44 protein-coding genes and 2 pseudogenes (2 of these 46 cut by a window edge) are annotated in these 57,671 nt (G+C 44.1%); 37 read left to right on the top strand and 9 right to left on the bottom strand.

The features are described from left to right. From BP95_RS0117800 to BP95_RS30765, 12 genes and pseudogenes are all read left to right on the top strand, one after another. Positions 1–538 carry the 3' portion of an STM4015 family protein gene (locus tag BP95_RS0117800; protein WP_028532872.1) on the top strand. The gene continues 308 nt to the left of window position 1, outside the view, so the window shows 538 of its 846 coding nt (coding positions 309–846); its start codon lies off the left edge, out of view; its stop codon occupies positions 536–538. Between the two features lie 2 nt (positions 539–540). Next, on the top strand, positions 541–1,758 hold the full coding sequence (locus BP95_RS0117795; protein ID WP_021253346.1) for an STM4014 family protein: 1,218 nt from the start codon (positions 541–543) through the stop codon (positions 1,756–1,758). 20 nt (positions 1,759–1,778) lie between these two features. After that, positions 1,779–2,564: an STM4013/SEN3800 family hydrolase gene (locus BP95_RS0117790; protein WP_021253347.1), complete on the top strand. Its 786-nt coding sequence runs from the start codon at positions 1,779–1,781 to the stop codon at positions 2,562–2,564. A gap of 203 nt (positions 2,565–2,767) precedes the next feature. Continuing rightward, positions 2,768–4,144, top strand: coding sequence for an STM4012 family radical SAM protein (locus BP95_RS0117785; protein ID WP_021253348.1), 1,377 nt, complete (start codon positions 2,768–2,770; stop codon positions 4,142–4,144). Then, the gene (locus BP95_RS0117780; RefSeq protein ID WP_028532871.1) at positions 4,141–4,998 is read left to right on the top strand and encodes an STM4011 family radical SAM protein; all 858 of its coding nucleotides are present in this window, start codon (positions 4,141–4,143) and stop codon (positions 4,996–4,998) included. Before BP95_RS0117785 ends, BP95_RS0117780 begins: the two co-directional genes overlap by 4 nt. 14 nt (positions 4,999–5,012) lie before the next feature. Further along, positions 5,013–5,522 carry an adenylyl-sulfate kinase gene (gene cysC, locus BP95_RS30775; protein WP_021253350.1) on the top strand — a complete coding sequence of 170 codons (510 nt, stop codon included), beginning with the start codon at positions 5,013–5,015 and terminating at the stop codon, positions 5,520–5,522. Between the two features lie 18 nt (positions 5,523–5,540). Continuing rightward, entirely contained in the window at positions 5,541–6,281 is a 741-nt protein-coding gene (locus BP95_RS30770; RefSeq protein WP_021253351.1) for a class I SAM-dependent DNA methyltransferase, read from the top strand. A 451-nt stretch (positions 6,282–6,732) separates the two neighbouring features. Further along, complete coding sequence (locus BP95_RS33210) at positions 6,733–6,900, top strand: hypothetical protein (RefSeq protein ID WP_021253352.1); 168 nt, start codon at positions 6,733–6,735, stop codon at positions 6,898–6,900. 458 nt (positions 6,901–7,358) lie between these two features. Then, positions 7,359–9,320 carry an AraC family transcriptional regulator gene (locus tag BP95_RS0117755; RefSeq protein WP_028532870.1) on the top strand — a complete coding sequence of 654 codons (1,962 nt, stop codon included), beginning with the start codon at positions 7,359–7,361 and terminating at the stop codon, positions 9,318–9,320. Positions 9,321–9,428: 108 nt separating this feature from the next. After that, on the top strand, positions 9,429–10,442 hold the full coding sequence (locus BP95_RS0117750) for a FecCD family ABC transporter permease (RefSeq protein ID WP_028532869.1): 1,014 nt from the start codon (positions 9,429–9,431) through the stop codon (positions 10,440–10,442). Then, the gene (locus BP95_RS0117745; RefSeq protein ID WP_028532868.1) at positions 10,435–11,433 is read left to right on the top strand and encodes a FecCD family ABC transporter permease; all 999 of its coding nucleotides are present in this window, start codon (positions 10,435–10,437) and stop codon (positions 11,431–11,433) included. Before BP95_RS0117750 ends, BP95_RS0117745 begins: the two co-directional genes overlap by 8 nt. A gap of 238 nt (positions 11,434–11,671) precedes the next feature. After that, positions 11,672–11,905, top strand: a pseudogene (locus BP95_RS30765) (DUF1048 domain-containing protein); the annotation flags it as partial. Here BP95_RS30765 and BP95_RS0117735 read toward each other — a convergent pair. Continuing rightward, positions 11,900–12,397, bottom strand: coding sequence for a hypothetical protein (locus tag BP95_RS0117735; protein ID WP_021253356.1), 498 nt, complete (start codon positions 12,395–12,397; stop codon positions 11,900–11,902). The pseudogene BP95_RS30765 and the gene BP95_RS0117735 overlap by 6 nt on opposite strands. Before the next feature lie 862 nt (positions 12,398–13,259). Here BP95_RS0117735 and BP95_RS0117730 point away from each other — a divergent pair. The 9 genes from BP95_RS0117730 to BP95_RS0117685 all read left to right on the top strand — a co-directional run bounded on the left by BP95_RS0117730 (position 13,260) and on the right by BP95_RS0117685 (position 22,787). Beyond that, positions 13,260–14,606, top strand: a complete 1,347-nt coding sequence (locus BP95_RS0117730; protein ID WP_028532867.1) for a lytic polysaccharide monooxygenase — start codon at positions 13,260–13,262, stop codon at positions 14,604–14,606. A 161-nt stretch (positions 14,607–14,767) separates the two neighbouring features. Next, positions 14,768–15,142 carry a hypothetical protein gene (locus BP95_RS0117725; RefSeq protein WP_028532866.1) on the top strand — a complete coding sequence of 125 codons (375 nt, stop codon included), beginning with the start codon at positions 14,768–14,770 and terminating at the stop codon, positions 15,140–15,142. Between the two features lie 201 nt (positions 15,143–15,343). Next, a complete protein-coding gene (locus tag BP95_RS0117720) occupies positions 15,344–15,976 on the top strand; it encodes an HAD family hydrolase (RefSeq protein ID WP_021253360.1) in 633 nt (210 codons plus the stop codon). Between the two features lie 358 nt (positions 15,977–16,334). Further along, the gene (locus BP95_RS0117715) at positions 16,335–17,306 is read left to right on the top strand and encodes a glycerophosphodiester phosphodiesterase family protein (protein ID WP_028532865.1); all 972 of its coding nucleotides are present in this window, start codon (positions 16,335–16,337) and stop codon (positions 17,304–17,306) included. A gap of 365 nt (positions 17,307–17,671) precedes the next feature. Further along, on the top strand, positions 17,672–18,367 hold the full coding sequence (gene rpiA / locus BP95_RS0117705; protein ID WP_028532864.1) for a ribose-5-phosphate isomerase RpiA: 696 nt from the start codon (positions 17,672–17,674) through the stop codon (positions 18,365–18,367). A 796-nt stretch (positions 18,368–19,163) separates the two neighbouring features. Next, positions 19,164–19,430, top strand: coding sequence for a hypothetical protein (locus BP95_RS30760; RefSeq protein WP_051614126.1), 267 nt, complete (start codon positions 19,164–19,166; stop codon positions 19,428–19,430). 46 nt (positions 19,431–19,476) lie between these two features. Further along, a complete protein-coding gene (locus tag BP95_RS0117695; RefSeq protein ID WP_021253364.1) occupies positions 19,477–19,767 on the top strand; it encodes a hypothetical protein in 291 nt (96 codons plus the stop codon). Between the two features lie 221 nt (positions 19,768–19,988). Then, positions 19,989–20,402, top strand: a complete 414-nt coding sequence (locus BP95_RS30755; RefSeq protein WP_231515135.1) for a hypothetical protein — start codon at positions 19,989–19,991, stop codon at positions 20,400–20,402. 30 nt (positions 20,403–20,432) lie between these two features. Then, on the top strand, positions 20,433–22,787 hold the full coding sequence (locus BP95_RS0117685; RefSeq protein WP_028532863.1) for a M13-type metalloendopeptidase: 2,355 nt from the start codon (positions 20,433–20,435) through the stop codon (positions 22,785–22,787). Between the two features lie 484 nt (positions 22,788–23,271). Here BP95_RS0117685 and BP95_RS0117680 read toward each other — a convergent pair whose 3' ends face one another. Continuing rightward, entirely contained in the window at positions 23,272–23,703 is a 432-nt protein-coding gene (locus BP95_RS0117680) for a protein-tyrosine phosphatase family protein (RefSeq protein WP_028532862.1), read from the bottom strand. 370 nt (positions 23,704–24,073) lie between these two features. On the opposite strand from BP95_RS0117680, the gene BP95_RS0117675 reads away from it, so the two are divergent. From BP95_RS0117675 to BP95_RS33605, 5 genes are all read left to right on the top strand, one after another. Continuing rightward, positions 24,074–24,394, top strand: coding sequence for an ArsR/SmtB family transcription factor (locus BP95_RS0117675; protein WP_021253368.1), 321 nt, complete (start codon positions 24,074–24,076; stop codon positions 24,392–24,394). A 14-nt stretch (positions 24,395–24,408) separates the two neighbouring features. Further along, positions 24,409–25,467 carry an ACR3 family arsenite efflux transporter gene (gene arsB / locus BP95_RS0117670; protein WP_021253369.1) on the top strand — a complete coding sequence of 353 codons (1,059 nt, stop codon included), beginning with the start codon at positions 24,409–24,411 and terminating at the stop codon, positions 25,465–25,467. Positions 25,468–25,603: 136 nt separating this feature from the next. Next, positions 25,604–26,947 (top strand): MATE family efflux transporter, encoded by a 1,344-nt coding sequence (locus tag BP95_RS0117665; protein WP_021253370.1) that lies wholly within the window; start codon positions 25,604–25,606, stop codon positions 26,945–26,947. A 26-nt stretch (positions 26,948–26,973) separates the two neighbouring features. Next, a complete protein-coding gene (gshAB, locus tag BP95_RS0117660) occupies positions 26,974–29,313 on the top strand; it encodes a bifunctional glutamate--cysteine ligase GshA/glutathione synthetase GshB (protein WP_021253371.1) in 2,340 nt (779 codons plus the stop codon). A 556-nt stretch (positions 29,314–29,869) separates the two neighbouring features. Next, positions 29,870–30,022 carry a hypothetical protein gene (locus BP95_RS33605; protein WP_175460792.1) on the top strand — a complete coding sequence of 51 codons (153 nt, stop codon included), beginning with the start codon at positions 29,870–29,872 and terminating at the stop codon, positions 30,020–30,022. 359 nt (positions 30,023–30,381) lie between these two features. Here BP95_RS33605 and BP95_RS0117645 read toward each other — a convergent pair whose 3' ends face one another. Continuing rightward, on the bottom strand, positions 30,382–30,783 hold the full coding sequence (locus BP95_RS0117645; RefSeq protein ID WP_021253372.1) for a hypothetical protein: 402 nt from the start codon (positions 30,781–30,783) through the stop codon (positions 30,382–30,384). Positions 30,784–31,423: 640 nt separating this feature from the next. Between BP95_RS0117645 and BP95_RS0117635 the strand changes: the two genes are divergently transcribed. The 6 genes from BP95_RS0117635 to BP95_RS33200 all read left to right on the top strand — a co-directional run bounded on the left by BP95_RS0117635 (position 31,424) and on the right by BP95_RS33200 (position 36,001). Beyond that, positions 31,424–32,131, top strand: coding sequence for a response regulator transcription factor (locus BP95_RS0117635; RefSeq protein WP_021253374.1), 708 nt, complete (start codon positions 31,424–31,426; stop codon positions 32,129–32,131). Continuing rightward, on the top strand, positions 32,128–33,534 hold the full coding sequence (locus tag BP95_RS0117630; protein WP_021253375.1) for a sensor histidine kinase: 1,407 nt from the start codon (positions 32,128–32,130) through the stop codon (positions 33,532–33,534). Before BP95_RS0117635 ends, BP95_RS0117630 begins: the two co-directional genes overlap by 4 nt. Before the next feature lie 308 nt (positions 33,535–33,842). Further along, complete coding sequence (locus BP95_RS0117620; RefSeq protein WP_021253377.1) at positions 33,843–34,100, top strand: hypothetical protein; 258 nt, start codon at positions 33,843–33,845, stop codon at positions 34,098–34,100. 453 nt (positions 34,101–34,553) lie between these two features. Then, complete coding sequence (locus BP95_RS34015; RefSeq protein WP_021253378.1) at positions 34,554–34,835, top strand: glutamate/cysteine ligase /amino acid ligase; 282 nt, start codon at positions 34,554–34,556, stop codon at positions 34,833–34,835. Between the two features lie 282 nt (positions 34,836–35,117). Further along, on the top strand, positions 35,118–35,597 hold the full coding sequence (locus BP95_RS0117610) for a DUF2975 domain-containing protein (protein WP_021253379.1): 480 nt from the start codon (positions 35,118–35,120) through the stop codon (positions 35,595–35,597). 263 nt (positions 35,598–35,860) lie between these two features. Further along, complete coding sequence (locus BP95_RS33200; RefSeq protein ID WP_139170688.1) at positions 35,861–36,001, top strand: pentapeptide repeat-containing protein; 141 nt, start codon at positions 35,861–35,863, stop codon at positions 35,999–36,001. A 283-nt stretch (positions 36,002–36,284) separates the two neighbouring features. Here BP95_RS33200 and BP95_RS0117605 read toward each other — a convergent pair whose 3' ends face one another. Continuing rightward, positions 36,285–36,608, bottom strand: a complete 324-nt coding sequence (locus BP95_RS0117605; protein WP_021253380.1) for a 2Fe-2S iron-sulfur cluster-binding protein — start codon at positions 36,606–36,608, stop codon at positions 36,285–36,287. A gap of 491 nt (positions 36,609–37,099) precedes the next feature. Here BP95_RS0117605 and BP95_RS0117600 point away from each other — a divergent pair, with 491 nt between their 5' ends. Next, complete coding sequence (locus BP95_RS0117600; RefSeq protein WP_021253381.1) at positions 37,100–37,690, top strand: hypothetical protein; 591 nt, start codon at positions 37,100–37,102, stop codon at positions 37,688–37,690. A 140-nt stretch (positions 37,691–37,830) separates the two neighbouring features. Beyond that, positions 37,831–38,052 carry a hypothetical protein gene (locus BP95_RS0117595; protein WP_036590810.1) on the top strand — a complete coding sequence of 74 codons (222 nt, stop codon included), beginning with the start codon at positions 37,831–37,833 and terminating at the stop codon, positions 38,050–38,052. Positions 38,053–38,453: 401 nt separating this feature from the next. On the opposite strand, the gene BP95_RS0117590 is transcribed toward BP95_RS0117595, so the two are convergent. After that, entirely contained in the window at positions 38,454–39,302 is an 849-nt protein-coding gene (locus BP95_RS0117590; RefSeq protein ID WP_028532859.1) for a hypothetical protein, read from the bottom strand. A gap of 547 nt (positions 39,303–39,849) precedes the next feature. Between BP95_RS0117590 and BP95_RS34010 the strand changes: the two genes are divergently transcribed. From BP95_RS34010 to BP95_RS0117580, 3 genes are all read left to right on the top strand, one after another. Continuing rightward, entirely contained in the window at positions 39,850–40,020 is a 171-nt protein-coding gene (locus tag BP95_RS34010) for a site-specific integrase (RefSeq protein WP_331281227.1), read from the top strand. Between the two features lie 144 nt (positions 40,021–40,164). Next, a complete protein-coding gene (locus tag BP95_RS32035) occupies positions 40,165–40,404 on the top strand; it encodes a hypothetical protein (RefSeq protein ID WP_028532858.1) in 240 nt (79 codons plus the stop codon). Between the two features lie 366 nt (positions 40,405–40,770). Next, a complete protein-coding gene (locus tag BP95_RS0117580; protein WP_028532857.1) occupies positions 40,771–42,117 on the top strand; it encodes a DJ-1/PfpI family protein in 1,347 nt (448 codons plus the stop codon). 193 nt (positions 42,118–42,310) lie between these two features. Here the strand turns inward: BP95_RS0117580 and BP95_RS0117575 are convergent, their stop codons facing one another. From BP95_RS0117575 to BP95_RS30740, 4 genes and pseudogenes are all read right to left on the bottom strand, one after another. Next, complete coding sequence (locus tag BP95_RS0117575) at positions 42,311–42,700, bottom strand: hypothetical protein (RefSeq protein WP_021253386.1); 390 nt, start codon at positions 42,698–42,700, stop codon at positions 42,311–42,313. 2,460 nt (positions 42,701–45,160) lie between these two features. Then, positions 45,161–46,403: pseudogene (locus BP95_RS30745) on the bottom strand (diaminobutyrate--2-oxoglutarate transaminase). Positions 46,404–46,427: 24 nt separating this feature from the next. Further along, positions 46,428–47,714, bottom strand: a complete 1,287-nt coding sequence (locus tag BP95_RS0117560) for an MFS transporter (protein WP_021253392.1) — start codon at positions 47,712–47,714, stop codon at positions 46,428–46,430. A gap of 30 nt (positions 47,715–47,744) precedes the next feature. Beyond that, a protein-coding gene (locus BP95_RS30740) for a non-ribosomal peptide synthetase (RefSeq protein WP_051614125.1) crosses the window boundary here: on the bottom strand, positions 47,745–57,671 show its 3' portion. 1,059 nt of this gene lie beyond the right edge of the window; only the last 9,927 of its 10,986 coding nucleotides appear in the window; the start codon falls outside the window, past its right edge — the gene reads right to left on this strand; its stop codon occupies positions 47,745–47,747.

Below are 57,671 nucleotides of genomic sequence, written 5' to 3'. Positions count from 1 at the left end.
ACTCACCATTAAAGGGAGCACAGATCTTAGTCTTGTTCCGGCTCACCATGACAAACTAGAGGAGCTTACTATTATTTGCGGCGGACTTGGAACAGACGTCATTACTAGCATAAGTGAAGGCAGTTTCAAAAATTTGAAGAAGCTGGAGCTTTATTTAGGGGTAGAGGAGTATGGATTTGACGGAAGTCTCGCAGATGTGCTCCAGTTGATTGAACCTGGGAAATTCCCTCTGCTTTCCTATCTTGGACTCAAAGACAGTGAAATTCAAGACGAAATCGCTATTGCAGTAGCCGATGCACCGATTCTTGATCAGTTACATACGTTGGATCTTTCTATGGGGACGTTGACAGATAAGGGAGCGGAAGCTCTTATCCATAGTGAAAAGATAATGAAACTAAAGTCGCTTGATTTAAGCTATCATTACATGTCGGATGAAATGATGAATCGTTGGAAGCAGTCAGGCCTCAATGTAGATATCAGCGATCAACAGGATGCTGATGAAGACGAGGATTATCGCTATCCTTCATTGACGGAATAACGATGAAATCGATGATTATCATTGGCAATTCCGGCAATAGAAGAACAACCGGACTACAAGCAGCAAGAACTCGGCTGGGGTTGCCCCCAGCTCTTGTTTTGAATTATATAGATGTGTTGCAGGGAAATGCATCCTTGAGTTCGGTTGCACAGAGCTTGGGGCAAACGTTGGATGAACCTCCATTGCTGCGGCTTGACGCGCCCGGGGAACATTTTGAAGTGGAACGTGAGCTTATTGCACTTGGCGCCCCTGATTCGGCCAACACCCATATAGACGAGCGATGGCTTAGATATAACAAGAGCGTTGTTCAGCCTATCTCGGTAAGGATGGCCAAAGGGTTGGAGGAAAATAAGGGAGAGCTGTATCATCCTTCCCAATGGTTTCGTGGGTATTGCAAGCTGTTATCTCAACTGGACAGGGAGGCAGCACAGCTGTGGAATACGCCACGATGGATGAATGCTCCCGAGGATATAGCCGCAATGTTCGATAAAAGGCATACTCACCAGATCTTATCATCAGCTGGATTACCGGTACCTAGAAGATTAGCTGCACCGGAAGACATACCGGATTACAATACACTTCGGGATGTTATGGCAAAAGAGCGGATATATCGTTTATTTATTAAGCTAGCAAGTGGTTCCGGCGCATGTGGTGTGATCGCATATCAGGTAAACCCCATTACAGGTGCAGAATCGGCCGTGACTACGATAGGTGTGGAGAACTATCTACGTAGACCCCCTATATTTTATAACGTAAAAAAGCTGGTGAACTATAAAGAACGCCAAGTCATTCGCCAAATCATCAACTGGTTATTGGAACAAGGCGCTCATGTAGAGCAATGGATTCCGAAAGCGTCTTATCGGGATCGCACCTTTGATATCCGGCAACTTGTCGTAGCAGGTAAAGCGTGTCATAGTATTGCAAGGGTAAGCAGAACACCTATAACGAATCTGCATCTTGATAGTGATCGAATGAGCTTGGATGAAATCGGCTTGTCTGACAATCTTCAAGCTGCCGTGCGACTATGCGCTGAACAAACGCTAGCGGTATTTCCACGATCAACCGTCGCAGGCATAGATGTGTTATTGAGCAGCGGTTCCTATAGACCTTATGTATTGGATGTTAATCCGTTCGGAGATTTACTGTACCATAGTCATTATGAAGGACATGATCCCTATGAATGGGAAATGAGAATGGCTACACTCTCTACGACTATCTAAAATGGAAGAGGATCACCACGATGTTTAACATGAATGAAATTGTAGGCAGTCACGATATTCTGATGATTACGCTGGATACACTGCGATATGACGCTGCTGTGCTGGAGGAAGAAAACTGTCCGAATTTATGCGGGAGCGGACATTGGGAAAAGCGACATACACCAGGCAGCTTCACTTATGCTGCTCATCATGCTTTCTTTGGCGGATTTCTGCCAACTCCGGCTACGACAAATAAGGCAGAGCATGTTCGGTTGTTTCATTCGAAAAATACGGGATTAAAGACACATCCGTATACATGGCAATTTGATACAACGGATATCGTATCTGGATTGCAAGCTGTGGGCTACCGTACGATTTGTATAGGCGGAGTCATCTTCTTTACCAAAAAAGTTCCGCTAGCCAAAGTTCTTCCAAGCTATTTCCAAGAAAGCTATTGGCGGATGACCTTTGGGGTTACAAATCAACGCTCGACAGAGCATCAGGTGAACCATGCCATCAAGCTCCTGCATAATTCGAATCAGACAGAACGACTGTTTCTATTTATGAACGTATCAGCGATTCATGGGCCCAATCATTATTTTGTACCAGGAGCAAAGAAAGACTCATTAGAGACACAGCGCGCAGCACTTCGATATGTTGACGGTGAGCTTGGTCGATTATTTCAGGCATTCAGAGAACGAGAACGGCCTGTATTTTGCATGGCGTTCTCTGATCATGGAACCGCCTTCGGTGAAGATGGCTACAACGGCCATAGGCTAGCGCATGAGGTCGTGTGGAACGTGCCTTATCGCGAATTTATTTTGTAATAGGATGTTCAAAAAGTCCGATTTTGATCACGAAGAAGTACAAGGAGTAAACTCGACATCGAATCTTGCAATCACACTCGAAGTCCGTTGCTCATGTAGTTTTGCCTACACTCCGCTACTCCTTCTTCGTGTTCTTGCAACCTTCTCGGTGCTGAAAACCGTTCTTTTTGAACACGAACTTTAAAGTGAGAGGAGGAAACATGATGAGCCATACGGTCTACCCTAATTACACGGATATCATCCAGAATTCGGAGGCTCTGCGCAGTTGGAAGGAAAACCTCACATCAGAGCCTTACCGGTCTTATTTATACGCTTATCCACACAAAACCTCCTATCGAGAATTGGAGAGGAAGCTGCCGCTTTCCGAACTGTGGAGCCAGGAAAAGGCGGATTCACTCTTTTTATATATGCATATCCCGTTTTGTGGAGCACGATGCGGATTTTGCAATTTATTCACGTTGCCTGACAAGAGAGCCGACGTACATACCAATTATGTGGATGCTTTGGAGAGACAAGCTGCACAATGGGCTCCACTTATTCCGAATAAGCCGATTGCTAGATTTGCTATTGGAGGCGGTACGCCGACTTTACTCGAGCCTGACCAGCTGGATCGGTTGTTTCATATTGCTCAACATGTGATGGGCATGAATCCAGCCCAAGTTTCCATCTCGGTAGAAACATCTCCCGAGACGATAACAACCGAACGCTTGAATATTTTAAAAAGCAGGCAGGTGGATCGGGTCAGTATGGGGATTCAAAGCTTCGTAGAATTTGAAGCGGACGCGATCTATCGTCCCCAAAAGCCGCAGGAAGTCGAAAGAGCTCTGAGGCAGCTCAAGTTGTACCAATTTCCGATCCTTAATCTGGATTTGATTTATGGCCTTCCCGGTCAAACCCATGAATCATGGATATATTCGCTGGATAAGGCGTTGTCTTATGACCCAGAGGAGTTATTTATTTATCCGCTATATACGCGCGAGCACACGATTGTAAAGCCAGAGCAGATAAGGCAGAGTGGCGAGGATCAGAGGGTAAGCTTCTATCGTGCAGCGCGGGATCGTTTGCTTGCACATGGATATACCCAGTACTCGATGCGCAGATTTGCCAAAGCAGATGCGATTTCGAAAAAATCATTGCTTCCGTATGGTTGTCAGGAGGAGGGCATGATTGGACTTGGCTGTGGCGCACGCTCTTACACAAGAGAGGTTCATTACTCCTCGCGATACAGTGTAGGTCGTTCAGCTACAGCAAACATCATTGCCGACTACGTGGCTTCAGCCGACTACACCCATGCAGATTATGGCATTGTATTAAGCAAGGATGACCAGCAGCGACGCTTTATACTAAAAGCGCTGCTTCATACGGAAGGCTTGGTATTGAGCAGCTACGTGGAGCGGTTCGGAACGTCATCTCTCGTCGATTATCCCGAGTTGAATCTGCTTGTGCATACGGATCTTGCTGTTATCGAGCATGGGGTGCTTCGGCTGACGGATGAAGGGCTTATGTACTCCGATTCCATAGGAGATTGGTTCATTTCTCCGGATATTCGGGCACGTATGGAAAGCTGTGTACTATCATGAAGGCGACGATTTATTTTCGCGGGAGCTTGAGCTCATGCAATTATGACTGCCCTTACTGTCCTTTTAGCAAGAACACGGATAGTCCAGAGACATTGGCGAAGGATCGGCTGCAAGTGCAGACATTTGTCGATTGGGTAAGGAAGCAAGAAGGAAGCGGGCAACAGCTGTCCGTTTTTTTCAACCCATATGGTGAAGGGCTTACGCATAGTTGGTACAGGGAAGCGATGGTTAAGCTGTCCCACATGCAGCACGTTCAAAAGGTCGCTATACAAACCAACTTATCCGCTAAGCTCGATTGGACGCGCGAGTTGAATCCGGTTACGGCTGCATTCTGGGTAACGTACCATCCTGGGCAGACGAAGGAAGAACGTTTTTTACAGCAATGCGGCAAACTTTATGAACAAAAAATACCGTTCAGTGTAGGCTGTGTCGGTGTGAAGAGCGCGTTCAACTCCATTTTTTCATTCAGGAAGGCACTGCCTGATGATGTTTATATGTGGGTGAACGCCTACAAAGATAAACCAGCATACTATTCTGCTGAGGATACAGCATTTTTGACCGATATGGACCCCTATTTTGTCCATAATGCCAGGGATTACGACAGTATGGACAAGCCGTGCCGTGCCGGAAAAAATGTGTTTTATGTTCAAGGAGACGGGCGTGTAAAGCGTTGCTATAAGGATCGTCAAGTAATTGGGAATTTGTATAAAGATGGGCTTGATGGAATCTCTAAAGAACGCCCATGTCGTATGAGGCAATGTGATTGTTATATAGGCTATATCCATATGGAAGAGCAGTCGTTCGATTCTATTTACGGAGAACGTGCACTCGAACGGATCGCAATATTATCATAAAGGGGAACTATGCATTGGTAGGAACGGCAATATGGTTAACAGGGATTCCAAGCTCTGGTAAAACGACAACGGCGTTAGCTCTGTCAGCGGCTCTTCAGGAAAGAGGCGTTAGGGTCGAATGCTTGGACGGCGATGAGCTTAGACAAATGGTAGGACGAGAGCTTGGATTCAGTAGAGAAGATCGAATGGAGAATATTCGTCGTGCCGTCTATATTAGCAAGCTGCTGAACCGCAATGGTGTTACGACGATCATCTCCATGATTGCACCCTATTTGGAAATGCGAGACTATGCGCGAGCAGAGCTGGAGCCATACGTTGAAGTGTATGTGCATTGTCCCTTAGAGGATTGTGTGCGCAGAGATGTAAAGGGCTTATATGCAAAAGCAATAAAAGGTGAGATAACAGCATTTACGGGTATTTCTGATGTCTATGAAGCGCCGGTGCACCCAGAAATCACGATACATACGCACATAAACAGTGTGGAGTCTAATGTGAGTCAAATTTTAGAGTACTTGATGAAATAATGAGAGGAGGGAATGGCGTTGATTGAGCATAGCAATCTTGAAGAATATCAAGATCCGGTAAATTACGATCTTGAATTTGGCGGTGAAATGGACAAATATCAATTCTATCTTGAGCTTGCTAGATCGAGTGCTGGAGAAGTGTTAGAACTTGCTTGTGGTACAGGCTTAACAACGATCCCCCTGGCGAAAGCCGGCATAACGATGACTGGTGTAGATATCTCATCAGAGATGCTCGCATATGCGCGGTTGAAGGCGGAGGGGTTGCCTGTTACTTTTATAGAAGGCGATGCCCGTACTTTCGAATCGGACAAGCGATTTTCGATGATTTATTTGACTGGCAATGCATTTCAGGCATTCTTACGTGATCAAGATCAGATCGATTTGCTCACGACCGTTCACAAACATCTACAACCCCACGGAATCTTTGCATTTGAGACTCGTAATCCGGAGGGAACGGATTTATCCGATGAAGAGGAGACAGAATGGGGATCATTTATTGATAAGGATGGGAATACCGTCAAGGTATCAGGCACACAATGTTACGATGCCAGCCAGCAAATCATGCATTGGGTCACGATGCGTAATTGGGGGGATAAGCGAACGACTTCCCGAATTGCTTGTCGGTTCACGGATCAGAGTACGCTTCATTCTTTATTAACCCGTCACGGCTTTCACGTCGAACATCAATATGCTGACTGGGATAAAACGCCGTTCTCTCCGTTATCTTCATCGATCATTAGCGTTTGTAGGAAAGATTAGGAGAGACATACTGCATCGCAATAGAAAAAATCCCCTCAGGTTGAGGGGATTTTTGGTGATCCCTAGTTTACAATGTGAGCAGGTCCGTCCCTTATGGGATAGAGCTTTAACGGTCTGTTCAACGAGGGCGGGCGCTCCCGTACGGGACATGCTCATCGTAATGCCGTTTCCTTTTCCAGCATTTTGATAAGCCTGAACGTGTACACGCATCTTCTAAATACCACTTCATCCAGACCTTCAGCTGATCCTCACTCTTGATATTTAGCTCCTTCATTACTTCTTTCACAGAAATACTTACAAATCTCATCTCGATTGATTTCAATTTCAACCCCTGATTATTTCATGAAAATACGACATTCCACATCAAAAAGAGGTTATCCTCATTTTTATTGATGGAAATTTTACGGTAGACAATCTCTATAATAAAGAAACAGATGGGGCCATAAGTCTTATGGTCACCGGTAATTTGCGTGCGAAAAATATAGCTGTTGGCGGTCAGGAAATTTATGTATCAGGTAATCTGATGATTGAGTTGTGCGGCTCCTACAATCATGGAGAATCGATTGTTCAAGGTGATCTCACCGTCAAGCGCGTACAGACGAAGATGGAGACTACCTGAATGCCCGGATTGAAATCAGAACTCCTGATGGAGGGTGTTATTTTTATTCACTGGATCATGGAAATTATGTTTCACGGCATTATCAGCCACCTGATCAATATGGCATGCAGGACATGTCCTTATTGGATCTGAGGCGCTGGGAGGCATCTGAGCGGTATTTTGCTGGATTCAAAAAATTCATTGCTCAGAAAATATGAAAACGCGTACTGATTGTAGCATCAATAATTATAGGTAGTGGGTAAAAATACTGGGCTGATTTGCAAATCCATTTATAAACACTTACATGATCGAATAATGATGCAGAAACAAAGAAATCGTGACAGATAGACTAGGCTTATTGAAGGATTTGACGCTAGAAAATAGGTATGCAATTATCGTTGCAAATGATAATCAATATCATATATTATGGGGGTATAAATCTTTCAACACAGAGTGAAAGTGAAGGGGAGAGCAAGACGGTGAAATTGAATGAGCAAGCTTTACTATGGAACCAAGCATTCATCAAGATTATAGATGTACGGCATACAATAATGAAGCAAGGTGAGGAGTTGCATGCGTACAGAATGCCCTCAAGCGCCTTCTTATATGTAATTAGAGGCAGCGCACAGCTCCAGCTGGACGGCATTGCACACCACGTCAGCCGGTTTTCCTTGATCCATGGAGGCAAGGGAGTCTATCTTGATATTACTGCGGATGAGCTCCTGGACTATTATATGATTTTATATAAAGCGGTGCTGGCGCTGCCAGCCCGTCAAGAAACGATCAAGTTGATAGAGGATCACAATCCGTTTCAAATGCAATATGTGTTCAAGCCTCATTACCCGATCTCCGTCTTCCATCATGTCACCGCCATGAGCAAGGAGTGGCATCATTCGGATTTCATAGAGAAACTTCAAGTTAAAGCGATATTTTATCAAATGGTCTATGAAATACTAGAGCAAATGGAACGACAGAATGTCATAGCCGTCAAGCCTGACCTCGTGGCCCAAGCGGTACGCTATATTCATGAGCGCTATCAGGAGCCGATTACGCTTGAGACGCTGCTTGAACACCTTGATTGCAGCTCCAGACAGCTGCTGCGCGTCTTCAAGAAGCAAGTTAGAACGAGCCCGATCGATTATTTGATTCAATTACGGATGAGCAAGGCGAAGCAGTTACTTCTTTCCACTGATTTCACCTTGAAGGAAATTGCGGAGAGCGTAGGTTATACCGACAGCTATTATTTTAGCCGTATCTTCAAGAAATACGAAGGTGCTTCTCCTACTAGCTTTAAAGAAGCTGCATTGCAGCAGGAGCAGCGTCGAAATAATCCATCCGTCGTGTCCAGATATCCCATTGCTGCTAAAAGACAGCAACGTTATATTGATAATGAGTATGAGAATCATTATCATCAAAAGAGAGAAGGGGTATTACCGATGTATCGAAAGTCGAGAACAGCAATGGCAGCAACCTTATTATTTTGTTTCACCCTCTTGTTGAGCGCATGCACAACAGGAGGAACGAACGCCACATCGGCAAACAGTGGCTCGCCCAGTAATAACGTAGCAGCTTCCACAAGTCCGGCTGCAAGCAATGAGACAAGAGTAATTAAGCATGCGATGGGGGAAGAAACACTCACCGGTACCCCTGAACGTATTGTTATATTGACCAATGAAGGAACGGAGGCGCTGTTGGCAGTTGGCATTAAACCAGTCGGAGCCGTTCAGTCTTGGATTGGCGATCCTTGGTACGACCATATCAAGCAAGAGATGGAAGGGGTCACCGTTGTCGGAGACGAGCTGCAGCCGAATCTTGAATTGATCGCGAGTCTCAAGCCAGATCTGATTATCGGCAATAAGGTCAGACAAGAGAAAATTTACGACCAATTAAAGCAAATTGCTCCAACGATATTCTCCGAAGATCTGGCGGGAGATTGGAAAATCAATTTCAAGCTCTACTCCGAAGCTTTAAACAAGCAGGCAGAAGGAGAGCAAAAGATGGCGGCCTTCGACAAACGTGTCGCGGAAGTCAAGGCAAAACTGGGCAACAAAGCGGAAACGAAAGTATCAGTGGCCCGCTTCTCTGCCAAACAAGTTCGTATCTATCAGAAGCAAACGTTCTCCGGTGTGCTATTGAGCCAATTAGGCATTGCCCGCCCAGAATCGCAGGATAAAGACTCCTTTATGGAAGTCATGTCCAAAGAGACGATACCTAGCATGGACGGCGATGTGCTCTTCTACTTCGTATCGGAGGTTCCGGGCAAGAACGATGCGGCGAAGGTCGTAGAGGAATGGAAAAAAGATCCGCTGTTCCAGAACTTGAGTGTTACCAAGAACAACAAAATTATTCAAGTCGATGAAGCCATATGGAACTCAGCAGGCGGATATGAAGCGGCCAATCTGCTGCTGGACGAACTTGTTAAGTACTTTGATGTAAAGTAATTAAGGCGTATCGAATTAACAAGCTGACGCTGTATTCGCGTCAGCTTGTTGGCGATTTTGGCAGTTTCGTTGTTAAGGCTGCCAATGAAAAGGAGGCACGGTGCAGACATGAATGGTTCTCTCCTCACGCGAAGCAGCAAGCGGAAGCTCGCCGGCCTAGCTGTCAGCGCGATCCTGCTGCTGATTAGTATGTTGTGCAGTGTATTGTACGGTCTTCATCACTTCGGGTTGAAAGACTTGTGGCAGGCCTACAGTCAATTCGACGGATCCAATGAGCATCTTATTCTGATGACGGCTCGCGTACCCCGAACCTTAGTTGCGGCTCTGGTAGGAGCAAGCTTAGCCGTAGCAGGGGCGATTATGCAGGTTCTAACAAGAAATCCACTGGCTTCGCCCTCTGTCTTTGGCGTAAATGCAGGGGCAGTGCTATTTATTGTAATCGGGCTGCTCGCATACGGTTCCTCGTTAACGATGATCGGTATGGTCTGGCTAGCTTTCGCAGGCGCGATCGCAACATCGGTGGCCGTCTATACGCTAGGCCTGCAAGGAGGCGGGTTCGAGCCAGTGAAGCTGACCTTGGCTGGCGCTTGTATGGCTGCTTTCACTTCTTCTATTACATCCGGCATTATGCTTATAGATAAGCAGTCGCTTGAATCTGCCCTGTTCTGGATGATCGGCTCCGTGGAAGGAAGAAATGTAGAACATTTGCTGATGGTACTGCCCTATATGGTAATAGGGATAGCTATCTCATTCCTATTGGCGGGCTCTTTAAATATTATGGCGCTTGGAGACGATAGCGCAAGAAGCTTAGGACAGCGGTTGACTCTGGTGCGTGTCCTATCGGCTGCGGCAATCGTACTGCTCGCTGGGAGCTCAGTAGCAGCAGCTGGTCCGATCGCTTTTGTGGGGCTTATTGTTCCTCACTTGTGCAGATACATTATTGGACATGATTTCAAGTGGCTGCTTCCTTATACCGCACTAGTTGGTGCAATCCTTCTAGTGACTGCAGATTTAGCATCACGCTTTATTCTAGAAACCAAAGAAGTTCCGGTAGGCGTCGCAACGGCGATTGTCGGGGTTCCCTTTCTGATTCATGTGGCCAGGAGGAATTTGCATGCTTAACCCGCGTACAGCCAAATATACGATCATGTTTATCGCTTTAACCTTTATTGTTGCTGCCTTGTCACTTATTAGTTTATCGGTCGGGGGAGTTGGTGTTCCTCTAGAAGAGGTGCTTGCTTCTCTTGTCGGGCGAAATGCGGAAGCCAGCAACCTGATCATCATGCAGTTCCGTCTGCCTCGAATAACAGCCGCTATTCTCATTGGTGCAGCATTGGCAGCAGCCGGAGCGCTATTGCAGGGCGTCATTCGCAATCCGCTAGCTTCTCCGGATTTGCTTGGTGTAACGGGTGGTGCGTCGGTAGCAGTGGTTGCTTTCATGACTTTCGTGACGGGCTACAGCATTCACTGGGTACCGTTCATTGCGATCGGCGGCGCGTTGGTTACGGCTACCCTCAATTATGTATTGGCTTGGAAAAAAGGGGTGTCGCCGTTCCGGCTGGTGCTGATCGGCATCGGCATTTCAACCGCAATGGGGGCGCTCACTACATTTCTGCTCATTAGCGGTCCGACGTATTTGGCCGCGCAAGTGCTGAATTGGATGACAGGAAGCATCTATGGTACCAATTGGGCCTATATCGAAGTGCTCTGGCCGTGGGTAGCGATATTCATTCCTTTGTCACTGCTAATGGCGAAGGAATTAAATGTGCAATCTTTAGGCGAGGATGTCGCTCGAGGGCTTGGAAATAGGCTTCAACTCAGCCGGATGATTCTCTTATTTTATAGTGTTGCGCTTGCCGGCGCAGCGGTTGGTGCAGCCGGTACGATCTCTTTCATCGGATTAATGGCACCGCATATTGCCAGAAGACTGGTCGGAAATTGTTACAAGCTGATCATCCCGGTATCCGCGTTTATAGGTGCGATTATTCTATTGCTGGCGGATTTGGCAGGAAGAATGCTTTTTCAGCCGCTGGATATTCCGGCTGGCGTATTCACAGCAGGCATTGGCGCTCCATTCTTCATGTACTTGCTATTTAAACGCAAGAGGACTTAACTCATTTTTCATCTCAGATAGAGATAGAGATAGAGGAGGTGAATAATGGAACGCTCATTGAGTATGCTCCTGGTTAGATCATAGACTCGCTACTGTGACGAATAGAGTCCTTATAGCAAAGAGGCTTAAGGTTTTAGCATTTCTACTTACTAGGAAGCTGTATACTTTAGGCCTCTTTGTGTTTATTCTCTGGTTTGAGTGACTCCTTTCAGCCGAGAACAGAATCGATGTTTAGAACATTCAAAACTATCTCTTTAAGGTCGGTCCACTTGAGCTAACCGAGGGGACGGATTTGCTTTCGGGGATTATCGATCTCTTTGAAGAGGGAGCAGTCTTGGGGAAAGGCGTGCTCGAAGTGACGGGCAGTGACGTAGCAGTTTTCTGCGACGGTCTAATCAAAGATACAAAAACTTACGCTGACATCTATCAAGAATCTGTTGGCCAAGAAGGTAACAACAGGAATTTTCTATAATGCCCCCAAACACAAAACTACAATTCTATAGGGTGTAGTTTGGGCGGGGATACTTACTGTGGTAGGTCCATAAATAACAATTAGATCTCGGTTCGCAGGGGTTCCTGAAAAGTGTTGCCCATTTGTTAGTATGATTTGAGTATATGGAGAAATGGTTAATCGTAATCGTCCATCACTACTCTCCAACTCAGTATTAAAATAATCTACTTTTACATTCTGATAGGGGCTATTTTTTACCATGACAATTGCTTGATATTGTGGAGGGTAAATTAGAGGTGCAGGTGCATTTCCGTCATAATATCCAGTCACTTGATCTCCTACTGACACCATTACATGGTCTACAAAATAAGTTTTGGGCGACACCACGAAATTTACGATTTCCCCCAACCCGTTGTCTACAGCTATTAATTTATAACATCCTTCGCCATTTTGCCCTGTAAAAAAATCATTAATCATAGTGATAGTACCGTGAAAAGAATAAAAATTTGTCATTACAATACCTCCTTTTGCTGTGTAAAGATACGCACTATTCGTAAAGTCAAATATCCTGTATGTATAGTATGTAGGTTAATAACTATATGATTGTGCAGATGCCTATATAGGAGATTCCTCGTGTTGTGCTAACATCTATTAGCCTTGTAACATACCTTGATGATTCCAACCACTCCACACTTATTAGAGGAACTAATCTTTAACTTTACAGGAGCGGATTTTTGTTTTAATGGTATAAGTTCATGTCCCGAGCTAAGGATAAGAACTTGTATTCATAGCCGATTAGATACCTGCATAAAAAATAAAAGCGGTATTATTTAAGTCTTATTGTTCAGAGGGAAAATCCCTTAAAGAAAAGTGCTAATCATGACACTCCGATAACACGACTCCAATTGAGACGAAATTCTATTATGCTTATCTGTATAAATTCCTCCATATTGAGACATGATTCCAATCCCCTCCATGCTTTACCCATAGGCGTACTTACTTGGTTTTTGATCCCCAATTAATTGCGCGTTATGAATGTCAGCGTTCATCAGCAGTTTACTAGCTGATTCCATATTGTAGAGCAGAGTTGCTCACGCTTAATTTCCCCTTCCTACGTAGATTTCCAACCCGCTTGTCTATGCTTCTCACGATGTGATTAGGTATTGTTTTTCATGACTTTGTACGAGTATATAAGCTCTAAGGAGTTTGTATAAATCGGTTTAAGAAGGAGTGGATGCCCGCACGTTAACGGTTGTGCACAGCTTAGGCAAGATCCTATTCAAGAGAGGAGGCAGCTCACAAGATCGAGGTAAAGAAGGTGTCGAAAAACGAAGGCACATTATGACCAAACCAAATCATGGGAGGTAATGTGATGATGTTTCAAACCCGTTTGGATTCCCGTTTCATCCAGCGATTAACGCTGATTGGAGGCGGATTGCTGCTCGTGTTCGCTTGTATGTTCGCGTTCTCGAAGACCTTGTCAGCCCACGGATATATTAATGATCCGGCCAGCCGGGCGATCCAGTGTAAAAACGGATTAAATACCAACTGCGGCCCGATCGTCTATGAGCCTCAGAGCCTAGAGGGGCCGAAAGGTTTTCCTGCTGCCGGACCCCCTGACGGCAAAATCGCCAGCGCCGGCCTTGCCGGCTTCGCTCCGCTTGACCAGCAATCAGCTACTCGCTGGAACAAGGTGAGCATGAAGAGCGGCACCAACAACTTTACTTGGATTTTTACCGCTCGTCATGCCACGACAAGCTACCGGTATTTCATCACCAAGCCGGATTGGAATCCCAATGCACCGTTGACCCGCGCCCAGTTTGATCTGACTCCGTTCTGCACGATTAACGGGAATGGCCAGCAGCCGCCGGCCACGTTAACCCAAACCTGCAATGTGCCGCAAAGAGACGGCTACCATGTTATCCTCGGCGTGTGGGATATCGCGGATACCCAAAATGCCTGGTACATCGTCATCGATGCCCAATTCGGTCCTGGCGACAGCGTTGCACCTACGGCGCCGACTAATTTGGCCGTCAGCAACGTTGGCACAACGACCGCTACACTGACTTGGGGGGCCTCGACAGACAACATTGCCGTCACGGGTTATGAGGTGTACAACGGCGTCAATGTCATCGCCACGGTTCCTGGCAATCAGACGAGCGCCAATCTCACCAATCTATTGGCAGGCACGACTTATAATCTAGCTGTGAAGGCGTTCGACGCTTCCGGTAATCGGTCACCGCTCAGCAATAGTGTCCAGTTTACAACCACGAAATTACCGGTTGACGTGACGCCGCCGACCAATCCGACCGGCCTGCATGTGATGGGCACCCCGACATCGACGTCAGTTACGTTGATGTGGAATGCATCCACAGATGATTCCGGCATCGCTGGTTACCGGATTTACAACGGCAGCACGGTGATCGCTACTGTCACTGGTACGGCAACCGAGAAGGTCGTTACCGGTTTGTCGCCGAACACGCAATATACGTTTACGGTTCGCGCTTACGACCCATCGAACAACGAATCTGGTGACAGCAATGCCGTGACGGTGTCAACGCCTGACGGTCCGAGTGCAACGCCATGGGCTCCAAATACCGCTTATGCGGTCAATGCGCTCGTATCTTATAATGGCAAGGTGTACAAATGCCTCCAGAACCATACCTCCTTGCCGGGTTGGGAGCCGGGCAACGTGCCCGCGCTCTGGCAGCTGCAACCGTAAACCCAGGCTTTAAAAGAGCTGGAATCCCGCCGTTTGCAAAGAGCGGCGGGATTATTTTTCATGATAGATTCGATCGAGTGGATTCCATGCAATGACTCTACCATCTGGTACAAAGAAGTGCTTGTCGAGTTCACTCTATGAAAAAAGGAGCTTGAGATGGTATGAAAAGGAAAATCGCGTCTATCGCTTTCGTGTTTGTCCTGTTGTTCAGTTTTGTTTCCACTGGTTTGGCCGCCTCAAGCGGACCGGGTACAGGCAACAATACTTGGGCGCCGGTTCAAGCCCATGGCAATATTTATATCGAAGGCAACTTTATAAACAACGGGCAGATCAGCCTCGGGGTTAATTTTAATCTGTACCGGGTTACCCCGACGGGAGATGTGCTGGTAGGGAGTAATTCGACGAATACTATTGCGGCCGGTCAATATGCACGTCTCAAGGTTCCTTTGGCTTCGAATCAACCCGACGGACAGTATAGACTTGTCTTAAGCTCACCAGGTGACTTCACCGTCGTTGCCTATCTGGGCTACAATTAACGTTAAAAACCTCCTCGGCCACATTTCTCCTTACGTTGGCGATGGAGGTTTTCCTTATTTTTAACATATTAACGAACTCATATGTCTTTTAACAAAGTTAGCTGCTTTCGGAATCAATTTAGCTATTGACCTGAAATGGATTTCATACTTTAGCATACAAATAGGAGTTCTTTTTAAATATGCCAAAGGAGGATGATAACCATGTATACAACAATTATTTTTGATATTGATGGAACATTAATAAATACAGAACAAGCGGTGTTGAGATCCTTGCAGAAGCTGCTAAAAATTACCTATGATCGGGAAGTTGACTTCTCAGAACTTGCTTTTGTGCTAGGGATTCCAGGTTCTGTCTCCTTGAAACGACTGGGCATTAAGGATAATGACATCGAATATGCAAATCATTGTTGGAATGAGTTTATGGGGGATTATAAACATACAATCCATGTTTACGAAGGTATTCAACAGTTGCTTGCGAGTCTGAAAGAACATTCTATTTCTACCGGGGTAGTCACATCCAAGACGAAACAAGAATTTGTCGACGATTTTGTTCCGTTTGGTCTTGATCAATATATGCAATATGTAATATGTGCAGATGATACAACCTTGCACAAACCTAATCCCGAACCATTACTAAAGTTTCTGGATATCTCGGGGGCGAAATCTGGGGCATCCATATACATCGGCGACACCATTTATGATTCTGAATGTGCCAGAGACGCTGGTGTTGACTTTGGACTAGCTTTGTGGGGATGTAAGCATGGGGATTCTATTCCAGCAAAGTATAAGTTCAAACATCCACTGGACATGCTTACACTTTTAAATCTCCAGTAAAGGTATGCATTACAGCTAAAACTTCTCATCTAAAGATTGAATAGATGAGAAGTTTTTTAATATATGTAAATGATATTTATAGGTAAAGAGCATAGATTAGTTCAATCAGACTTATTGGGAATGATAAAAATTCATCTCAACTATCTGATGATGCCACTTTGACACCTGCTTGTCGGGGGACAAGAACACGGTCCTATTTAAAGTCGCTATTAGCGGATTTTTTAAGATTGATTTTTCAGATAGTCGTTATCTAGATTACATTTTTATACATTGAACTGTATTAAAAGTTCTAATACTCTTATAAAAAGGATATGACATTGTAAATTCATTTTAAAGTAAGAAAAGAAAGGATAAACAAATGAAAAAAAGAAAAAAGAAAAAGACTAATATCATTTTGGGGGTAACCCTTTTGGCTGTTATGGTTTGGATGAATAATACGAGTCTATTTTACTCGAAAGATACAAATTATAAGATTCTAGCTCATAGAGGGTTGGCTCAAACCTTTGATATTTCACAGGTAGCGTATGATACGAATACAGCTGAAATCATTTATCCACCTGAGCACCCTTATTTAGAAAATACAATTCCTTCCATGAAGGCGGCATTTGATCATGGTGCTGACGTAGTGGAATTAGATATTCAGTTAACGAAGGATCATCAATTAGCTGTTTTTCATGATTTTACTTTAGAGTATAGAACAAATGGTAAAGGTGAAGTCAAAGATTATAAAATGAACGAATTGAAGAAACTAGATGTCGGCTATAGATATACGGCTGATAATGGTGAGAGCTATCCGTTTCGTGGCAAAGGCATTGGCATGATGCCAAGCTTAGATGAGGTGTTTGCAGCTTTTCCTAATAAAGAGTTTTTAATTCATGACAAAGATGGGGATATGGAAACAACAAAAGTATTGTGGCATTCTTATTTAAGCAAATTGTCTAAGAATCAATTAGATAAAATAACAGTTTATGGTGATGGAGATAGCGAAGGGTTTGATTATTTACGTTCAAAACATGCAGAGTTGAAATTGTTAACGAAAACAATGATGAAAAACGCACTTTTAAAATACGAATTATTAGGTTGGACGGGATATATTCCGAAAGAATTGCATAATATGGAGCTTCATTTGCCTTTAAATTATGCGAAGTTCTTATGGGGTTGGCCAAATAAATTTATTGATAGAATGGAATCTGTCAATACGCGAGTCGTAATCGTAGAGGGAAATGGTAAATGGTCAGAAGGATTTGATACAAAAGAAAGCCTTGAAAAAATTCCAGCAGGATATCAGGGCTATATATGGACAAATAGGGTTGATAAAGTTACTAAATGATTTCATTCATCAAAAACAGTTGCTTCTTCATTGACCTTGAGGGAATGCGGCACGGGGTAAGGAATAGCGATTAGGGAATTAGAAAGCAATTAGAATCAGACATAGGAGGCACGGCCATCAAAATGTAACGCTGGCATGCCTCTTTTTTGTTTTCAGGATTACATTCCAACGTATAGTATAGGAAGAAAGGCCCGACAAGGGTTTGAATATACTTTTATACATATGAACAAAATACAATGTATTCTACACTCTGAAGCATATATCGCCGAAGTGGTTGATACGGAGGAAGCCTTTGTTAAGACCAAATAGGTTTGTTGAAGAGGTTGTATCAAAAAATCAACTAGCTTGCGTGGGTGAAACGACAGATGACCAATTATGAACAAGAAAAAAAGCTAGCTGCATTAACGGCGCTGGCTTATGTAGAAGACAAAATGATAATCGGGATCGGAAGCGGAAGCACGGCAAGCCACTTTATCCAACTTCTCGGAAAGAAAGTACGAGAAGGGCTTCAAGTAATCGGCGTGCCTACGTCCAAAGAGACGGAGCGCCTCTGTACATTACTTGGCATTCCACTGATCACAACTCAAATTCCGGAAAAAATTGATCTTACCGTTGACGGAGCAGATGAATTCGATCCGTATCTGCGGTTAATAAAAGGGGGAGGCGGCTACTTGCTAAAGGAAAAACTGGTTGCCTCTTGTTCCGCTAGAACGGTTATTATTACGGATTCCAGAAAACAAGTCAGCGTACTCGGACGCACATACGCGCTACCGATCGAAGTGATTCCGCTAATGTGGGGCCAGATCGCGAAGAAGCTTAGGTACTTGGGAGGCGAAGCGAAATTACGCTCATTTGGGACACCGCCTGTACCTTATTTGAGCGAAAATGGAAACTATATTCTAGACTGCAAGTTCGCATCTATCGATCAGCCAGAACGCCTAGCCGATGAGCTTTCCCGAATGAACGGCATCGTCGAACACGGACTGTTCATCGGAATTGCTGATGAGGTCATCATGGGGGAGAATGAGGGGACGAGATGTTTTCGCATTGGCTCAAAATGACAGAGTTTCAATGTTGTTTTTCCGGAGCAGCAATCGACATCAATATCTTGAGACGTTTCTCGCTGCCAGAGAAATATCCGCAACTTCGTTGGGATGAGTCATAAGGATGGCGTAGAGTCGATAGCAAGCGTTTATTCCACCTTATTACAAACCGTAAATTGTAGGAATAAACTCTACGGACGAGCTTTTGACTTACAAATTATATTAAATATTAGGGACATTAAAAACTGCCTAAAATGCGGTTTTTTTGTTTTATGTCATCAACTTCTTAACAAAATCTATACGTTTCCTTGAAAGAGTTGGTCTTGACATACACATTAAGCACATTGAGCAATTTGAATTGGAGAAAGATTAGTCATGACGAAGATGACATTTGCACTTAAGAAGCGGGTTCCATTTGCACGTGCTCAATGATTCCAAGAACCAGATGATCTCCGCCGACGGGTATAATTCGAGAAACTCATTCTTTAACAGCCCGACATTAACTGACGAACGCTGCATCGCTTCGCCTAGAGGCACGGAAACCATATTAATAACATACTCTCTGAGCTCTACGGTGAGCTCAAGCGGCGCATTCCAAACATTAATTAGCGTTGAGTTTGTTTCTTAAGCCAGTATTGGCGATTGTAGGTCTGAATGAAAGGTTGTTCGGATTGCACTTGAAAGGTGAAACTGTGCTTTCATTGAGTCCATGTGAAACAAAGTGGAACATAATGTAATCATTTTACGTCTACGTTATTAAAGGGAGGGGTTCGATGCTTCGAAAAATACTGCCGATTATATAAGACCAGAAGAAATGCTTAGAGATAAGGAAAAAGAAACAGTAATTGCGAATGCAACTATTAAGTTTAGGTTTGAAGGAAAACAGCCGACTGAGATGAACCTTTCCAAATTTCATGATGGCGAACAGACCCAAGTAACAATAAGTGAAAACTCCTTTCAAGCTCCTAAAGAAAAAGGTGCTTATTACTATTCTCTTTTTGCAACTTGGCTAAAAGATAAGGAAAAGAGAATTTCTGAAGGTAGTTCAAGCTACGTATTTGTTATCGAAGTGATAGATTAACTTGTTTGTTCAATGAAACCAGGGAGCAAACCTTAGGGGGGATTCAATGAGTGTACCTGCTCATTTGGACGGTGCGAAGGTGATAATGTATGTGGATAATGATGTGAACCGTCCAATCGCAAGAATGCTATATGAAGAAGATAATGGCTCTTCTAAGGAAATAATCATTACAGGGTTAGCACTTGCGAAATACGACGATTCCAATGATTATTATCTGTTCTTATGTGATAAGAACTGGGAAGTCTATCAAGATTTTGATATGGGATCAATCGAAGAGGCACTCCATAGTTCTATCGCAAGTTTTGAGCTAAACAAGAGTGATTGGAAGTATGTATAGATTACGCTAATAAGACACGATAGTTTAAACATATTTTGTTGAGCAGCTTCCGAAGCCAGCATACTTAATCAGTATGTAAACCTTTTAAAAAACAAAAAAAGGGACGGAGTCCCTCTTTTCAAAGAGTATATTAGATTTTAACTGTACCCGTTTGTCTGTCTGATGCAATAAATAATGGATTTCCAGTTTCAGTATGCTTCACACCTGCATCTGAAGTTAAGATGATGCCAATAGAAATCATCAAAAATAACAATGCATCAGGTGTACTATATACTTTTATTTTGATGAGAGACACAGCAGTAGGGTTTGAAATAGACACACTGATAAAAACATTAGTAGGAGCAACAGGCTATCTAACATTAACCACACTTCTCAGTGCAGCTGTAGGTGCATTACTAAGACGAACCACTCTTGCCTTAGTAATATTGCTTGGTTATTATTTCATTGTTAGTCCATTGTCGGGAGATTTTCTGCCTAATTATTTTCCGGATACGGCAGGATATTATATGTATATGCCGGCTTCCACTGATGAAATAAATATCTTTACACCAATGCAAGGGACAGGTATTTTAATGTTATGGACACTGGTTTTTATTACAGTAGCTATTATATTTTACCGTAAACGAGATGCCTAGATGCTCAATCCAAATTTAGGGGGAGAAGACTTGAAAAAAATTGCAGTATTATTATTGTCCTCATCATTGTTCCTGACCGCGTTGCCTACATACGTGCTGGCACAAGAAGCCAAACCGAACGTAACACGGGGAGAAGTTGTAGAATTTTTGCTGAATGCCGCAGACGATTACAATCCGGGCATCAAAAGAGAAGATATTTTGAAAGGTTACGGCAAAGGAGAGGCAAGAGAAGATCAGGAAGTGACCAGAATTGAAGCTTTGATCATGCTGGGCCGCGCGTTTTCGAACCTGCCTGCGCCAAAAGGCAATGATTTGCGCGTAGCCAACACCTCTGCATCCTATACTGACGTACCGAAATGGGGACAAGACGAAATCACCAAGCTGATTGCTTCTGGCGTGCTTACCGATTATCCGGACGGCAAACTCGGCGTTTCCGATCATATCACGAAAGAACAACTGCTTACGCTGACGAATCGGGTCATGGCCCTTAAAGGCTCGAATCCACGCGATGATTATTATGAATACGTTAATAAAAAATGGCTGAACGATTCCAAGATCCCAGCAGGCGAAATGTCCAACGGCGTATTTAACGAGCTGGCAAAAGCCAACGAGGACCGGACTAAAGCAATCATCGATGAACTTGTAAAAAAACAAAACCCAGCAGGCTCCAAAGAGCAAAAAATCGCCGATTTCTACAAATCGGTACTCGATATGGAAAGCCGCAACAAGCTAGGGATCAAACCGATTGCAACTTATATTACAGATCTGGACAAGGCTTCCTCCGTCAAAGAATTATTTGATATTAACATGAAGATGGAGAACGAAATCTCGAAAGGCGGTTTGTTGTCTTTTGCCGTGATGGGCGACGCGAAGGACAGTAACGTCAATGCGCTGTATTTCTCGGGCCTTGGCACGAGGCTTGACAAAAACAGCTATGTCTCCGGCGACGAAAAGACCAAAAAAGTGTACACGAACTACCTGACCAAATTGTTTGTACTGTCCGGTACCGACGAGATAGCGGCTAAAGCGCAAGCCGAAGATGTGTACGCATTCGAAAAAGAACTGGCTGCATCCTCAATGGATCTTCAGGATCAGGGGAAAGTTGAAAATTACTATAATCCTTACACCAAAGATAAATTCATCGCGCTCTTTAAATCGATCGATATGGGCAAATATATGAAAGAACTCCGGGTAGATCAAGCGGACAAAGTGATTGTAACCGACATTGGATTATTGAATAAAAGCGCGGAAGTTTTGAACGAGAAAAATCTGGACAAGATCAAAGCCTACGCCAAAGCCACTTTGTTGATGAATGCCGGTGGCACTTTATCGGGAGATTTTGTGAAATTGGCAACTGAATTTGAAGCCCAACTGTTTGGAATTGAAGGAGAAAAGACAAATGAAGAAATGGCGGTCATGACCACCCAAACCGTCATGAGTCAGTATCTCAGCCAGGAATTCGCAGAAAAATATTTCACGAAAGAAGCCAAACAAGACGTTGAACAGATGGTTAAGCAGTTCATCGAGGTTTACAAAGAACGGATCAAAGCGCTGGACTGGATGTCTGAAGCAACCAAAGCCAAAGCCATCAAAAAGCTGGATAAAATGACAATCAAAATCGGATATCCAGATCAGTGGAATGATTACTTGAAGGATGCTTCGATTAAAACTTTTGCGGACGGCGGATCGCTGTTTGACAACATAGTGGCAATTAATAAAGCACTCAAAAAACAAGCGTTCTCTTCGCTTGGAAAACCTGTCGATAAGAGCAGTTGGATGATGAGCACCTATGAGGTAAATGCTTATTATAATCCGCTGAATAACGAAATTGTGTTCCCGGCGGGCATTCTGCAAGCTCCGTTTTATGATATCAAAGCCAAACGCGAAACGAATTTGGGAGCGATCGGCATGGTCATTGCACATGAAATCAGCCATGCTTTTGATAATTTAGGTTCTGCATACGATGAAAACGGAAATGCGGTCAACTGGTGGACTCCGGAGGACTTTAAAAAATTCCAGGAAAAATGTGATCAGGTTATTTCCTATTATGACCATGTTGAGGTGCTTCCTGGCGTGTACAATAATGGCAAGCTGACGGTAAGCGAAAATATCGCCGACCTTGGCGGTATGGCGGCATCGCTTCAAGTACTGTCCAAAATGGAAAACCCAGATTTCAAAGCCTACTTTGAAGGTTATGCAACGATCTGGCGTATGACCATGAGTAAAGAAACGGCTGCGTACCTATCGACAGTAGACACGCATTCAGCAAACAAAGTACGCGTAAACCGTACCGTCTCGAACTTCCCAGAGTTCTATAAAGTATACGAAGTAAGCGAAAAGGATGCCATGTACGTCGCTCCTAAAGACCGCGTGAGCATTTGGTAAACCTGCAATAAATAAGCCTTTTATTTTGCCACGAGCAAGTGACATGAAATAAACGAAGCTGAAAAAGCTGGCTCCGGAAACCTACCGGCGTCAGCTTTTTTTTAGGCTCAACAATTAAAAGAAAGGTTTAGAGTAAGCTCTACGGATTTGTATGAAGCAGATTCATTTCTCCAAAAAGTCCAAACTCCCGAAGATCTATTTCAGAAGTTGGTGAATCCGGACAGAATGCTTTTCGATACAGACTGGGGACATCTGTAAACGAGCTGAAAACGATGCTAACGCAAAGTGGATTTCAAGATGTGGTGGTCGAGCCAAAAGAGGAATCCAGGGCGTTATTAAAGTTTGGGTTCCTGGGTCGAAGGTGGAGGGTTATATCGTTTAGCTGTAAAAAAGGGATCGAGCCGTAATTAAGTAGTCATCATGGTAATTAATGAATAAGAGACACCCGAATTATTTGGGTGTCTCTTATTGTATTCAGCTTAACCTATAGGTAAAGACGCATCAAAGTTGCACGTTGAGCCTCATTCATCTTCAGAATGGAACGTGATTCTTTGGCTTTAGATAAAGCACTATCGATGTCGGAGGCTAATCCTAATTCCATCAATGTTCCAACGGCAACAGCTCCCGTGCGTCCTCGTCCAGCCCCGCAGTGGAAAGCAACCTTTTTGCCTGCTTGGTGATGGGTAACAACAGCCTGAATTGCTTCTTTCATTTGCGATTCTTCTGTACCCTCCGCATGATCCTCTAGAGGGGCATGAATTCTTGTAATGTTGAGTGGTGTAAGCTCAGCAGGGTCTACCTCTGCTCGTAGATCAACAACCACATCAATGCCTTGCTCTTGGATCAGTTGATTAACATCATTTGCTCCACACATATAGAGATTTGGTATCAACGCGTGGTAAGGTTTTTCGTTCATTTCAGGCTCCTTTAATGTTGAGTAAGAATTTCTAGCAGTCTCCATTGGTTCGGTTGTTTTCCAAAGAAAGAGAGCGGTGTGTTTGGATAACACCTTGACTTTTTGAATCCATTTACTGACGATTACAACGTGGGTCTCCTCAGGATTGCAAAGGTATGGGTACTTCTCCTCTATATCATCTCCAAGGGCGAGGGAGAGGTGAACTGCGGGATCTGTTGTCGTCTCCTTGAGTGTGATATTCTCGAATACGTGAGTAATTATATAATTATGTACTTATATTTTCAACAGTTTCCGTCGCATTAAATAATCAGTTGCTTATATAAGTGGATGATTATATAATAAGCTTGAAATCAGGGAGGTGCACCGAAACATGATGATCTCAATAGAGGAAATGGCGGAGCAATTTAAGTTGTTAGGTGATAAAACTCGACTAAAAATTGTCTCACTTTTATCCCAACAACAAATGTGCGTTTGTCATTTAGTTGAGCTATTGCAATCGACTCAACCGAATATTAGCCAGCATCTTCGCAAACTAAAAGACGCCGGTTTAGTGGTAGAAGAACGAAGAGGACAGTGGATTTATTACTCTCTTTCGATTGAGGATAAACCTCATTTAAAAGAAGCAATTGAATATTTGCCGAAGGTAGGGGAAGAAGAGCAAGAAAAAATCAACGCGATGATGTGTGAATAAGGAGTGTGGATGTCATGAGTCAAGACAACACCAAGAGACTCTCTTTTCTGGATCGCTATCTCACTTTTTGGATCTTTGGGGCAATGGCCATTGGATTAGGTTTAGGGTATCTGGTGCCTAATTTCTCTGATGTGCTTTCTAGTATGCAAATTGGAACGACTTCGGTACCGCTTGCTATAGGTCTGATTGTGATGATGTATCCGCCGCTTGCAAAAGTGAAGTATGAAAAGCTTGGACGGGTGTTTAAAGATTGGAAGGTGCTCCTTCTGTCCTTAGTACAGAACTGGATTATCGGTCCGATTCTGATGTTCTTCTTAGCCATTTTGTTTCTAAGTGATATGCCTGAATACATGATCGGGCTAATCATGATTGGGCTTGCAAGATGTATTGCGATGGTCTTGGTATGGAGTGATCTAGCTAAGGGAGATCCTGAATACACAGCGGGCCTTGTTGCATTTAACTCGATCTTTCAGATCCTGTTTTATTCCGTTTTTACGTATGTGTTTATTACGGTGCTACCAGGCTGGTTTGGGGTTGAGGGCGCTGTTGTTGATGTCTCCATGGGACAGATTGCAGAGAGCGTGCTGATTTATTTGGGAATTCCGTTTGCAGCAGGGTTACTGACACGCGTGATTGGGATCAAGCTGAAGGGTCAACAGTGGTATGAACAAGTGTTGATTCCGAAGATTAGTCCTCTTGCCCTAATTGCATTATTATTTACGATTGTCTTGATGTTCACGCTTAAAGCAGAATTGATTGTCAAGCTCCCGCTTGATGTAGTGCGTATTGCGATTCCAATGATCATATACTTTGTCGTGATGTTCTTAGTATCCTTCTTCTTATCGAAAAAGTCAGGAACCTCCTATCCGGTGGCTTCATCTTTATCTTTCACGGCTGCAAGCAATAACTTTGAACTAGCGATAGCCGTAGCAATTGGTGTGTTCGGTCTGGATTCAGGAGTTGCATTCGCCGCGGTAATTGGACCACTCGTTGAGGTACCCGTATTGATCGGGCTTGTAAATGTATCGCTATGGATTAAGCGGAAGTATTTCGAGCCTGCACTAAATAAGTAAGAACTCATAGCTCAATTCCGTGAGGTACGCGATACAATCAAAGCCAGAATCGAATGTTTCCTACAGAGGGGAAATAACAAGCGCTTTGAACCGACCCTTGTGGTCGGTTTTTACTTAGGGCATAAAGGAGTACAGCATGAAAGGCACAACTGATTTAACCCAAGGGAAGATTATGCCGACTTTGATGAAACTATCCCTTCCGATTATAGCAACCAACTTCATCTCTATGACTTATGGACTTGTCGATATGATATGGGTTGGCCGGCTTGGAAGTGGTCCTGTTGCAGCAATCGGGACGGCGAGCTTCTTTATTAATCTAGCGATCGCTTTGGCTACGATGATTACGATCGGAACGGGGATCAAGGTATCCCATTGCATGGGAGCAGGCGAGGGTGAAAAAGCTAAGACCTATATCAAAAATGGATTTATCATGTCTGTCTTGCTAGGCCTTCTTTATATGGCATTCGTCTTTTTGACAAAGGATCAGCTTATTGGGTTCTTCGATTTAGGTAGTGGTGAAGTTGAGTTGATGGCGAAGCAGTTCTTATTGATCTCCATCTTGGGTACTGTCTTTTCCGTCGTAAATATGTTGTTCGCGACCATATTGAACGCGATGGGGAACAGCAAGCAGCCGTTTCATATCTTCACGGTTGGTCTTATTCTTAATATCATTCTCGATCCTTTTCTGATTTTTGGCATAGGACGTTTTGAAGGGTTGGGCGTTGTAGGGGCAGCTATTGCGACTTTGTTGGCAAACCTTCTTGTGACGGTATTATTTATCATTCAAACAAGACATTCTGGAATGATTACCAAGTCATCAGCATGGAATAGCCATCTCATGAAAGAAGTCATCCGCATGGGGCTTCCGATCACGATTCAAAGGGTGACCTTCACGTTGATTTCCATCATCATCGCGAAGATCATAGTACGCTTTGGTGCGGATGCCATTGCGGTTCAAAAAGTCGGTATTCAGATTGAATCAATCTCCTACATGACCATAGGTGGGCTGCAAGGCGCTATTGCTGCTTTCTTTGGACAAAATTATGGAGCGGGTCGAATAGATCGTATCCGGCAAGGATACCAACAAGCTTTGCTGTTGACGTCGGGATTCGGCATCTTTATATCGATCATCTTTATTCTCTTTCCTGGGCAGCTCTTCTCTGTTTTTTTATCTGATGAGGCGAGTTTAGCGCTAGGGACGGATTATATGCGAATCCTTGGTTATTCCCAACTGTTTATGTGTATGGAGCTTATGACGGTAGGTGCCTTTAATGGAATCGGGAAAACCCATATCCCACCGATTTTCAGCATTACCTTTACAGCATTACGAATACCACTAGCTCTGTTACTATCCGAACCATTCGACTTGAACGGGGTGTGGATGTCTATTGCATTAAGCAGTGTGTTCAAGGGAATCGTTTTAGTCTTCTGGTTTAGGAGAACACTGCGTAAAATGAAAGTTCCACAAATTTCGGCTTAACATAAGTAAGAAGGAAGGTCCAACATGTGAAATTGCTACAACGTGAAATCATACAACAAATCATCGACAATTCGTTAAATAAGAATTTGTTTCGAGGTCATTTTGGCTTAGAGAAAGAGAATGTTAGGGTAGATCATGAAGGTAAATTGGCGCTGACTCCACATCCTAAGTCGTTTGGGAATAAGACGGAGAATCCCTATATCCAAACCGACTTTTCGGAGAGTCAGATCGAGATGATAACCCCATCTTTTGACTCGATTGAAGAGACATATGGGTTCATGGAAGCCCTCCAGGATATTGTGTCTTTAGAGCTTGATGGAGAGTACTTGTGGCCAAGCAGTAATCCTCCAATCTTACCCGATGAAAAAGAGATTCCTATTGCCAAGATGAATGATCCAATCGCGGATGAGTACCGTCATGAATTAGCAGATAAATATGGCCGTAAAAGACAACTGCTGAGTGGAATCCATTATAATTTCTCGTTTGATGAACGATTTTTACAAAAGTTACATGAAACAATAGGGCAAGGTGAAACCTACAAGGACTTTAAGGATGCAATTTACTTTAAGATCACACGCAACCTGCTTCGGTACCGTTGGTTGCTCATTTATTTAACAGGGGCAAGTCCAGTCTTTGATAAAACTTACATGCAAAAGTGTGTGTCATTAAGCCATTCAGATGATAACAAGAGCCACTACTTCGCGAATATGAATTCGCTGCGAAATAGTGTATGTGGCTATCGGAATGAAAAACCGCTCTATGTATCCTTTGATTCGGCACATGACTACGTACGGGATTTGAACACATTAATTCAGCAGGACGAATTAATGAATGCGAAGGAATTTTACAGCCCCGTTCGCTTGAAAACAGCCAAAGGATTGAATCCATTGCAAGAACTTTTAGAAGATGGTGTGGCTTACTTAGAGCTGCGCTTGATTGATCTCAACCCGCTTCATAAGATTGGGATCAGTAAAAATACGATGCATTTTGTCCATCTATTTATTCTCTTTATGCTGCTCAAAGGAGATGAGCCTTTTGGTGCGGAAGACCAGAAGATGGCGGAACTCAATCATGATCAGGTGATCATGGAAGGCCTGGAAGGGGTCCTACATGATTCAAAGAGCTCCCTTGGTACGATGAAGGAGATGGCCATTACTTGTATCCATGAGATGCAAGACATGGTGCAACTTTTGAATCCTCACAGGGAAGAGTTGATCCAAATCCTTGATGGAGAGGTGCAAAAAATTCTTCATCCCGAATTGAACTTTGCCTACAAGATTAAGTCGGATATTCAGAAATCCACTTACATGAAATATCATCTGGCAAAAGCCAAAGCGTATGCCGAAGAGAGTGAGAAAAGTGGGTATCGCTTTGCTGGATATGAAGATTTGGAATTATCAACACAGTTGCTTTTAAAGGCAGCCGTGAAACGTGGGATCAAGTTCAAATTAATCGATCGTGACGAGAACTTCGTACTGTTTACGAAAGGAGATCACAAGGAATATGTAAAGCAGGCTACCAAGACATCGCTTGATTCCTACAGTACGGTGTTGATCATGGAGAATAAGATTGTAACGAAAGAAGCCCTTAATGAGCGTGGTATTCGGGTACCAAATGGGGATGTGTTCCGTAGCCAGGAAGAGGCATTAGCTGCCTATGAGTCGTACCGTGACAAAGCTATCGTCATTAAACCGAAGTCCACCAACTTTGGGTTGGGTATCACAATTTTTAATTGTACGTTCTCGAAAGAGGACTATCAAAAAGCATTTGAGATTGCGTTTAAACACGATCAGACCGTTCTGCTTGAAGAATTCATGACAGGTAAGGAGTATCGATTCCTGGTCATGGGGGATGAAGTTGTAGGGGTATTGCATCGCGTACCAGCCAATGTCGTGGGCGATGGAGTTCAAACGATTGAGCAGCTCGTACATGAAAAGAATAAAGATCCGCTTCGGGGTCGCGGTTATAAGACGCCTTTAGAGAAGATCCAGCTAGGTGAAGCAGAAACCATGTTCTTAAACAATCATAATCATCAATGGAGCGGGATCCCTTCTTTAGGACAAGTTGTCTATTTACGGGAAAACTCCAATATCAGTACTGGGGGAGACAGTCTTGACTTTACCGATGAAATCCCGGAGAGCTATATGACATTAGCCATTGAATCAGCGAAGGCTGCAGGTGCAACGTTCTGTGGGGTGGACATGATGATTGATGATATTACATCTGAAGCATCTGATTCCAACTACAGTATTATTGAGATCAACTTTAATCCCGCCATTCATATCCACTGCTATCCATACAAGGGAAAGAACCGTAAAGCGGATGAGAAAATTCTCGACTTGCTGTTTGGGAAAGTAGGGAGTTAATTGTTGTCCAAAAAGAGCTTCAGCGAAAGCAGCAGCAAGAACAGCATGACAAATATATCAAAGAAAAGTCCCGGCTCACAAAAGCTGAGGAAGAAAAAATGAAAAAGGCGGATAAAATAACTCAAGCGAATGGACACTTTATACTGAATTTAGATGAGCCCACCATTTTTTTAGATGTGTTCTGTATTGAGAAGCATTGGAAGATTTTATATTACTCCATATAGAATGAGGGAAATCTCGGAATAATATATTTCTTTAGTCACATTTATCCATGATATCTTTTACATCTGAAAGTATTTAGCCCAAGGAAATTCACATGAAATCGTTCATACCAATTCAGCTGCCATGAATGTCTTTGACAACCCATGCGAAGATTACAGCAGCTTTTGTATTTGTATTTTACCGTCAACGAGATGCCTAAGTTTAGGTTATTACGTAGGGGATAAATCGCATATGTTACCTTGCCTGATTGCATAATAAGGAGGGTGCGTGATGAAAGGCCCGCAAAAACGGAAGAAGATGTTTCTTTCGTGATATGCAAAAGGAGGTGAAATCTGTGGGAAATAATAAAAATAAAACAGCAGCTTCTTCAGGTTATAAAACTCCGAATGAGAAGTTCAATACCGAATTCGCTGAAGAGAACACGATGACCACTGCTAAAAGGGTTTCTCGTAATGTGGAAACCAAACAAGGCAAACTCGTGCAATAACCCCAGAGATACGACGAGAATTTAGGGCACCCGTTAGGGAGCCCTTTTAAAGATAAATGATACATAGCTTTGAAGTCATTTCATATCCTCGCTCGACTACATGTACTTTATGAGTAATATTCTTACTACATGAACGCAACAGAATTGGTACTTGCATGAGGAGTAGCAATACAATAAATCAACAATTATGACCAATCATTTAAGCAACAATTTTTTGTACATTTAAAGGTGGATATATACCCAACATTCAAATTCAATAGCCTTTATTATGTATGCATAATTGATGAACAGGTTTGCTGAGAAAAATGGATTCATTGGTAAAACATAAATAATAGATTAGGAGTTAAAATTGCATTCATTCAATAAATAATCATGTATTTCAGTTTACTAATAAAATTTCTGAGTGGTAGCTCTTCTGGGTCATCATGTTTTTTACCAAATAACATGACTTCGGTCTCTAGATTTTCCTTGTTCATTTCATAAATTGATTTTATTAAGTTCATACTAGGAGAGTCAACAGTACCGTTCTTCCACATTGTGACCATTTGGAGAACTCTAGACTCTCCTTTGTTTTTAAGCGTATTTATTAAGTTTACATAACCACAGTCGGAACCGAACACGTCACGACAGATAGCTACATGTACATTGCCATGGTCAGTAAGTAGTACTGTCGCCTGTGGTGGCATTTCTGAGTTTTGCAAAGGCAATTCTTCAGCAAGAACTGATTTTGCAGTTTCTATCATAGTTTCAAAGTTTATCATTCTCTTATTCCCTTCTAAACAGGTTTTTATGCACTTTTCACTACATTTAAATTCCAAAATGTTTGTTTCTTTTAATTACAAATACAATGCTACTCAAAGAAGTTGAACCTTTCGGTATGGACGACCAGAAGATGGCGGGCCTCAATCATGATCAGATGATCGCAGAAGGCATAGAAGCGATTTTACATGATTCTTGGGGCTCCCGTGGCACGATGAAGGAGATGGCACTTACCTGTATCCGTGAAATGCAAGAAATGGTGCAACTCTTGAATCCTTATGGGAATGAGTTGACTATCCATACAAGGGAAAGAACCGTAAAGCGGTTGAGAAAATTCTCGACTTGTTATTTATACTCCATGATTTCAACATGGTTTCTACACAAACAGGATCTATAATCCAGATATAAAGTTCATGCACACAGACATTGCAATCATAAGGGAACTAACACCATAATCGCGGATGAATAACACTCATGTGTCCGTTGATGCCGCTGCCTATGTTTCTCTTATTTATGAATGGAAATCAGTCGGGGCAGTCTTCAAATGATGACCAATGGACAAAATGTAGATGGAAATTGATTTTTTGAAAGATCATAAAAAAGTTAACTTTCGAAATAGGATTGAAGAAGCGGGTGAGCGACATGTCAAAAATTCGGGTGCTTGTAGTCGATGACGAATGGAATATGCGTAATTTGCTGCGCATTTTTCTCTTAAAGGAAGGCTTTGAGGTTAAGGAAGCCTCATCTGGTTACGAGGCGTTGTCCATCATGAAGCAGAGTGCATTTGATCTTGTCATTTTGGATGTCATGATGCCAGGAATGGAGGGTTGGGAGGTTTGTAAAGCAATACGTGAAACCGAAACAATACCTATCCTCATGCTCACGGCTCGCTCTGATACAAAGGATAAAGTACATGGACTAGGCATTGGAGCTGATGATTACTTAACAAAGCCTTTTGAACCCGAAGAGTTAGTGGCGCGTGTATATTCCTTGTTAAGGCGTTCTATGATCAACCAATCGCAGAAGTTTCAGCATACGATCATTGAATTTCACAATCTGAAAATAAACGCAGAAGCTCGCGAAGTTCATATTCATGAAAAAAGTATTGATTTTACGCCCAAAGAGTTTGATTTGTTCCTTTATCTAGCGAAAAATACGCAGCGGTCTTTTTCACGAGAAGAGTTAGTTGAACGATTATGGGGTTATGAATATACCGGTGACACTCGTGCTGTTGATACCCATATAAAAAATATCCGAGAAAAACTACAACGCGCAGGTCTTGGCTATAACCCCATTGAAACCGTGTGGGGGGTAGGATATAAATTTACAGCCCAAGGAGTAACGAGATGAGGAACAATAGAATTGGGGTGAAACTTGGTTTAATCATCATTTCGGTATTCTTTATCGTCATCTCCTTTCTGGGCGTAAGTATCTATCAGATGTTTTCTAACTTTTATCATTTGGAAATGAGAACGGAGGTCGCAGAGATGACCTCTCATTTCATCTCGATGGCAGAAACAACGGAGTCTTCCTCAGAGAAAATGATTATGACCTTCGCAGATTTTTCAAATGTAAGTATGTTTTATATCAACTCTAAAGGCGAGATAACGCTTCATACAGGTGAACACAGTGCTTCAGACCGATCGTTTATCCATCCAGAAGATATTAAGAAGATCTTCTCTGGAGATTCCATTAACTTAGAACACCAGGATCCATTAGGCAATCGTTATGTGGTGATTGGACAACCGATCTATCGCGATAATCAGGTATCTTCAGCAATTTATGTAATGGCCTCCACCCTAAGTATGGATAAGTCTCTTGCTGCTGTGCAAAATCTACTGCTCCTTTCAGGAGTAGGAGCCTTTTTACTTGCAATCGGAATAACGTGGATTATGGCGCACCTCTTTTCTCGGCCCCTAATTCTTATGCAGCAAGCGACAAAGAAAATTGCCGTTGGAGAGTTAGAAACCCGATTAGAGATTCAACGAAAAGATGAAATTGGTGATTTGGCGGAGGCGATCAATAATTTAGCAACCGACTTACAGCGATATCGAGATACACGGCAAGAGTTTTTCGCTAATATATCTCATGAACTCCGAACTCCGATCACGCACCTTAAAGGATATGCCAGTGTGTTGAAAAACCATTTGTATCAGACAGAAGAAGAGAAGGACAGTTATCTAGACATCATTTATCAGGAAGGCGTTCGCCTCCAGCATCTGGTTGACGATCTGTTTGAACTTTCGAAGATGGAAGAAGGTAAGGTCAGTCTTGTCATCGAATGGGTCGATATAAATGACATTATAAATCAGGCCGTTAATAGGGTGACTTTAAAAGCAAAGGAGAAAGGACTAGCACTTAGCGTTCATCTGACGGATTCAATTCCGCTAATCCGCGGGGATGGAATGCGAATGGAACAGATCATGATCAATCTATTGGAAAATGCGATACGTTATACGGAACAGGGTACGATTCGAATCCATACGAATCACACTCATGATACGGTTTCTGTTTCCATAGAGGATTCAGGCATTGGTATTCCAGAGGAGGAGCTTCCGTACATTTTTGAACGTTTCTATCGAGCAGAGAAGTCCAGATCACGACAAACTGGCGGTACGGGACTCGGACTATCCATTGTAAAGAAATTAGTGGAGCTGCAGGGAGGAAACATTCAGGTTACCAGTAAGAAGGGGATTGGTACTTGTTTTACGGTTCTGTTTGCCCTCCCGACGATACAGGAGGAGTCGATATGAAAAAAGTCGACTGGTTGATCGCCGCATTCTTTGTGTCGATTGGCCTGGTGTGTTTAACCGTTTCGGCTATGTATTATCAAGGAGATACTTTCATAAGTAGAATAGCTTATTTCAAACGGACGACATGCATAGGGATAGTTGTTTTAGGTTTTGTCATTTATCTCATATACCGAAAAACTCGATTAAAAAAGCATAAACGAAATAGAAAGTGACTTCAATGAGGAGTCGCTTTTTGGATCCATAACAATCTACACAGTTTCAACATATTTGAAGAGTATGATTTAAGTAATTCATCAGGAGGTGACAACATGAAAAACAAGTTCATAGCGATAGTTGGTGCAACTGTTCTGACTCTTGGAATCGGATCTGCTGTCTATGCGGCAGATGTGAATCCAGGTACCATTAAAGACATGCTTCCTTTCATGAAAGAAATGCATCCAAATTTAAATGATTCAGAATTAGAACAAATGTACAACAATTGTCATCAGAGAGGGGCAAATTCTAACTCTCAGGGAATGATGCAGAAAAACTCAATGATGCAAGGAAGAGGCACAGGATCGATTTAGCATATATACTTTGCTGAATACTGTACGTCCAAGAACTGAATACCACGTAGGGCTTCACAAATGGCTCTAGAAAGAGCAGAATCATACATTCAAGTAATTCGTCCAGATCGAGACGTTGATTGCGTTAGAAGGCGGTATATGAAGTATTCCAAACGCGAGCTCGTCGATCTTCTGATTAACTCGGAACAATATTTAGCTGTTCATAATCATCTTTGGACAAAGAATGAGTTTTACAATATAGCTAGAAGTTCCTTCTTTATTCTGAAGGAACTTCTTTTTCATAAACGGCCGACGGTTTGCTATTGTAATTTACATTTCATATAGTCAAGATAGATAATCTGTGACAAAGTGTTACAGGAGTGAGGATGATGCAATACATAAAATTGTGTCCTGTACTTTAAAATTCGTGAGTGGATCGATCGTGAATCAGATCTTAAACAATCATAATCATCAATGGAGCGGGATCCCTTTTTAGGGCAAGTTGTCTATTTACGGGGAAACTCCAATATCAGTACAGGTGGAGACAGTCTTGACTTTACTGAGGAAATTCCGGAGAGCTATCAGAAATTAGCAATTGAATCAGCGAAGGCTGCAGGTGCAACTTTCTGTGGGGTAGATATGATGATTGATGATATCGCATCTTTCATGGAGTCTGACGGTAAGATGAGTACGATGGCTCATAAAAAGCACGTAAGGCAGCCAGTTCCTTATGACTGGCTGCTTTTCTCAGGATAGCTTAAAACCCTAACTGTCATAAAAATAAAAATACACATGATCATTATCATCAGTGACAGAAACAATTCGTTTCCAATGCTTCAGCGTTGTATAAAACGAGTATAAATCACTATCAAAAGTTGTAAATTTAATATTTTAAAGTAAGAGCATTTCTTTGTAATGAGAAATGCTTTTTTAATCGTACAACAATAAAAATGCAATTGAAATCAATGTTTATTTATTGTAAAACGATATATTTAATGATAAAGTTTCTTTATCATTAAATCAAGTGAGGTGCTTTTTTTGAAAAAAATAACGACGTTCTTTTTAAAGATAGCTGTTATTCTTATCGGAATCCCCGTTCTTGCATTTTGTATATTTTTGGCTCCTAAAATCGGAGTTTTTGCTGGGGAATTGTATCCAGATATTGCTTATCTAGAATCTCTCGTCTTAATTTTGTTGTATGGAGCGGCTGTGCCTTTTTACTTTGCTCTCTATCAGGCGTTTAACCTTTTGCGATACATTGACGAGAACACAGCGTTTTCGGATTTATCTGTAAAGGCGTTAAAGAACATAAAGTGTTGTGCAATTACAATAAGTGGTTTGTACGTATTAGGTATGCCACTCTTTCATTTTATAGGGGAGAAAGTTGACCCTCCTATCGGGTTTGTAGGGCTCATCATCATTTTTGGTTCGTTGGTTATCGCCGTTTTTGCAGCTGTTCTCCAAAGACTTTTACAAGAAGTGATTAATATAAAATCAGAACATGATTTGACGGTCTGAGGTGGAGGATATGGCAAAGCATTCTTGAATAAACTGAATCGTACCGAGGGAGTTAAATGGAACAGCGACAGTCTAGGACTTTATTTTCTCATCCTTAGCTGTCGCTGTTTCGATTTCTAAGATCAGTCTAAAACTTATTTTATGGAGTCTGGTGGTATGACAATTCGAAAAGTCGAATGGAATAAAGATACTTAGTCTAATACTTTATTTTCCACTGACAGAAGGAATGTTTTTGACCTAAATAACGTAGGTGAAGTAATTGAATCCACAAATGTGACCTGAATAAAACGCGATTCTCGCACTGCAATTTGTCACACGTAGAGATTACTGACTGCGATATAACGGGACTAAAGATCAACGGAATCTTGATCGAAGATTTGCTTAAGAACATCAGTGTTCGTTAACAACTCAATTAGAGAATCCCCTTAGTAAACGCAACTTCCCAAACACTAGTAACGTTAAACTATCGATTGCTGTCTTTATCCGATATGGGAAGCGTATCGTAGGATTTGGCGCGACTAGCCGGGCGACCGCTGCGTTCGCTGCACGACGAGGCTCGCGACATGTTCGCAAAAGGCTTAGCTGGTTCGGTGAACTGGCCAAGGCCATCAATTAAAAAACCACGCTGAGCACCTCATGCGAGATGCCTCAGCGTGGTTACGAGCCCGGAAGCCGGTTCGTGATCGGTTAGTCTTGCGGCCGATTGCCTGGCTCCAGACCGGATGACGATACCGTCATCACCGGTTTTACAGTAAGATCGTTATGTACTTGAATCTGGCACGATAAGCGGATGTTTGATTCCGCAATGCCTTTGGCCTGCAGAAGAGCGGCTTCCGCTTCACCAACCGGACCGGCGTCTCCATCCACCACTTCGACCCGGCACGTCGTGCATTTGGCCTTGCCGCCGCAGCGGTGCAATATGTCAACCCCGTTATCCACCAGGGCAAGCACAAGTTTAGTACCTTCTGCAACTTCATAGGAGCCTCTTCCTTCAATTTGAATCGTCGGCATTTTGGACTTCTCCCCATTCCTAATTTGGTAGCTGCGCAATCAATGGCTTATCATGTGCAATATCATTATCATACTATCCAAAATCGCGATCTGTAAACAACCGAACGCGTTAACCTTTATGCATGAGGAGATCAAGCTTTGCTACTTCATCACAGTTGTATAATAGCGGCATCGGATAAAATCGAGGGATATCAATAGCAACAAGAAGGTGGCCAATTATCGATCGGTTGCTTTTTCGTTATACTAATGGGCAGGTTTCTCAACAAGATTTTTAAGATAGCCACCAATTAATGCTTGTTGGTTTTTTTTATTTGAAATTTATGGATGCTCAAGGCGGCGAGTCGGGAATGGGATAAAGTTCTGGTCAACCAGTAAATAAGGTGCGAATGGTGCAAGGTTGTTGCGGCAAAGCTACACTTTTGGGAGGGGGGTTCCTATATATGGTAAAATAGGATGTGCTGTAAAGTTCGGCGGATAGGAGTGTGCCAACCATGGACACGAGTAGACTTAAATCCTTGCGCGTGAAACAAATCATTCTCATCAATGTATGTATTTGCATCCTCATCCCATTATCCGGCGGTTTCTTACTTGTTCTAGAGCCGTCGCCTTCGAACGTTTATCTTGTAGGCGTTTTTTTGTATGGGGCCCTGTTGCTTTTTGAATTTTGGGGACTCTTTTTCCCGAAGCATCTTCTCTTCTTACACTGGCCCCGGTTTATGCGTGAAATTGCGGAATATGAACGGGAAAAGTTAGGCAAGAAGCAGGAGCGAAATATACGGATTGTGAAACTATTTGCCTTTACGTTTTTATTGGCAAATCAATTAGTGGCTTTTACTCGCATAAGGGATGACGATCCCATGCAAATTCGGGATGTGTCTGGGTTTTGGATGATTATGACTATTATAGTTATAATCATTACCTTATCGGGCAACGCGGCCATCCTGTACCGCATTAAAAAAATCGATAAAACAGAGCCGGGGCAATTCCGCTGGTTTACGCTTGAATCGTTAGCACTGGGAGTTATTTTAGGTCTGGTCTCCGTGGCCCTTTTGAGTGTGGGGTTCAGAATCGTGTTGAATTAGCGGAGAGTTATTATCCTAACGGGCGGGGGATTCCAATATGTGGTATGCATAAATAAGACGAGATCCTACTTATTGGAGGAATTAAGAATTGTCCAATCCATTATTGGGGTATGTAGAGGGAGCGTAATGTAGTGGAAAAGATGATAGCTGTAATTTTTGTGTTTTTTGTTTTTATGATTCCTATGTATGGAGTATTAATATGGACTTATTTTTGTCCTGAGGATAGTTTATTATGGGGGAAACGATGGATGTATAAAGAAGAACCTGAAATATCTAATTCGGCAATTCGCTTTGCGAAAGTATCCTCATTGACAGCTATTGTGGTGCTGACTATTATATTTGGAGTTCTAATATTTAGTTAGCATCATCATTAGAGAATGAAGGGTCTTTAAGTCCTTGTTATCCAACTGCTTGAAATCAGATAAAATGTGTAACATCTTATCTGATTTTTTATAACTAAAAATGGGTAACATTGTCGGATGTATCAATTCTGCCAGAACTATATGAACTCTACAAATCAGCTATTCTAACAGCAGAAGATACTAAAGAAAGTTTTAATCGTTTACATTTAATTGGATTCGTTCTAGATGAGTTTTCAGAATTCCCAAAAGAAATGGTTAACGACTTAGATAAATGATTAATCAAATTGAGAAAACAGGATTTAATGAAGATTATTTTATATATGATTTACTTAATCACATGATTAAAAATCAAATATAAAGTAAAGAAAGAGCCTGTAAACTAGGCTCTTTCTTGATTAAAACTATTGGTTAATCAAAGAGATGATTTGAACTAACTGTCTTCCATCTCCAGTGACATTAACAACTTTATTAGTGTTACTAATAGCTTTCATCTGTGATGAACCACTTCCATCTAAGAAAACTCCATTGACTGAACTCGAAGAAGAACCATCTGTGATGTTAAAATATTGTTGTACAGCATCACGAAATTGAGAATGAGTATGGTGGTTTTTCTTATTATCTGTTTTCTTATCTTCTTCAGGTACATTTGTAACAATTAAGTAGACACTACTCTTATGATAAACTAGAGCTGTTCTTCCCATAGCTGGACTAGTTGAACCTGTCAAACCTTCATCCTCAGCCAGTTTCCTCCAGTTTGAATTTCCTAAATGCATTCCAAATCCGCCTTGTGCCCAGTAATTTTTTCTATTTTTCACGGAAATAGAACCTGCATCCCAGACTTTCTGAATTGAGAACGATCTTTTGTCACCATCCCATACTACAGTACTCGTTCCCTTTTCACCTTTTGTTTCATAATGGTTATACCATCCATTTCCGCCTTTTCCGCCATCAGATCCTACACCCGTGATAGGTTTATCATTTTTTACAGCAATGTGTAGAGTTCTACCAGCTGGAGTGAAGTAACCTCCATTAATCCCATAAAAGTTGGAGTTAGTCAAACTTTTTCCTTTTGAGAGCGTTTCAAACTTGATATTCTCCGGCGTTGTTTGAATAATGTTTAACGTTAATCCATTTTTTGCGTTGTAAGTAGAGTAAGAGTACGATGTAGGGCCTCCTACTCCTGCAAATCCAACCGAAGGGATGCTTAGTACCAACATAAGAACAATTGACAAGAGAATTGACTTCTTCATAATTTCACTTCCTTTCTACTTGATACCTTAAAAATAACATTCACTTTAGGTTAAACCTAGGGGAGTATCGTTACTTTTTTTGGTGCTTTGATGATTTTTTTGTATTTTTGAAAAAGTATCCCTTTTGTTTATTGTTTTTACACTTGTTTTAAGTGTTTCAACTGCAACAACTTCTATTGTTGAGACAGCATCTTATAACATACAACTCCGAACTGTGTGCCGTTTGACAACTCAGTCATATCGGTACTTTTTTGATTTCAAGGTCGTACTTTCGAGTTCCATTGGAAGGTGAACTTGCATGATTGAAAAACGCGTATCTACAAAAAAAGAAAGCCCGAGAGCTGGCGTGTACATTCGCTCAGAACAACCGGACTATGCTTACAGCATTTAAGAAGCGAGCTCGAAATTGAGGAATAAAAAGCTGCCTTACATACCCACAGCGGAAGAATTAAAAAGATACTATGAAGTGGTTTGGAAAGCCAAGAATTTTCAGGACATGATAATCGTGAAGACCCTCATGTAAACAGGTGTCAGGGCCAGTGAGTTAATCAGCATTAAGCTGGCGGACAGCGATTTTCATTACTGTCAAATCCGGATTAACAAAGGAAAGGGCAGAAAAGACCGCATTGTTCCATTTCCTCAGACTTTTAAAGAGCTACTGTCCATGCACACTGATTCGAGATTCGGTGAAAAAGAAGCAAGCGGCCTATCTGTTTGAGTCCTCATGTCAAAAGAAAATAAAGTTCAAGACTGAAAAATAGCCATTTATCAACTTATTTTAAAAACAAAGGTACAAAGGTAAAAGCTCCTGACAACTACTCTTGGATGGGTGATATGGATAAACCCGGATCTTATTTTAAAAATGGACAATATGTTTTTTTTGGACGAAAAGGGAAAGAGCGTAAAACAATATGATATCTATAGTTTAGTTAATGCATTCCCAAGTGAATTGCTATCAGGATACCCTGAGGTATTGATTCATGACGTTTCCAAAGACCAATGGTATATGTTTAGCAATGCGGCAGCAGAATCCATTCGTCAGATGATGGATACGGCCGAAAAGAACGGATTTCTGAAAGTGATCAGTAATACAGTTGCTTAATTCTTATCATACTAACGTGTCCCGTTAGTTCAACACCCAAACTACATATTCAGTCCACCATGCCAAAGGGATAAAAAAACGAAGACATCTGCTCGAAATTTAAATGACAGATGTCTTTTTTTATTTTTAAAGGTTTCGCTAGGATGAGAAACGTTAGTTCATCAGTGGCCCCATTACCCAGCGCATTGTCACCGTTTTGTTAAAATTATAGCCCATTTGAGTCATGCTAAAAAAAGAATACAGACTAGGGTCCAGTGGCAGTTCCAACGTTAGGCTGGCTTCTCTACCGAACCACAGACAGATGCCTTGTTCATCTTGATTTGTTAAATTTTATGGGAAAGAACCTAACTTGAAGGAGCGAAGCAAGTGAAAATTGTATTACGCATTATTATTTATCTCATCGTTTTTGTCGTCGTCGTAGGGGGGATAGGCGCGGTCGGGTTCATCAATACGATGAATGCCGGAATGTCGGTTTACGATAAAGCCCCCACTGCATTGACGGATTTGCAGGTACCGAAATATGACTCTAACAAACCGACGGTGGCCGTGCTTCTGGCGAACGAAGTGACGGAAGTGTTCGATTTTCTCGTCCCGTACGAGATGTTTGCGATGACTGAAGCTTACAATGTATATGGCGTTGCCCCCGATCGCGAAATAAAATCGCTAACCGGTGGACTCGATGTCGTCCCACACTATTCGTATGACGAAATGGATGCGATGCTCGGCAAAAGCCCGGACATTATCGTCATTCCGTTTATGCCGATTTTGGACGAGAATAAATATGCGCCTGTCCGTGAATGGATTCGGAAGCACTCGGGTGCCAAGACGACATTGATCTCCATTTGCAACGGGGCTGAAAACCTGGCGGATACCGGCTTGCTGAACGGGAAATCGGCCGCGACGCACTGGGGAGACATTAACAGGCTCATTAAAAAATATCCGAAAGTCCAGTGGGTGAATGACTGGCGCTACGTCCCACAAGGCAATATCGTATCTTCTGCCGGCCTGACATCGGGGATCGACGCTACACTATACGTCATCTCCAAGCAACTGGGCGAGGCGGCGGCGAAGAAAGTGGCGAAAGAGATGAACTATCCCTCTTACGAGTACGTGACAAACCCGCAAATGAAACCGTTTGTTGCCGGGTTGAGCGATATAACGTACGTACTGAACAACGCTTATCAATGGAACAAAGTAAAGGCGGGCGTGCTGCTATATAACGGCGCCGATGAACTGGATTTGTCCGCCGCATTCGATACGTACGCCGCTTCCGGTACGACGACGACGTTGACAGTTTCTAGCGCGAACCAACCAATCGTAACGAAGCACGGCCTACACCTAGTCGCGCGTTATCAGATAAAAAACGTGCCGAAGTTAGAGAAAATGATTGTCGTCGGTGCCGATGCCGAATCTGCAGCCTCCGAAGACATCAACCAATGGAAGAACAGCGGCTACAGCGCGAAACTGCTGTTCCTACACCGCGACGCGGCGGATCGGTTTGCAATGGATCCTGCATTCGAGGATTTGGCTGAGCAAGAGGATATCCAGACGGCGAAATTTGCCGCCAAGCGGCTTGAGTATCGCGCTACCGACCACCTGAAGCTGAAAGGTAGCTCCTTCTCTTTTGAAGCGTTTGGCGTACCGGTTTTACTCGGCGTCTTGTCCTTGATCATCGCTTTTTTCATCAATCGTCGCTTCATCCGTAGGAAATAGAAATCGTCTGCAGATGATGAGCGCATCGAGGATGGGGACATAAACTAAATTTCAAAGTAGTAAGCTTTTCGATAATAAGATTTAAGATCAATGAAATAGAACATAAAAACAGCACCTCTTAATTTCGAGGTGCTGCCGCAAATATGTGTAACGTGGATAAGTAGATCAATAATGATCGCTTTTCACTGCAGGCTTAGAATGGTTTTCTTATTACTGGGATGATGCGTGCACCACCTCGGATAAGTCGATTTGCTTCGTTACGGTTTATTCTTACTAAAACAGAAACGTCTGTCGAGTTTTCAACGTCAAAGACCGAAAATATCCGACCACCAGCAAACAATACGCCTTTCAACTCAACTTTCTTTCCAGCACTCGGCTTTGGAGGCGTAGCTCGAAAGATAGTCCGCATCACGCCTGCACGAATGAGGCTTGCAGCTTGTTTGGCAGTCGTTCGGACAGCAAATACCGGGTCAATTTCAACCCCAGGTGCTTTAGCCTCCACTTCAACAATTAGGAAAAATCGCTCGCCGATCTTTGCTATACTATTCGCTCCAATAGTTATCGGCTGTACTGTTTTCGCCATTCACATCACCTCCCTAGGGGCATTATATGGAGGGTGAAAAGTAATTGACTGTGATAATCGCCCAGACTTCGATTTTTTGATTCATGACCATTCACACTTGCTTTAATTTGTTCATTTTAGTGAAATTATCTATGAATGGTTTTTTACTCATGAATTGCTTATTCAGAAGATCATTATAATACTTGTTTTCTGGGGCTGGTCAATTCAACATTTGAGTGGGGAAGAAGCCGGTTAGTCCGAAATCTGGCGGAGCAGGACACTCTGATTCTTCTCTGCTCTTTAAGACAATTAAACGAAGAAACGTGGGTATAATTCGCGAATGATGAATTTCCATTCCGCTATGATTCCAATGTATCGCGTCCCAGGCGATCCAGCTCGGAAGACCAATCAAAAATTGCGAAAATCAAAAATGGTGACACTGTCATAATATGGACGGGGATAATCCATCTGAGGAACGAGTTTCTTAACAAAACAAGATTATTCAATTCGAAGAGGTTGATGTTACTGATTATAGCCTCAACAAAGACGACAACAAAGAGCCAGTCACGTGTTTAAATACGTTACCCCAGAACTGACACAAAAGTTCAAAGTTTACTTAATGATTGGGTAATTATGTAAGAATTGCATGCTTATTACGAATACTAGTGGACTACCGTTTCTGAGGATTACTATGGTACACACATTTTGATACACAAATCCAATGAATTTAGAAAAGCTTCCTATGTTGTTGGAGAAGTAATGGGGGAAGTCGCCCAATTAATACTTACTTTGCTTAACGTATTCACCAACTTATCAAAAAAGGAAAACTACAAGACGAGTTCTGCTTAAGTAACAATTGTATCGTAGGTGTTCATTGCGATTGATCAGTTGGCGTGTGTGAAAAGCAAAGTCAACGAGATGGTAATTGGCTTGATGATGTGATTGTTGAGAAGTTGTTTCCAATCAATATTATGTAGATAATGAACATCAATTATGTAGCAATAAAGCCGCAATAAATATTGGACACGAACATGTTCTTGTCCAATATTTATTCAAATGAAAAAATGAAAAGAGAAAGGAATATATAGATTGTGACACAATCCATATGAATGGTGTAGTGATATAGCTTAATTACGTTTATTAGACATATGTACAAAATACGGGTTTTGTGAAACAGTAGTATAGGTATAAAAGGAGTCTCTCCAAATTGACTTAAATTTGCTGCATATTTCGTTCAATCTTATATATCATGTGTTGCTTATTAATAAGTACATTTTTTCATTTTTATTGGTCATTATTACTTTTTTTATCTTATTGCTGTGTGCTCACAGAATTGATTTTGATTTGTCCTATCTAATCATTAATCATTTGCCGTTAGTATCTTTGTATCGTTAAACCGTGTGCTTATATACATCAATTGAATTCATACGTCGTTATAATATTCAATTTGCAAATGACTGCTTAACTGGCTCGGTGTTTATGTTTTGAACTTGTTGGTTCGATTCGTATATACCACATTAGTTGAGTTCCGATCCAGATAATTACTATCACCAGCTTAATAACACTCTTTAATCATATTATGTGAAATAATTCTCAATTATATGCCTTACTAGTTCATTGAATTATTAGTTAGCGTATCAAGTTTCTCTTTCACAATCAAATGTCTATAACGATGGACATCCCCCATTTTCATAAGCCTCCCATGTCAACTCAAGCATCTTTCCAGGCTCTCCTCTGTCATCGCTGTAATAATGATGAATATCCCATCGATCCTTAGGCATTTCACAAATGCCGTTTATCCAAATTGATTAAAACTTCCCAATATTCCTCAGGGCTATTGGCGTCCTCCGGAAAGCAACATCTAATCCCTAAAATCGCAACATCTACTTCCGAATCCCATTCTAAATACTGGGTGGAATACTGGTTGGCAGTAGCTTCTTCATCTTCTTAGGTGGTTTAAGGCATATCGCCATAGCTGCGTTCACGTAAGATAGGTCTGAACTTAAGTAACAAGCTATGATTCCAAATCCAAATGCACTTGGGAAAATGGATATAAACACAGAAGGTATGGATAGAGGGTAGATAATGTCAGGTAACGAAGAGGATTTCGCACCTCTCGCTATTATCATGGGAATAAAGACGCTATGCGGCAAAGACATAACCCAGAATGGAGCCAACGATCCCTGCCAACACCGGGTATCCCATGTAATGTAGCATGATGTTTCTGTTTTTTACACCCACGCCTTCATGGTACCTACTTGCTTCCTTTGCGAATCAATGATCCGGGACATGGTAAGGAACAAAATAATCGCTTCGCTGATAAAGGGGCTGTTCCAAAGTCATCAGAAATGACCAGGAACGCCCCTTTTCCTCAATCTGCACCGAAAGGCAAAACAGACAGTGCTCATTTTCTTCGTGTTACTGGCAGTAGATAGAAAGAGGGCTCCGGCTTCAAATTGGCGCCAGAGCCCTCTTGTCGGTCTATTTGCCTATCCAATCCATCGCATGAATGGTAGCATGCATGCTTTCCTTAATAATCTCGAGGCCTTCACCCAACTGTGAAGCTTCGATCGTTAAAGCTGGCATAATTTTGACAAAAGCCCTCTATCAAAGCACTGCTTCGTAATTGCCTGGGATATTTCCCTGATCCGGTAGACGTGTTACGTCGATGCCCCATATCATGCCAGTGCCTCGAATATCAATGGACGGATGAATCGGTCTTATTTCGGTTTCGAGGAAGTCCCGAATGTTTTGCTCTTTTTGCAGAACCTGCTCCTCCAGATTGACGGCATCTCTCCATTCGAGTGCAGCGGGCTGCAATACATGCCAGTTGGTTACCGCGGAATGTTCCGTTGTGCTCACCCGGGGGCCAAATATCCAACTCCGGTTTTAGCAGCAGCAGCGAAATCGGCAAACCGTAACCGCTGATCGATTTGGAAAGTACAACGATATCTGGCTTGATGCTTGCTTTCTCGAAAGAGAAGAACGGACCGGTTCTGCCACAGCCAACCTGGATATCATCGCATATGAGCAGAATATCGTGCTGTGTGCACAGATTGGCCAGTGCCGCCAGCCATTCCGCCGATGCAAGGTTAATGCCGCCTTCGGCCTGGACCGTCTCGACAATGATGGCAGCCGGCTTCTCAATACCTGAATTCGTATCGCGAATGATATGATCGATATACCCGATCGTATCTAGATTCCCTAGACTGCCGTCGAAAGAATGGCACAAAGGTAACCTGATCCATAGGCATTACTGCACCTGACCGGCAGTCCTTATTGCTTGTGACGGACAGCTCCCCAGGGACATGCCATGAAAACCGCCCATGAAGGCGAAGACGCCAGTCCGCTTCGTCACCTTCCGTGCCAGCTTTAACGCCGCTTCAACAGCATTCGTCCCCGTAGATCCGCAGTATTGGAGCTTGTACTCCAGGCCTCTGGGCCTTAGCACCCGGGAAGAGAACGCCGCTATAAATTCCTCCTACGCCGTCGTATACATGTCCAGTCCGTGCGTAATTCGGTCGGAATGGACATAATTGAGAATGCTCTCCTTAATATAGTCGTTATTATGACCGTAATTTAATGCTCCCGCGCCTGCGAAGAAATCCAGAAAAGCTTTGCCCGCAGTGGAGTAAAGAACCGAGCCTTCTGCTCTGTCGAACACAACAGGGAAATTCCGGCAATAGCTTCTTACATTCGAGTCCATCTCTTCGAAGATTGTTATATATATCTCCCTCTCACATCAATTTTACATGCTCTTTTCGGTTACGACGACAGGCTGATCGGCCTCCGGCTCTGAATCCCTGTTGAAGAATTCCCGTAAATCCCGGCTCCGATGCGCGAAGGCGCCTACAACCACGAGTACGACACACGAGAAAATGACAACATACGTGAAGCTGATCTGGTCAAGCAGAATACCGTACAGCCATGTTCCAATCGGAATGGCGATCATCACGACAGTACCCATAACTCCGAAGAAACTCCCTCGGATTTTCTCAGGGATGTACATCTGGGCGTAAGAGGTCATCGGAATGTTGCCCATTGCAAGAAATACACCAGTAAAGAACAGAAGCCCCATATATCCGGCCATCAGTACACCCTTCATCGTTGTATCTATCATGTTCAATTCCGGGAACACCCACAGTAAGATAAGCAGACCCTGCATCTGAATCATGAGAAAGATCTTGTTAATGACAAACGCATTGACCTTCTTCATGGAGACCAATATGGCGCCAACAATAAAGCCAACTGCCAATGCTGCTTCAATCAATGACAGTTGTGTGGCTGACATGTCGAACTTCTGGTAAACAATAAAGGGCAGCAAAAGCGAAATCGAAGGCGATACGACAAAGTTGGTCATCAAAAAGATAAAGAGCAAATACTTGATGGCCGAACGGTTTTTGATATATGCTCCGATCTCCTTCAAACTCTCTATATACGGCTTGTCCTTATCCTCACTACGATCCCTAGTATTAGAAAATCGTAGGAATATGATCAAGATGCCGGAAACCAGGTAGGATATACCGTCCAAAATAAAGATGTTTTGAAAGCCAATTCCGGTATACGCGAGAGCACCTACTACTGGACCAAAGATGCTGAGCAGCGCAGAGATGCCCTGATTGCTGGAATTAATCGCATTCAGACGTTCCTTGGATACCAGATTCGGGAAAGATGCATTCATCGCCAATGAGAAGAACGCCTGCAGTGCGCTAATTAGGACGGAGTATAGCACAAGAACTATAACATTCTCCGGTTGATAGCTATATAGTATGAACAGCAGGAAGATTAGCACGCCGCTAAGTAACTCACTAATGACGAGTACTTTCTTCTTGTCGGCTCGATCCACATATACGCCAGCGAACGTATTGATGAGAATGTTGGGAAGGTAGCTGATCGCTAGTACAATTCCGAACAAGCTGGCTGATCCTGTAACATCGAGTACGTATAAGCTCAAGGCGAATTTGAATACAGCGGTTCCAAGCTCTGAGATCGTGCGGCTTATGGTGAAGAGGATTATATTAGATATCTCTTTCATCGTTCTTTTACCATGCCCTTTCCATAGAGTTTAAACGCCAGACTGGATCATGAATTCGAACCTGCATGCTGCTTCGTATGCCTGCTCCAATAGACACTGGCACTTTTCCTTGTTTTCTTCATAAGGGAGAACAATCGTCAGATGGAGTGTGCAGGCTTGATGCCATGCCATGCAGACGATTCGATTGTTTACCTCGCAATTGACACCTTCGATTTCGACTCGGCTCATTGTATCCGATTGCTCCTTCAGCTCACCTAAGTAGTTGATGTTCAGCAAGAACTTCTCGAAGGATCCCTTCAAGGCTGTTCTCGATAACGGATAGGACATCTCCATCTGATCGTTGTAAATCAGGTTGCTGAAATTAATATTATGCTCGGTGACCATCTGCAGCTTGTCGCGAATATCGTCAACTGCTGTCTGAATGTCTAGATCGGTATCCACCAGGATTGGAATGTAATCGATACACTCACCGATAGTTGCAAAATACTGATTGCCCGCGTAAGTCCGTCCGTAATTCGTAAGCCACACCGGCAACTTCGTTATACCGAAATACAATTTGAAGAACTGGGCGCATGTTCCAAGGATCATCGGCCACATCAGCTCCGCATCCACCCCAGAAGCCTCTTCCCTATCTAATGGTAGCTGGAAAGACACTGCAGTATATCCGGAGGGATTATACCGATGAGCTTCCTCATCCATCTTCTGGGTCATAGGAAGCCATTCACCTAACCGGAACATCCGATACAGCTGCTCGTCCGTTACTGCATTCGGGCCTTGCTTGATTTGACGAATATAATCGCGATAGGTCAGTGCTGGCATAAGTTCGGTATTGCACCTGCTGCTTAGGCTCTCATACAATCTTACCACCGTATTCTTCAAGATTTCACCACTCATGAAGTCGAAGATGGCATGGGAGAACGGAAGCAATAGCAGATGCTCTCTTAGATTAAGCTGGATCAACATGACGCGGTACAGGATAGAACCATTCGTCTTGTACGCCTTCATAAAGAAATTGTGCATGATGTCCTTAAGAATCTCATCCCTCGTTTCCATACGGTAACCTGTCAGATCCAGGAATGGAATCTCAATGCTTGCTGGCATCTCCAGCAGCCGCCACGACAATGTGCCGTTGTCGTCATGCAGGATACTTCGCATCATGTCCTGTGAGCTTATCGTTCTTAAAAGCGCCTCTTCCAGCGTCTTTCTATTCACATAATGGTCGAAAGTAATATGCGTGCCCGAAATATCTTTGTACATCAAGTGGTACTCCTGGGAAGGCGATGTTTCGAATTCGGCAATGATGGCGCCGCTTTGAATGCTATCCGCAAACCGGAGCTGCATCCGCTCAATGTCAGCTCGTACAAGTTCTAGATCAAGAGCAGCGGCAGAATGGCTCGCTTTCATTCTGGCATAGAACGCATCCTCATCGATAACCTCATCCCATTCCGTATCTGTGTACTCTACGATGTAATGAGGGTGGATAAAAGTGTCGGCATACTGGTCGAACCAATCGATAATTCTCCTCTTCAAAGCATCATCCAATCTCTCAGCCTGCAATACATACTGGATCGTACCGTAGGTGCTGAGCTGCGAGTATCGGATCACTCGCTTCAACAGTTCCTGTAATAGCGCCTCTGCCTTTCGGATATCTCCTACCATAGATGGCACCTGCCGTTCCATTTGGTCGCAAGCCTCGGCAAGCCCGGCAGGCGTTTGATGGACGAAGACCTGATTGATACTCAATTCCCATCCATGCTCGGCAAGCCTGTTGATCAGTTGGATCGCTTTCAATGAGTGGCCACCTATTTCAAAGAACCTGCTGTGCACGCCAATTTGTGAAGCCCCTAGGTCAAGCAACTCACTCCATATCTGGACGATTACCCGTTCTGTCTCATTTCGCGGAGCGACATAGATGTCATCTGTCCTTACTCTTACGGACGGTTCGGGAAGCTTTGCCTTGTCAACTTTGCCGTTCGACGTGAGCGGGAATGCATCCATAATGACAATGTCTGAAGGGATCATATATTCCGGCAAAGACTTAGCCGCATACTCCAGCAGCTGCTTCGAATCTGCCACGCTGTTTAAAACAACATAAGCACACAGTGACTTATGATGATCTATGTTATCCCTTGCAACGATGACGATGTCTGATACGGCCTGGTGCTTCGCAATACACCGCTCAATTTCACCAATTTCAATACGGAAACCCCTTATTTTTACTTGGTTATCGATTCGCCCCAAATATTCGATTGAGCCGTCCAGCCTCCAGCGTGCCATGTCCCCCGTGCGGTACAATCTCTCTCCTGTTACGAAAGGGCTCAGAAGAAACTTGTCTGCCGTCAACTCAGGATTGTCCATATAGCTTCGAGCTACGCCGTCACCGCCTACCCAAAGCTCGCCAGCGATACCGATCGGACACAATCCACCCAGCCGATCCACGATATAAGCAGTCGAGTTGCTGATCGGACGACCGATCGGGATCTGATCCTGATAATCCTCCCCGATCGTGAAGCAGCAGGAGAAGGTTGTATTCTCCGTAGGCCCGTAGCCGTTAACCACCTGCAAATCCGGACAACATGCCCTGACCTGATTGATGATTTTCGGAGTAAGTACATCGCCTCCGACAATCAAATAACGGAGCGGCCGGAACATGTCTGGCTTACGCAGCGCGAGCTGGTTAAATAACGGACAGGTCAACCACATGATCGTAATGTGGTAGTTGTGGATCGCCGCTTCAAGTTTGACCGGGTCAAGGATGATCAATTTAGGGACAATATACAGCTCCGATCCGTTCAGCAAAGCTCCCCAGATCTCAAAAGTGGTCGCATCGAATGCAGGTGATCCGGTTTGCAAAATTTTGTCCCCAGCCGAGAACGTAACATAGTTGGTATCTCGTACAAGCCTCACGACGCTGCGATGCTCGATCATTACGCCCTTGGGCCTGCCCGTCGAACCGGATGTATACATGACATAAGCAAGATCTGAGGCGCTTGTTACAGCGGATTCAGCAGCAGGTGTACCGTCGGTGTCCAGCAATATTGAATCCAGGATAATCAGATGCGTACCATCGACTGCGCGCTGTGCGTATTCCGGCTGGATGAGCGCGATGCTGGCCTTGCTGTCCGACAGCATGTAGGCGATACGATCTTCGGGATAATCTGGGTCGATTGGCAAGTAGGCGCCGCCGGCCTTCAGAACACCCAGCATGCCCGCGACCATCGCGATGGACCGATCTGCGACTATTCCGACCACCTCGCCGAGGTGTATGCCTTGCTGAATCAAACGCTGGGCGACACGGCTCGCAGCCTCGTTCAACTCCGAGTAGGTCAGTTTGCGGCTGAACTCAACGACAGCGATTCGGTCTGCATTCTTCGCCGCCTGTTCTTCGAAGAGCACATGAATCGGAAGATCCTTCGGATAGCTTGTGCTTGTATCGTTAAACACATGGATAATTTGATGTCTTTCCTCATTCGTCGTCATTTGGATGTCCTGAATATCCAACCCGGGGTCGTTAACTATCGCCCTTATGACGGTTTCGAAGCGACGTAAGAACCGTTCGATGCTTGCCGCCGTGTACAGATTGGCTGCATATTCAGCTTGTATCTCGAGCTCTTCCCCCTGCTCGATTGCTGTGACGGTAAGATCGAACTTGGAGATGTGGGATGCAAGTGAATATGGCATAATCACCCCGTCATCCAGCTCAATATCTCCTACATTAAGGTTCTGAACCTCAAACATCGTATCGAACAGCGGATTACGGCTCATATCCCGTTTGAGCTTAAGCTTGTCCAGCAGTTCCTCGTATTGATAGTCTTGATTATCAAAAGCCTCCAGTGTGCGATCTTTCACTTCATCTAGGAAGCTTCGGAATGGCTTATTTCCAGTCGGCTGGTTACGGATTGCGAGCGTGTTGACGAACATGCCGATCACGGCCTCCATATCCCCGGTAGGCCTGCCTGCAACCGGGGAGCCTACAATAATGTCCTCCTGTCCCGTATATTTGGAAAGCAAGACATAGTAGGCAGCAAGCAAAACCATGTAGAGTGTCGTCCCGGTTTCCGAAGCGAGCTTTTTGGTAGCGGATAGTACGTCCTTGTCCAGTACAACCGACAAGTGGCCACCCTCGAAGCTTTGGTTTGTTGGCCTTGGATAGTCGGTTGGCATATTCAGGAGAGGGATTTCACCTTGAAGCTGCTCTGTCCAATACCCCTCTTGCTTCCTAAGTGCACCGCTTGTGAGCAGATCATACTGCCATACGGCATAATCCTTGTACTGCAGCTTCAGCTTCGGTAGCTCCTGCCCGATATATAGCTTGTTGAACTCCTGGCTCAGAATTCCTATGGACATGCCGTCCGCAATAATATGGTGCATGTCGATCACGAGAAGCTGCTCGTTGTCAACAGTTTTCACTACGCTTACCCGTAGAAGCGGTGCTCTTCCTAGATCAAAAGGAGCAAGCAGCAGCTCAAGTCTATCGTGATCTAACTGTTGGTTCAGCTCCACCTGCTCAATTGCAAATTCTACCCTCTCATGAACCATCTGCATTGGTTCACCATCAATGAATGTAAAGGAGGTGCGGAATGACTCGTGGCGGTGAATGAGCCTGCGGAACACCTGCTCAATCCGCCTGACATCTACGCCTCCGGTCAATTTCAGAACAGCAGGTATATGGTAGGTATGTCCAACACCCTCCATACGGTCAATGATGAGCATTCGTTTCTGGGCTGACGACACTGGGTAATACGCGGCCGGTGCAGCGGCAGGAATGAGCCGGGTACGTCCCTTGTCCAAAGCTAGAATGCGACTGCCCATCTCCCCAAGAGTCGAATACCGGAATAAATCACGCAGCGGAAACTCGACGCCGAACGTATAATTAATTCTCGCAGATAACGATGCTGCTTTGAGCGAATGTCCTCCAATCTCGAAGAAGTTGTCATAAACCCCGATTGGTGTAACGCCCAATACCTCCTGCCACAGGGCGGAAAGCTTGCGTTCGTGCTCATTACGCGGAGCTGTATATTCTACGGTAGAACGATGCTCTTGACCAGGCTCTGGCAACGCCTGGCGATCCGGCTTGCCGTTGGCTGTAAGCGGCATCTCCTCCAATTGAATGAAGAAGGACGGGATCATATAATCCGGTAGAACGCTAGTTAATTGGGAGCGTAACTCAGATGCAGCGAGTGCCTTATCCGCTACGATATAAGCGCACAGGTACGTATCGACGTTTTGATCCTTCCTTGGTAGCACGAGCGCCTCCGCAATCCGTTCGTGTTCCAGTAGCTTCGACTCGATTTCGCCTGTCTCGATCCGATAGCCGCGAATCTTGACTTGATGATCGGCCCGTCCAATATACTCAATCATGCCGTCCGGGCGCCAGCGGGCTAGGTCGCCTGTCCGATACATCCGTCCTCCAGGCAGGAATGGATTGGATACGAATTTGTCTTGTGTCTGCTGCTCATTGTTCAAATATCCTCTAGCGAGACCATCACCTGCTATACAGAGCTCACCCGTAATACCGACAGGCACTAGCTGGTTGCTGCCGTCCACGATATAGACCTGCGTATTCTCAATCGGCTGGCCGATAGGGACATGGGTACCATCTAGCATTTCACCCACCGGCTTCCGCCAAATTGTGGCACAGATCGTAGACTCCGTAGGGCCATAGGCGTTGATATAAGTTCGGCCGTCCCCCCACGTTTGGGCAATCTCCTTGGTTGCTTCCGATCCTCCAGTTAAGATAAGACGCAAGGCGGGCATACGGTCGGCGTTTAAATGGATAATATATGTCGGAGGCAGTGTTGCAACCGAAATTTGGTGCTGCTCCATATAGCTCTCGAACAGCCTGTAGTCGCCGATCGTCGCCTGCGGGACAAGGTACATGCAAGCACCCGTTAGCAACGCCATAAACATCTCCCATACCGATGCATCGAAGGACATGCTGGCGAATTGAACGATCCGGTCGCTTGGCTCTATGCCTAGCGTGTCCCTATAGAACGTCTGCATGTTAAGTATACCTTGATGCTCGATCATGACTCCTTTGGGCAGGCCTGTCGAGCCCGAAGTATAGATGATATATGCCAGATCATACGGAGAATTGATCACCGATAGGTTCGCTACAGCCTGATCGTCATCGGGCAATTTATCGGAGGCGATCAGTTCAATGCTCGTTCCCGCAGCATTTGCCCATGCCTCCATCTGGCCAATGAGATTGCCCCGGCTCACGATAAACCTTGCCCGGCTGTTCGCCAGCATATAGGAAATTCGCTCTGCAGGGTAGGATAGGTCAAGCGGCAAATAAGCACCTCCTGCCTTCAATACGCCCAATATGTGAACGATCATCCAGATCGAGCGATCGCCCGGGATGCCGACAATCTCGTCCGGCCCAATTCCCTTCTTCCGTAACACGTATGCCAGCGTATTAGCCTTGTCGTTCAGCTCCTGGTAAGTCAGGCTTTCATCTTCGCTGACGATAGCCTGCTGATCCGGCGTACGTCCAACCTGCTCCTCGAACAGTTGCTGAATCGTGCTGTTCCGCTTGTAATCAGCTTGCGTATCATTAAATACCGTAATTAATTTATGGCGTTCCGCGGCGGTCAATAGGTTCAGCTCACCCAGCGTCTGATCCGGATTGTCCGTAATCGATAACAGAAGCTCGCGGAAGTGTTCGGCAAATCGCTCTACCGTTGATTTCTTGTACAAGCAAGTTGCGTATTCAAAATCAAGCGTAATCGTGTCCTGCTCCTCAATTGCAGTAATGGTCAGATCAAATTTTGCGGTCCGGGCTTCATAGCTGTAAGGTGTAATGCGAAGTCCGTCTATTGTAAGTTCCGCACGGTCTATATTTTGAACAACTAGGATCACATCAAATATCGGGTTACGTCCGAAATCCCGTGCGATATTCAATCGTTCAACCAAATCCTCAAACGGATACTGCTGATTGGCGAAGGCGCTGAGTGCATCGTGTTTCACTTCATCAAGGAAGGCCCGGAAGGAGCGGCGGGCTGACGGGTTACCCCTCATCGCCAGCGTGTTGACGAACATGCCGATCACCTGTTCCAAATCCGCATGCGGCCTACCGGCCACTGGGCTGCCGATCACATTGTCTTCCTGGCCGCTATACTTGTACAGCCACGTATGGCAGGTGGCTAGTAGAAGCATATACAAGGTTGATCCTGTCTCCGAGCAGAGTCGGCGGATACGGGCGGTTAGTGATGAATCCAGCTGCAGAATCACATTGCCGCCCACGTAGCTTCGGGTATTCGTCCTTGCATAATCGGTAGGCAGATCGAGCAGCGGAACTTCGCCCTGGAATCGCCGCAGCCAGTACTGCTCCTGATGCTGCATGCCAAGGGCTTCCTGCCGGATCTGCCACATCGTATAATCCTTATAATGAATCCGGCACTCCGGCAGCTCCTGCACGTTATAGAGCTGGTTAAATTCATCCACCAGCACGCCGACTGATGTGCCATCGGCAATCATATGGTGAATGTCGATGATCATGACATACTCATCATCCGCAATCCGCGCAATTCCCACGCGCATGAGAGGAGCGGCGGATAGTTGAAAGGGCATGACGAACCGATCAAGCGAATCATGTAGCTTTCCTGGTTCCGGTGTTCCTAGCATGCTGAGATGAAACTCAGCCTCTGCGTGAACAACCTGGACGAGCTCACCGTCTTTGAATTCAAAGGAGGTTCTTAGACTTTCATGCCTGCGTATTAATGCAGCGAACGCTGCCTCGAGGCGTGTCATATCTACTTTTCCCTGGAGCTGGAGGACAGTTGGCGTATTGTATACCGCCTCTTGCCCACCCAGCTGGCTCAGCACGTACAGCCGCTTCTGAGTTGATGAGGCAGGGTAGTAGGGCATAACCGGTGCAGGCTCAATCGAGTCGACGGATGTAGCCCCCACTCTGCTACTATCTCCCCCCTCAGGCGTAGTGCTGATCAACTTGGCCATATCGCATAGTACCGGCGTTCGGAACACCTCGGTAAGCGGGAGTGTATACTTGAATTGCTTCTTGACCGCGGAGACCAGCCTGATCGCATTCAAGGAGTGACCGCCCAGTTCGAAGAAATGGCTTAAAGCTCCGGCTTGGTTCACGCCCAATACCTGATTCCATATCAAAGCAAGCTGCTCCTCGGTCTCATTACGAGGCGCCACATATTCTGTTGCCTCGATCCCTGAGAAGTCCAGGCGGGGCAGCGCCTGCTTGTCAACTTTTCCATTCGTTGTCAGTGGGATCTCTTCCAGTAAAACGAAACGCTGCGGTACCATATAATCGGGCAACTCGGCGCGCAGCCTTCCCTTGACCGCTTCAACATCCCCTGTACTGTGAAGGACGACATATGCGCATAGAACCGGTTCCCCGAGCGGGTTGTCTGTTGCCGTTACAACTGTTTCCTTGACCGCCTCCTGTTGAAGCAAGCGGTATTCAATCTCGCCCAGCTCAATCCGGTATCCTCTAATCTTGACTTGCTGGTCAAGCCTGCCAAGGAACTCGACATTGCCATCTGGCAACCAGCAGGCAAGATCGCCCGTCCTGTACATTCGTTCACCAGGCATAAACGGATGTGGAACGAATTTGGCCGCCGTCAGCTCTGGTTGGTTCAAATAGCCTCGGGCAAGGCTTTTGCCTGATATGCACAGCTCTCCCGGTACTCCGATTGGAGCAAGCCTGTTCAATTCATCGACGATGTACAGGCTCACGTTGGATATCGGCTTTCCGATCGGAATGTTCGCATACTCCCCCTCGACCAAAAAAGATGTCGAGCAAACGGTATTCTCGGTTGGCCCGTAGTTGTTGTACAGCTTGTAACCAGTTTGCCGATAGGTCTTCAGCTTGTCTCCACCTGTAATCAATCTCGTTAACGAGTGGTTATCAAGTTGCAAGAACTGCTCTGTAATCGCCGTCGGGAATGAGCTGATCGTAATACCGTTGCGATTATAAAAGGCATTCAGCTCCTCGACATTCAATCGGATCTCCTGCGGCACGATATAAATCGTGCAGCCTGTGATCAAGCTCGGGAAGATTTCGCTAACAGAAGCATCGAAGCCAAACCCTAGATACTTGGCACTCCGATCATCCCGCGTCAAACCATAGTAGTTTTGATGCCATAACGACATATTCACGAGAGCTCGATGCTCAACGGCTACTCCCTTCGGCTGACCCGTTGAGCCAGATGTATAGATGACGTATGCAAGATCGTAGGATGTATTCATCGGCTCCAGATTAGAGACGTCATAGCTGTCGATCGACAGGCTTTCCAGTTCCAGAACTGGAACTGCCGGCTGCACTCGTTGTGATAGCTCGCCGCGGATCAGAAGCAGTACGGCATCGCTGTCCTGAAGCATATAGCGCACACGCTCAGCTGGATATTCGTGATCAATTGGCAGGTACGCACCTCCAGCCTTCAGAATGCCAAGCACGCCGACCATCATCTCGAGTGAATGCTCCACCATAATCGCTACGATGCTTCCGGGCCGTACTCCTTGTTCATGAAGATGCCGGGCGAGTTGATTGGCTCTCTCGTTCAGCTGCTTATAGGTGAGCTGCATGTCACGGAATACGACAGCCGGATGGTCAGGCATCATAGCGGCGGAACGCTCTATTATCTGATGAACCATTACAGACTCGTCGTACTCCACGCGCGTATCATTGAAGGTAAATATAAGCTTGTTCTTATCTCGCTCCAGCAAAAGCTCGAGCTCATCGACGGGCCGTTCTGCATTCTGTCCGATTTCCTCCAGAAGATGCAGGAAGTGGCCGCCCAATTGCTGAATAAACGCATCGTTATAGACCTGTTCATTGTACCTGAACAGTACATTAATCCCTCGGCCGGGCATTAGGATGACATTAAAGTCATAGTTCGACTGCTCGAAGTCCTCTTCTTCGGTAATAGCCAGCTCCTCACTGAGACCGGCATCCGTGGACTCTTCATTAGCCAGGAAGTATTG

It is taken from the genome of Paenibacillus sp. UNC217MF, assembly GCF_000686865.1.
Lineage (GTDB): Bacteria > Bacillota > Bacilli > Paenibacillales > Paenibacillaceae > Paenibacillus_B > Paenibacillus_B suaedae.
The sequence above is the reverse complement of the archived record's forward strand: the minus strand, read 5'-3'. Positions and strand labels throughout refer to the sequence as shown.

Bases quoted from the DNA above. Each gene is read 5' to 3' on its own strand.
- BP95_RS0117795 (WP_021253346.1), top strand. From the start codon at position 541: ATGAAATCGATGATTATCATTGGCAATTCCGGCAATAGAAGAACAACC.
- BP95_RS0117790 (WP_021253347.1), top strand. From the start codon at position 1,779: ATGTTTAACATGAATGAAATTGTAGGCAGTCACGATATTCTGATGATT.
- BP95_RS0117785 (WP_021253348.1), top strand. From the start codon at position 2,768: ATGAGCCATACGGTCTACCCTAATTACACGGATATCATCCAGAATTCG.
- BP95_RS0117780 (WP_028532871.1), top strand. From the start codon at position 4,141: ATGAAGGCGACGATTTATTTTCGCGGGAGCTTGAGCTCATGCAATTAT.
- BP95_RS33210 (WP_021253352.1), top strand. From the start codon at position 6,733: ATGGTCACCGGTAATTTGCGTGCGAAAAATATAGCTGTTGGCGGTCAG.
- BP95_RS0117750 (WP_028532869.1), top strand. From the start codon at position 9,429: ATGAATGGTTCTCTCCTCACGCGAAGCAGCAAGCGGAAGCTCGCCGGC.
- BP95_RS0117745 (WP_028532868.1), top strand. From the start codon at position 10,435: ATGCTTAACCCGCGTACAGCCAAATATACGATCATGTTTATCGCTTTA.
- BP95_RS0117735 (WP_021253356.1), bottom strand. From the start codon at position 12,397: ATGACAAATTTTTATTCTTTTCACGGTACTATCACTATGATTAATGAT.
- BP95_RS0117730 (WP_028532867.1), top strand. From the start codon at position 13,260: ATGTTTCAAACCCGTTTGGATTCCCGTTTCATCCAGCGATTAACGCTG.
- BP95_RS0117725 (WP_028532866.1), top strand. From the start codon at position 14,768: ATGAAAAGGAAAATCGCGTCTATCGCTTTCGTGTTTGTCCTGTTGTTC.
- BP95_RS0117720 (WP_021253360.1), top strand. From the start codon at position 15,344: ATGTATACAACAATTATTTTTGATATTGATGGAACATTAATAAATACA.
- BP95_RS0117715 (WP_028532865.1), top strand. From the start codon at position 16,335: ATGAAAAAAAGAAAAAAGAAAAAGACTAATATCATTTTGGGGGTAACC.
- rpiA (WP_028532864.1), top strand. From the start codon at position 17,672: ATGACCAATTATGAACAAGAAAAAAAGCTAGCTGCATTAACGGCGCTG.
- BP95_RS30760 (WP_051614126.1), top strand. From the start codon at position 19,164: ATGCTTAGAGATAAGGAAAAAGAAACAGTAATTGCGAATGCAACTATT.
- BP95_RS0117695 (WP_021253364.1), top strand. From the start codon at position 19,477: ATGAGTGTACCTGCTCATTTGGACGGTGCGAAGGTGATAATGTATGTG.
- BP95_RS30755 (WP_231515135.1), top strand. From the start codon at position 19,989: ATGATGCCAATAGAAATCATCAAAAATAACAATGCATCAGGTGTACTA.
- BP95_RS0117680 (WP_028532862.1), bottom strand. From the start codon at position 23,703: ATGAACGAAAAACCTTACCACGCGTTGATACCAAATCTCTATATGTGT.
- BP95_RS0117675 (WP_021253368.1), top strand. From the start codon at position 24,074: ATGATGATCTCAATAGAGGAAATGGCGGAGCAATTTAAGTTGTTAGGT.
- arsB (WP_021253369.1), top strand. From the start codon at position 24,409: ATGAGTCAAGACAACACCAAGAGACTCTCTTTTCTGGATCGCTATCTC.
- BP95_RS0117665 (WP_021253370.1), top strand. From the start codon at position 25,604: ATGAAAGGCACAACTGATTTAACCCAAGGGAAGATTATGCCGACTTTG.
- BP95_RS0117645 (WP_021253372.1), bottom strand. From the start codon at position 30,783: ATGATAAACTTTGAAACTATGATAGAAACTGCAAAATCAGTTCTTGCT.
- BP95_RS0117635 (WP_021253374.1), top strand. From the start codon at position 31,424: ATGTCAAAAATTCGGGTGCTTGTAGTCGATGACGAATGGAATATGCGT.
- BP95_RS0117630 (WP_021253375.1), top strand. From the start codon at position 32,128: ATGAGGAACAATAGAATTGGGGTGAAACTTGGTTTAATCATCATTTCG.
- BP95_RS0117620 (WP_021253377.1), top strand. From the start codon at position 33,843: ATGAAAAACAAGTTCATAGCGATAGTTGGTGCAACTGTTCTGACTCTT.
- BP95_RS34015 (WP_021253378.1), top strand. From the start codon at position 34,554: ATGGAGCGGGATCCCTTTTTAGGGCAAGTTGTCTATTTACGGGGAAAC.
- BP95_RS0117605 (WP_021253380.1), bottom strand. From the start codon at position 36,608: ATGCCGACGATTCAAATTGAAGGAAGAGGCTCCTATGAAGTTGCAGAA.
- BP95_RS0117600 (WP_021253381.1), top strand. From the start codon at position 37,100: ATGGACACGAGTAGACTTAAATCCTTGCGCGTGAAACAAATCATTCTC.
- BP95_RS0117595 (WP_036590810.1), top strand. From the start codon at position 37,831: ATGATAGCTGTAATTTTTGTGTTTTTTGTTTTTATGATTCCTATGTAT.
- BP95_RS0117590 (WP_028532859.1), bottom strand. From the start codon at position 39,302: ATGAAGAAGTCAATTCTCTTGTCAATTGTTCTTATGTTGGTACTAAGC.
- BP95_RS32035 (WP_028532858.1), top strand. From the start codon at position 40,165: ATGGACAATATGTTTTTTTTGGACGAAAAGGGAAAGAGCGTAAAACAA.
- BP95_RS0117575 (WP_021253386.1), bottom strand. From the start codon at position 42,700: ATGGCGAAAACAGTACAGCCGATAACTATTGGAGCGAATAGTATAGCA.
- BP95_RS0117560 (WP_021253392.1), bottom strand. From the start codon at position 47,714: ATGAAAGAGATATCTAATATAATCCTCTTCACCATAAGCCGCACGATC.